Origin of the sequence: Vibrio sp. Isolate22, from assembly GCF_022398115.1 — a bacterium.
Lineage (GTDB): Bacteria > Pseudomonadota > Gammaproteobacteria > Enterobacterales > Vibrionaceae > Vibrio.
Window position 1 is genome coordinate 1 of the sequence record NZ_JAKEUW010000031.1, and the last position, 57455, is coordinate 57455.

The 57455-nt window shown below is 44.9% G+C and carries 56 protein-coding genes, 1 pseudogene and 1 riboswitch (1 of these 58 running past the window's edge); of the genes and pseudogenes, 39 read left to right on the top strand and 18 right to left on the bottom strand.

Annotated features, from left to right (window positions below):
- The coding region (locus L1D55_RS16845) for an IS3 family transposase (protein ID WP_239918192.1) at positions 1-247 on the top strand (247 nt) is incomplete at its 5' end.
- 63 nt (positions 248-310) lie between these two features.
- Here the strand turns inward: L1D55_RS16845 and L1D55_RS16850 are convergent.
- Genes L1D55_RS16850 through hemC form a run of 4 tightly spaced genes read right to left on the bottom strand, consistent with a single transcriptional unit; the run spans position 311 to position 4398 of the window.
- Positions 311-1492, bottom strand: a complete 1182-nt coding sequence (locus L1D55_RS16850; RefSeq protein ID WP_239918193.1) for a heme biosynthesis HemY N-terminal domain-containing protein — start codon at positions 1490-1492, stop codon at positions 311-313.
- Positions 1492-2709 carry a uroporphyrinogen-III C-methyltransferase gene (locus L1D55_RS16855; protein ID WP_239918194.1) on the bottom strand — a complete coding sequence of 406 codons (1218 nt, stop codon included), beginning with the start codon at positions 2707-2709 and terminating at the stop codon, positions 1492-1494. Before L1D55_RS16855 ends, L1D55_RS16850 begins: the two co-directional genes overlap by 1 nt.
- 19 nt (positions 2710-2728) lie before the next feature.
- A complete protein-coding gene (locus L1D55_RS16860) occupies positions 2729-3457 on the bottom strand; it encodes a uroporphyrinogen-III synthase (protein ID WP_239918195.1) in 729 nt (242 codons plus the stop codon).
- A gap of 2 nt (positions 3458-3459) precedes the next feature.
- A complete protein-coding gene (hemC, locus tag L1D55_RS16865) occupies positions 3460-4398 on the bottom strand; it encodes a hydroxymethylbilane synthase (RefSeq protein WP_239918196.1) in 939 nt (312 codons plus the stop codon).
- A 344-nt stretch (positions 4399-4742) separates the two neighbouring features.
- On the opposite strand from hemC, the gene L1D55_RS16870 reads away from it, so the two are divergent.
- Positions 4743-7271, top strand: coding sequence for a class I adenylate cyclase (locus L1D55_RS16870; RefSeq protein ID WP_239918197.1), 2529 nt, complete (start codon positions 4743-4745; stop codon positions 7269-7271).
- 71 nt (positions 7272-7342) lie between these two features.
- Here L1D55_RS16870 and cyaY read toward each other — a convergent pair whose 3' ends face one another.
- The gene (gene cyaY / locus L1D55_RS16875; protein WP_017633314.1) at positions 7343-7657 is read right to left on the bottom strand and encodes an iron donor protein CyaY; all 315 of its coding nucleotides are present in this window, start codon (positions 7655-7657) and stop codon (positions 7343-7345) included.
- Here cyaY and L1D55_RS16880 point away from each other — a divergent pair.
- From L1D55_RS16880 to L1D55_RS16915, 8 genes are all read left to right on the top strand, one after another.
- Positions 7637-7849: a lipoprotein gene (locus L1D55_RS16880; RefSeq protein ID WP_017104751.1), complete on the top strand. Its 213-nt coding sequence runs from the start codon at positions 7637-7639 to the stop codon at positions 7847-7849. The two genes, cyaY and L1D55_RS16880, sit on opposite strands and share 21 nt — an antisense overlap.
- Before the next feature lie 41 nt (positions 7850-7890).
- Positions 7891-9144, top strand: a complete 1254-nt coding sequence (lysA, locus tag L1D55_RS16885; protein ID WP_239918198.1) for a diaminopimelate decarboxylase — start codon at positions 7891-7893, stop codon at positions 9142-9144.
- Positions 9145-9155: 11 nt separating this feature from the next.
- Positions 9156-9986 carry a diaminopimelate epimerase gene (gene dapF, locus L1D55_RS16890; protein ID WP_239918199.1) on the top strand — a complete coding sequence of 277 codons (831 nt, stop codon included), beginning with the start codon at positions 9156-9158 and terminating at the stop codon, positions 9984-9986.
- 46 nt (positions 9987-10032) lie between these two features.
- On the top strand, positions 10033-10731 hold the full coding sequence (locus L1D55_RS16895; protein ID WP_061034254.1) for a DUF484 family protein: 699 nt from the start codon (positions 10033-10035) through the stop codon (positions 10729-10731).
- Entirely contained in the window at positions 10700-11632 is a 933-nt protein-coding gene (gene xerC, locus L1D55_RS16900; protein WP_061034253.1) for a tyrosine recombinase XerC, read from the top strand. Before L1D55_RS16895 ends, xerC begins: the two co-directional genes overlap by 32 nt.
- 10 nt (positions 11633-11642) lie before the next feature.
- Positions 11643-12359, top strand: a complete 717-nt coding sequence (yigB, locus tag L1D55_RS16905) for a 5-amino-6-(5-phospho-D-ribitylamino)uracil phosphatase YigB (protein ID WP_239918200.1) — start codon at positions 11643-11645, stop codon at positions 12357-12359.
- Between the two features lie 170 nt (positions 12360-12529).
- Positions 12530-15028: an EAL domain-containing protein gene (locus L1D55_RS16910; protein WP_239918201.1), complete on the top strand. Its 2499-nt coding sequence runs from the start codon at positions 12530-12532 to the stop codon at positions 15026-15028.
- Positions 15029-15220: 192 nt separating this feature from the next.
- A complete protein-coding gene (locus L1D55_RS16915; protein WP_239918202.1) occupies positions 15221-17701 on the top strand; it encodes an EAL domain-containing protein in 2481 nt (826 codons plus the stop codon).
- A gap of 377 nt (positions 17702-18078) precedes the next feature.
- Here L1D55_RS16915 and L1D55_RS16920 read toward each other — a convergent pair whose 3' ends face one another.
- Positions 18079-18675 carry a DTW domain-containing protein gene (locus L1D55_RS16920; RefSeq protein WP_239918203.1) on the bottom strand — a complete coding sequence of 199 codons (597 nt, stop codon included), beginning with the start codon at positions 18673-18675 and terminating at the stop codon, positions 18079-18081.
- Positions 18676-18677: 2 nt separating this feature from the next.
- Entirely contained in the window at positions 18678-20213 is a 1536-nt protein-coding gene (locus L1D55_RS16925) for a hypothetical protein (RefSeq protein ID WP_239918204.1), read from the bottom strand.
- Positions 20214-20252: 39 nt separating this feature from the next.
- On the opposite strand from L1D55_RS16925, the gene L1D55_RS16930 reads away from it, so the two are divergent.
- Positions 20253-20720, top strand: a complete 468-nt coding sequence (locus tag L1D55_RS16930) for an EVE domain-containing protein (protein WP_004740480.1) — start codon at positions 20253-20255, stop codon at positions 20718-20720.
- A gap of 66 nt (positions 20721-20786) precedes the next feature.
- Here L1D55_RS16930 and L1D55_RS16935 read toward each other — a convergent pair whose 3' ends face one another.
- Together L1D55_RS16935 and L1D55_RS16940 are read right to left on the bottom strand one after the other, a co-directional pair.
- Positions 20787-21614, bottom strand: coding sequence for a Cof-type HAD-IIB family hydrolase (locus tag L1D55_RS16935; RefSeq protein ID WP_239918205.1), 828 nt, complete (start codon positions 21612-21614; stop codon positions 20787-20789).
- 190 nt (positions 21615-21804) lie between these two features.
- Positions 21805-22785, bottom strand: a complete 981-nt coding sequence (locus L1D55_RS16940; protein ID WP_239918206.1) for an alpha/beta fold hydrolase — start codon at positions 22783-22785, stop codon at positions 21805-21807.
- Between the two features lie 81 nt (positions 22786-22866).
- Between L1D55_RS16940 and rhtB the strand changes: the two genes are divergently transcribed.
- The 7 genes from rhtB (at position 22867) to L1D55_RS16975 (ending at position 29235) form a co-directional block, all read left to right on the top strand.
- Positions 22867-23484 carry a homoserine/homoserine lactone efflux protein gene (gene rhtB / locus L1D55_RS16945; RefSeq protein WP_239918207.1) on the top strand — a complete coding sequence of 206 codons (618 nt, stop codon included), beginning with the start codon at positions 22867-22869 and terminating at the stop codon, positions 23482-23484.
- A gap of 45 nt (positions 23485-23529) precedes the next feature.
- Positions 23530-24750 carry an EAL and HDOD domain-containing protein gene (locus L1D55_RS16950; protein WP_239918208.1) on the top strand — a complete coding sequence of 407 codons (1221 nt, stop codon included), beginning with the start codon at positions 23530-23532 and terminating at the stop codon, positions 24748-24750.
- A 99-nt stretch (positions 24751-24849) separates the two neighbouring features.
- On the top strand, positions 24850-25191 hold the full coding sequence (locus tag L1D55_RS16955; RefSeq protein ID WP_004740493.1) for a metalloregulator ArsR/SmtB family transcription factor: 342 nt from the start codon (positions 24850-24852) through the stop codon (positions 25189-25191).
- A 41-nt stretch (positions 25192-25232) separates the two neighbouring features.
- Positions 25233-26234 (top strand): ArsJ-associated glyceraldehyde-3-phosphate dehydrogenase, encoded by a 1002-nt coding sequence (locus L1D55_RS16960; protein ID WP_239918209.1) that lies wholly within the window; start codon positions 25233-25235, stop codon positions 26232-26234.
- A gap of 25 nt (positions 26235-26259) precedes the next feature.
- Positions 26260-26751, top strand: a complete 492-nt coding sequence (locus L1D55_RS16965; protein ID WP_239918210.1) for a cyclin-dependent kinase inhibitor 3 family protein — start codon at positions 26260-26262, stop codon at positions 26749-26751.
- A gap of 96 nt (positions 26752-26847) precedes the next feature.
- Positions 26848-28068 (top strand): organoarsenical effux MFS transporter ArsJ, encoded by a 1221-nt coding sequence (arsJ, locus tag L1D55_RS16970; RefSeq protein WP_239918211.1) that lies wholly within the window; start codon positions 26848-26850, stop codon positions 28066-28068.
- Positions 28069-28221: 153 nt separating this feature from the next.
- Entirely contained in the window at positions 28222-29235 is a 1014-nt protein-coding gene (locus tag L1D55_RS16975; RefSeq protein WP_239918212.1) for an acyltransferase, read from the top strand.
- 69 nt (positions 29236-29304) lie between these two features.
- On the opposite strand, the gene L1D55_RS16980 is transcribed toward L1D55_RS16975, so the two are convergent.
- Positions 29305-29634, bottom strand: coding sequence for a DUF2500 domain-containing protein (locus L1D55_RS16980; RefSeq protein WP_239918213.1), 330 nt, complete (start codon positions 29632-29634; stop codon positions 29305-29307).
- A 244-nt stretch (positions 29635-29878) separates the two neighbouring features.
- Here L1D55_RS16980 and L1D55_RS16985 point away from each other — a divergent pair, with 244 nt between their 5' ends.
- The 4 genes from L1D55_RS16985 (at position 29879) to L1D55_RS17000 (ending at position 32884) form a co-directional block, all read left to right on the top strand.
- Positions 29879-30253 carry a hypothetical protein gene (locus L1D55_RS16985; RefSeq protein ID WP_004740517.1) on the top strand — a complete coding sequence of 125 codons (375 nt, stop codon included), beginning with the start codon at positions 29879-29881 and terminating at the stop codon, positions 30251-30253.
- 927 nt (positions 30254-31180) lie between these two features.
- The gene (locus L1D55_RS16990; RefSeq protein ID WP_239918214.1) at positions 31181-31801 is read left to right on the top strand and encodes a lysoplasmalogenase; all 621 of its coding nucleotides are present in this window, start codon (positions 31181-31183) and stop codon (positions 31799-31801) included.
- Between the two features lie 90 nt (positions 31802-31891).
- Positions 31892-32128, top strand: coding sequence for a YecH family metal-binding protein (locus L1D55_RS16995; protein ID WP_008221868.1), 237 nt, complete (start codon positions 31892-31894; stop codon positions 32126-32128).
- 171 nt (positions 32129-32299) lie between these two features.
- A complete protein-coding gene (locus L1D55_RS17000; protein WP_105025907.1) occupies positions 32300-32884 on the top strand; it encodes a YhgN family NAAT transporter in 585 nt (194 codons plus the stop codon).
- Between the two features lie 78 nt (positions 32885-32962).
- On the opposite strand, the gene L1D55_RS17005 is transcribed toward L1D55_RS17000, so the two are convergent.
- A complete protein-coding gene (locus L1D55_RS17005) occupies positions 32963-33229 on the bottom strand; it encodes a DUF1145 domain-containing protein (RefSeq protein WP_004740523.1) in 267 nt (88 codons plus the stop codon).
- Between the two features lie 10 nt (positions 33230-33239).
- Positions 33240-33842 (bottom strand): 16S rRNA (guanine(966)-N(2))-methyltransferase RsmD, encoded by a 603-nt coding sequence (gene rsmD / locus L1D55_RS17010; RefSeq protein WP_004740525.1) that lies wholly within the window; start codon positions 33840-33842, stop codon positions 33240-33242.
- 230 nt (positions 33843-34072) lie between these two features.
- Here rsmD and ftsY point away from each other — a divergent pair, with 230 nt between their 5' ends.
- From ftsY to rpoH, 4 genes are all read left to right on the top strand, one after another.
- Positions 34073-35302: a signal recognition particle-docking protein FtsY gene (ftsY, locus tag L1D55_RS17015; protein ID WP_239918215.1), complete on the top strand. Its 1230-nt coding sequence runs from the start codon at positions 34073-34075 to the stop codon at positions 35300-35302.
- Positions 35303-35379: 77 nt separating this feature from the next.
- Entirely contained in the window at positions 35380-36054 is a 675-nt protein-coding gene (gene ftsE, locus L1D55_RS17020; RefSeq protein WP_004740528.1) for a cell division ATP-binding protein FtsE, read from the top strand.
- Complete coding sequence (gene ftsX, locus L1D55_RS17025; RefSeq protein ID WP_239918216.1) at positions 36044-37012, top strand: permease-like cell division protein FtsX; 969 nt, start codon at positions 36044-36046, stop codon at positions 37010-37012. The genes ftsE and ftsX overlap by 11 nt, the downstream gene beginning before the upstream one ends.
- Positions 37013-37189: 177 nt before the next feature.
- Positions 37190-38047: an RNA polymerase sigma factor RpoH gene (rpoH, locus tag L1D55_RS17030; protein WP_004740532.1), complete on the top strand. Its 858-nt coding sequence runs from the start codon at positions 37190-37192 to the stop codon at positions 38045-38047.
- A 71-nt stretch (positions 38048-38118) separates the two neighbouring features.
- Here the strand turns inward: rpoH and L1D55_RS17035 are convergent.
- Positions 38119-39355: pseudogene (locus L1D55_RS17035) on the bottom strand (IS3 family transposase).
- A 430-nt stretch (positions 39356-39785) separates the two neighbouring features.
- Here L1D55_RS17035 and glpE point away from each other — a divergent pair.
- On the top strand, positions 39786-40106 hold the full coding sequence (glpE, locus tag L1D55_RS17040) for a thiosulfate sulfurtransferase GlpE (protein ID WP_239918217.1): 321 nt from the start codon (positions 39786-39788) through the stop codon (positions 40104-40106).
- A gap of 48 nt (positions 40107-40154) precedes the next feature.
- Positions 40155-40997 carry a rhomboid family intramembrane serine protease GlpG gene (gene glpG / locus L1D55_RS17045; protein ID WP_239918218.1) on the top strand — a complete coding sequence of 281 codons (843 nt, stop codon included), beginning with the start codon at positions 40155-40157 and terminating at the stop codon, positions 40995-40997.
- Positions 40998-41068: 71 nt separating this feature from the next.
- Here the strand turns inward: glpG and L1D55_RS17050 are convergent, their stop codons facing one another.
- Positions 41069-41476: a flagellar basal body-associated protein FliL gene (locus L1D55_RS17050; protein WP_004740536.1), complete on the bottom strand. Its 408-nt coding sequence runs from the start codon at positions 41474-41476 to the stop codon at positions 41069-41071.
- A gap of 162 nt (positions 41477-41638) precedes the next feature.
- Here L1D55_RS17050 and L1D55_RS17055 point away from each other — a divergent pair, with 162 nt between their 5' ends.
- Entirely contained in the window at positions 41639-42178 is a 540-nt protein-coding gene (locus L1D55_RS17055) for a chorismate lyase (protein ID WP_164913326.1), read from the top strand.
- The gene (ubiA, locus tag L1D55_RS17060) at positions 42179-43033 is read left to right on the top strand and encodes a 4-hydroxybenzoate octaprenyltransferase (protein ID WP_239918219.1); all 855 of its coding nucleotides are present in this window, start codon (positions 42179-42181) and stop codon (positions 43031-43033) included.
- Positions 43034-43132: 99 nt separating this feature from the next.
- Here ubiA and plsB read toward each other — a convergent pair whose 3' ends face one another.
- Entirely contained in the window at positions 43133-45556 is a 2424-nt protein-coding gene (gene plsB, locus L1D55_RS17065; protein WP_239918220.1) for a glycerol-3-phosphate 1-O-acyltransferase PlsB, read from the bottom strand.
- 221 nt (positions 45557-45777) lie between these two features.
- Between plsB and L1D55_RS17070 the strand changes: the two genes are divergently transcribed.
- From L1D55_RS17070 to dinF, 4 genes are all read left to right on the top strand, one after another.
- Positions 45778-46140 carry a diacylglycerol kinase gene (locus L1D55_RS17070; RefSeq protein ID WP_102424013.1) on the top strand — a complete coding sequence of 121 codons (363 nt, stop codon included), beginning with the start codon at positions 45778-45780 and terminating at the stop codon, positions 46138-46140.
- A gap of 94 nt (positions 46141-46234) precedes the next feature.
- On the top strand, positions 46235-46855 hold the full coding sequence (gene lexA / locus L1D55_RS17075; protein WP_004740541.1) for a transcriptional repressor LexA: 621 nt from the start codon (positions 46235-46237) through the stop codon (positions 46853-46855).
- A gap of 97 nt (positions 46856-46952) precedes the next feature.
- Positions 46953-47831 carry a class I SAM-dependent methyltransferase gene (locus tag L1D55_RS17080; RefSeq protein ID WP_239918221.1) on the top strand — a complete coding sequence of 293 codons (879 nt, stop codon included), beginning with the start codon at positions 46953-46955 and terminating at the stop codon, positions 47829-47831.
- Between the two features lie 119 nt (positions 47832-47950).
- Positions 47951-49306: an MATE family efflux transporter DinF gene (dinF, locus tag L1D55_RS17085; RefSeq protein WP_239918222.1), complete on the top strand. Its 1356-nt coding sequence runs from the start codon at positions 47951-47953 to the stop codon at positions 49304-49306.
- Positions 49307-49477: 171 nt separating this feature from the next.
- Here dinF and sthA read toward each other — a convergent pair whose 3' ends face one another.
- Positions 49478-50878 carry a Si-specific NAD(P)(+) transhydrogenase gene (gene sthA / locus L1D55_RS17090; RefSeq protein WP_102424011.1) on the bottom strand — a complete coding sequence of 467 codons (1401 nt, stop codon included), beginning with the start codon at positions 50876-50878 and terminating at the stop codon, positions 49478-49480.
- Between the two features lie 327 nt (positions 50879-51205).
- On the opposite strand from sthA, the gene fabR reads away from it, so the two are divergent.
- A complete protein-coding gene (gene fabR / locus L1D55_RS17095; protein WP_004740554.1) occupies positions 51206-51847 on the top strand; it encodes an HTH-type transcriptional repressor FabR in 642 nt (213 codons plus the stop codon).
- A complete protein-coding gene (locus L1D55_RS17100; RefSeq protein ID WP_004740556.1) occupies positions 51847-52218 on the top strand; it encodes a YijD family membrane protein in 372 nt (123 codons plus the stop codon). The genes fabR and L1D55_RS17100 overlap by 1 nt, the downstream gene beginning before the upstream one ends.
- 85 nt (positions 52219-52303) lie before the next feature.
- Here the strand turns inward: L1D55_RS17100 and trmA are convergent, their stop codons facing one another.
- On the bottom strand, positions 52304-53413 hold the full coding sequence (gene trmA / locus L1D55_RS17105) for a tRNA (uridine(54)-C5)-methyltransferase TrmA (protein ID WP_239918223.1): 1110 nt from the start codon (positions 53411-53413) through the stop codon (positions 52304-52306).
- A 154-nt stretch (positions 53414-53567) separates the two neighbouring features.
- A riboswitch (cobalamin riboswitch) is annotated at positions 53568-53772 on the top strand.
- Between the two features lie 39 nt (positions 53773-53811).
- On the opposite strand from trmA, the gene btuB reads away from it, so the two are divergent.
- Genes btuB through murI form a run of 3 tightly spaced genes read left to right on the top strand, consistent with a single transcriptional unit; the run spans position 53812 to position 57228 of the window.
- Positions 53812-55647: a TonB-dependent vitamin B12 receptor gene (gene btuB, locus L1D55_RS17110; RefSeq protein WP_239918224.1), complete on the top strand. Its 1836-nt coding sequence runs from the start codon at positions 53812-53814 to the stop codon at positions 55645-55647.
- A 48-nt stretch (positions 55648-55695) separates the two neighbouring features.
- Positions 55696-56361: an adenine nucleotide alpha hydrolase gene (locus L1D55_RS17115; protein ID WP_239918225.1), complete on the top strand. Its 666-nt coding sequence runs from the start codon at positions 55696-55698 to the stop codon at positions 56359-56361.
- A 60-nt stretch (positions 56362-56421) separates the two neighbouring features.
- Positions 56422-57228, top strand: coding sequence for a glutamate racemase (murI, locus tag L1D55_RS17120; RefSeq protein WP_239918226.1), 807 nt, complete (start codon positions 56422-56424; stop codon positions 57226-57228).
- On the opposite strand, the gene L1D55_RS17125 is transcribed toward murI, so the two are convergent.
- Positions 57191-57455 carry the 3' portion of an RNA-binding protein gene (locus L1D55_RS17125; RefSeq protein WP_004740566.1) on the bottom strand. Its footprint extends 188 nt past the window's final position, so only the last 265 of its 453 coding nucleotides appear in the window; its start codon lies off the right edge, out of view; the stop codon is at positions 57191-57193. The two genes, murI and L1D55_RS17125, sit on opposite strands and share 38 nt — an antisense overlap.

The following is a 57455-nucleotide window of genomic DNA, read 5'->3' on the forward strand; positions in this document are numbered from 1 at the left end:
TCGAGAAAAGGTAACTGCTTGGATAATGCGGTCGAGAAAAGGTAACTGCTTGGATAATGCGGTTGCTGAAAACTTTTTTGCTTTACTCAAAACAGAGATGTATCACAACCAAAGCTTTGAAGATGCAGATGCTCTGATAGAGCAAATTAAAGAATACATCGAGTACTACAATACCAAACGTATAAAAGTGAAACTAAAAGGCCTGACTCCGATAGAATATCGAACTCAGGCCTTGAAAGCCGCTTAACAGAAATGTCCAACTTTACGGGGTCACATCATGGGCATCGGCTTTTTGTTTATACAGAGATATTTAAGCTGGTTGAACTAAAGCGAGTGCCTTACGAGAGACCTCATGGGCTGCTTTGGTTAGGTTCTGCTTCTCTAATGCATCTGATAGGTATCCGTAATCTGAGACATTTGAGCGAAGTGCTAGAGCTTTCTCGAAGTGGTTTTGTGCTTCTGCCCACTTCTGTTCTCTTAAGTAGAACTGAGCTAATGCACTGTGTGCTTCTGCATTATTGCTATCTTTGCTGATAGCTCGCTCTAGCATAACAACCACTGGGTGGTGATCAGCAAGATTCAGCTCTGGAAGTAGCATGTAGAGCTCGTTTGAACCTGTTTTAGCAATGTTCTCTTTGATAACTGTGAAAGCTTCTGCATCGGCTTTACGGGCGATCAGTTGTTTTACGAAACAAGAGACAAGGTGTAAGCTTTGCTTTTGCTTTCTTGAAAGCTTGTTCCAGTGACTGATTAAGCCTTCGCTGCCTTGCTGTTGTGCCACATCGTGAAGTAAACCACATTGTGCTTTCTGCTCTAATTCACTCTGTTCTTCTGCCGTTAGAAGCTTGTTCTTAGCGAGCTTAGGCGTTAGTTCCAGCAATGGTTGCCACAACTTAAGCTGCATGTAGGTCGCTTTTAGTAAGCCTAGGACCGCAGTGTTGTTTGGGTGGGAACCTTTTAAGCTAGAAAGCGTATCGAAAGCAGCTTCATAGTTTGATTCACTGATTTGCTGTTTCGCTTTTGTTAGCTCTACTGCCAGCAGCGAATCATCTTGTTGGCTAGCCAGTTCGATGTATTTATCGCGTTCAGCAGTGTTACCTTGCTCATGCGCTGCTTGAGAAGCCACTAGGTAACAAAGCAGAGGCATGTCGTGGTGGTTAGCCCAACGTGTCACTTTCTTCTCTGCACCTTTCCAATCACCTTCAAGAAGCTTGATGATTCCCTCATTGGTGTAGCGGCGAGAGCGCTTTAGTTTACGAACACTGAACCAATTCCAAGTTGTTGAACTTGCGTAAATCAACTTTTTAAATAGGTATTCTAGGCCGAATAGTGCCGCTAAAAGTGCAATCACAAAGATCGCCAATGTGGTTACACTCATCTCAATGGTCTTATTGGCAATAGAGATCAGCACATAACCTTGTTGACCTGAAAATTGAGTGCCGACAAATAGACCTGCACCCAGAATGAGGAAAAGAAAGATTAAACGAATCATTATTTCTCCTCCGAGGTCATTACCGTCACCTCACGGCGTAGACGTTCACGAATCACATCAGACAACTGGTTCTGAGACTCAAGTTTTACTGGGTATTTAACAGTGATGTTTTGTTCGCTTAGCTGTTTGATAGCCTTCTCAAACTCGACAACTGAATTGTCATCTTGGTTTAGGTACGACTTAGACCACTCGTTAGCTGTCTTTAGAGCAGCGCTATAAACTTCACCTTGCTCTTTGTAGACCGCACGAATTGCGGTTTCTAGCTTACCTTTGATGTTTTCACGTAGGTAAAAGTGCTGTTCTGGTGATAGTAGAGGGATAACCTCGCCATCTCGGCTACGGAAAGTGATGAAGTTTTCAGAGAAGTCTTTCATCGACGTCATCAGGTTACTTTGCCAATCATTGATGTCTTGAGATACGGCTTTTTTCTCTACGACTTCAGCCTCTGGAAGAATCGCATTCGCCAAAGGTAGCTTATCGACTTGTTGTTGAAGGCTCGTGATACGTAGGACTAAACCATCGCGGTCGATCAGAGGGATAGTACGAAGCTTAGTGATGTCATTGGTCATTGACTGACGTAGTGATACTAGGCTTGGATCGTTAAGTGCAGCGATACGCTGATCGGCACTTTCCATTAGTTTGGTTGCGCTAACAGCATCATGCTCAAGGAACAGTTTACGACCAGCTAGTTTTACTAGGTAATCAGCTTCCGCAAGCAGCCAGTCATTTGGACGACGACCTTTCACATCAGCTACCGCTAACTGTAGGCTTTGAATGCTCTTTTGTTGTTGAGATTGTACAACCTGAGTTTTCTCTACCGCATGTGATGCTTCTTGGATAGTCTCTTGCTTGATGGCTTGCAGGTCTTTATTTACTGCAGATTGGGTATTTTGTAGCTGGGCTTGAAGTGCTGCGATTTGATCTGAATATTCAGCACTTTTTTGCTGCATTTGGAAGGCAATACCGCCGCTGAAAATAATAGAAATTGCGATAGCGATAGCGCCAAATTTCACACCGCGCTTGCCTTGTTTCTCTGCTTTTTCAATTTGTTCTTTATGATCGGCTTGAAGTTGTTCATTGTGGGTCTTATTCGATGCAGGAGCCTCAAGTTTTGGTTCTGTTTCTTTTGATTCAGCGGTTTCGTCTTTGGTCGCTACTGGCTGAGTATCTTGGTTCTGTTCAGGTTCAATATGCTCATTATTTTTTTTGCTTGTCATGCTTATTTCCTGTTTCTAGCTAGGGCTGGAGAGCAGCCAGTAATATTTGGTTCGCAGCACTTTGAGTATTCGTAACGTTAGAGAAACCGAGCTGTTGTGCTCGTTGTGCTATGCGCTTGCTTGGAACAAACAAATGTCTCGTTGAAAGCCAAGCAGAATACTCATCAGGGGTGATGGAGCACAGATACTCCAATTGTTCCTGACTTGTGACGACTACTTTGGACGTTCTTTTGTTTATCCATGTTTGATAGGTATTGTGATCGTTTATAGGAATATATTCTCTACGGTAGGTCTCACAATAAGAGACTTGTGCACCTAGGTTGAGCAAAGAATCCCGAATGAGCTCTCGCCCACCATTCCCACGTAGTATCAAAATGGATTTATTTTTTACGTCACTAAGTTCAGCAAGTTGAAGAAGATGTTCACTATCACTAACTTGAGGATAGTTTACTTTTTGTTTACAGACTTTGCTTAAAACGTGCGCAGTTTTTTGACCAACGCCAAGATAAAGCGGCGAAGTAGGCCAAACGCACGAAGTTTTAGAAAGGATATTTTGAGCCGCGGTAACGGCATGATGACTGACAGCGATGATGATATCGCTGTTGTTAAGTTGGACGCTTAAGTTCGCCGAATCTGGATTATCAATGATACGGATAAGCGGATGATGGATTGCTTGAATCCCTTCATCCGCTAGTTGTTGGCAAAGCGATTGTCCCTCTACACCGGGACGAGTTACCAACACTGTCATGATTATTCTTGGTCTGCGTATAGCTTGGTTAGGATTTCTCTTGCGCCATCGTCTAGCAGTTGATTTGCCAGAGTCACACCCAGCGCTTCTGCTTCTTCACGAGGACCAGAGATCTCACCACGAATCATTTTAGAACCGTCTGGCTCACCAACCAATGCACGTAGCCAGATGTTATCGCCGTCTAGTAGAGAGTAACTACCGATAGGCACCTGACAACCGCCTTCTAGTGTTAGGTTCATTGCACGTTCGCACAGAACACGGTCAGCAGTATCTTTATCGTTTAGAGGCTCAAGAAGCTTAATCAGGCGTTCATTGTCAAGGCGACACTCGATACCTACAGCGCCTTGGCCTACTGCTGGTAGAGATTGCTCTGGTTCGATAAAGCTACGGATACGCTCTTCTAGTTTTAGACGCTTAAGACCAGCTGCCGCTAGGACGATTGCATCATATTGACCGTCATCGAGTTTTCCTAGACGAGTGCCCACGTTGCCGCGCAGTTCTTTGATGATCAAATCAGGGCGGTATTCCAGTAACTGACATTGACGACGCAGGCTACATGTACCTACGACAGCACCTTGTGGCAGTTCATCAATGTTGTTGTATGTGTTTGATACGAATGCGTCACGAGGATCTTCACGCTCACAAATCGTCACTAGACCTAGACCTTCAGGGAAGTCGACAGGCACATCTTTCATTGAGTGAACCGCCAGGTCAGCACGACCTTCTAGCATTGCCACTTCAAGTTCTTTTACGAACAGACCTTTACCACCCACTTTAGCCAGTGGGGTATCTAGGATGATGTCACCTTTGGTCACCATAGTTACCAACTCAACCTCTAAACCAGGGTGAGCAGCTTGCAGTGCATCCCTTACAAAGTATGCCTGCCAAAGGGCAAGAGGGCTTTTTCTGGTTGCGATACGGATTGGTGCTGAATTTGTCATGGTGTTTCCGATATAGGTTCTGTAATAGCCTAATCCTACCATTGTGAGGCGAAAATTCTTACTGTTTGATCATTCCATGCTTTGATAGCTTAGAGATTTTCATGAGTTCACCAAAATAGTGTGATTGGTATCTCATTTGAAACATGGGCTATTATTAGAAATAGTCAATAAAGAGGACACTACGGCGCCGTGAGTTTAACTTTCTGTCATTAAGGAATTGGCCAGTATGACGGGTTCCTTTGCTTTACCATTAGGGGTAAAAATGTTAAATTGATCACGTTTTGTTGCTGCTTTCGTTCAGTAACTAAACAGAAGTGCATTTAATCTCAAACCAAGGACTTACCTTGCAGGCTTACACTCAGACTTTGATTCAACGATTAGACAATCTAAATCAGCAGCGCATTGATCGTGCGTTGGCGTTGATGAATGTCCAAGGTCAGCGAGTTTTTAACCTAATCCCCGCACTTCTTCATTTCAATCACCCAATGATGCCTGGTTATTATGACCAACAAGTTCCTTTTGGAATTCGTAGCTTCACGCTTAATGAATTCCAAAAGCAATTTGTGTCTGATACCGAATTAACGCTTGGCGGAAAACTTACCGAGGCTGCTGAACCTGCAATCCTTGGTCTGTACACCATGGGTAGTACCTCTTCTATCGGTCAAAGCACCTCAAGTGATCTGGATATCTGGGTATGTGTTTCTCCTGATATGGATGGTCCAGCACGCGATAGCTTGACGAACAAGTGCCTGCTGATTACCGACTGGGCTGAAACCTTAGGTGTTGAAGCTAACTTTTTCTTGATGGATGAACAGCGTTTCCGCTCGAACCATTCTGAAGAGATGACCGGTGATAACTGTGGTTCTTCACAGCACTTGTTGTTGCTTGATGAGTTCTATCGTTCGGCTGTTCGTTTAGCTGGCCAACGTTTGTTGTGGCAAATCATTCCGCCAGAAATGGAAGAGTGTTATGACCAATACGTTCAAGGCTTATGTCAGGATGGTTATCTTGATTGCTCGGAGTGGATCGATTTCGGCAAGCTGAATCGCATTCCCGCGGAAGAGTACTTCGGTTCTAACCTGTGGCAGCTCTACAAGAGTATCGACTCACCGTATAAATCGGTGTTAAAGGCGATCTTGCTAGAAGCTTATTCATGGGAATACCCAAATACCCAACTATTGAGTATCGATACCAAGCGCCGCTTCTTTGCGGATGAACCCGATCTGTATGGCATGGATAGCTACTATCTGATGCTAGAGAAGGTAACGCGCTACCTAGAACGCATTAACGACCACACACGTTTGGACTTGGTGAGACGCTGTTTCTACCTTAAGACCCACGAGAAGTTGTCGCGTGAAGCAGGTATCGGTTCTGTTGCATGGCGTCGTGAAGCCCTAACCGAGATGACTAAGTCTTGGAATTGGGGACAGGAAACCATTGCTGAGCTCGATAACCGACGTAACTGGAAGGTTGAGCAGGTTAAAGTGGTGCACCATGCGCTGCTTGATGCCTTGATGCTGAGCTATCGTAACTTGATTCAATTTGCACGTCGTAACGACATTACTTCGGCAATCAGCCCACAAGATATCAGTATCTTGGCTCGCAAGCTTTATGCTGCGTTTGAGGTTCTTCCGGGTAAAGTAACGCTACTGAACCCGCAAATTTCTCCGGATCTGCATGAACCTGATTTGAGCTTTATTGAGGTTCGCCAAGGGCAATCCAATAAAGCGGGTTGGTACTTGTACAAACAACCATTGATTGCGCACCGTATTCTTGGTCAACCTTCACTTGAGCACCATGAGTACTTGAGTAAGCTGGTTGCATGGTCATTCTTTAATGGTTTGATTACTGAATCGACACGTTTGCACTCTGTGGTTCGTGATGCTCACATTGATATCGATAAGTTCTATCAAATGGTGAGCGATCTACGTAATACTTTCTCTCTGCGTAAGCGCCGCCCAAGTATGCAGGCACTGGCGAGCCCGTGTGAGATCAGCCAACTGGCGATGTTCATTAACTTCGAAAACGACCCGACTTCTGAATTGAGTGGTCGTGCCTTGAAGGTTGATCTGAAGAATGCAGATATCTTCAGTTTTGGTGAAGAAGGTAAGAGCTTAGTCGGCAGTGTCGATCTGGTTTATCGTAACTCTTGGCATGAAGTACGTACGCTGCATTTCCAAGGTGATACGGCAATGCTGGATGCGCTTAAGACGGTACTTGGCAAAATGCACCAAGACGCGTTGCCGCCAGAGTCGGTTGATGTGTTCTGTTACAGCAAAAACCTGCGCGGTGTAATGCGTAACATGGTGTACCAGCTGCTTGCTGAGTGTATCGACTTACGTTTAAAACCGATTGAACCAGAGAAACGTCGTCGCTTTAAGGCTATTCGTTTAGCTAATAAGATGTTTGGTCTGTTCTTTGAGCGTCGTGGTGTGTCCGTTCAGATGCTGGAAAACTCGGTCGATTTCTACCGCAGCATCTCAACCAACAAGTTGAAGGGTTCGCCTTTATTAATGCTCGACAAAGAGCAAGAGTATCAACTGCCAGAAGTGGTGGATGGTTTTGCGAGTGAGGGCTTAATTCAGTTCTTCTTTGAAGATACCGACAAAGGTTTCAATATTTATGTATTGGACGAGTCGAATCAGGTTGAGGTGTATCATCAGTACAGCGGCGAAAAAGATGAGATGATCGCGAGTGTGAACTCTTTCTACACATCGGTAAAAGATGAGTCGAAGATGTCGTCTAAGTTGATTAACTTTAACTTACCTCAGTACTACCAGATCGTTCATCCTGAAGAGGGCAACTCTTATGTTGTGCCTTACCGTAACGATGCGACGTTAGCTTCTCGGAGTTCAAAGATAGTGAACATCTAGGCTTATTAAGACTGATTGATATTAAAAAAGGAGTGATTGATTCACTCCTTTTTAGTTTTGCTTACAAATGATTAGACCCAATCGATCTCTTCACCTGCGTGCTTCACGCACTCTTCTTTCACCATCTCAAACAGCTCCATGCCCGTCTTAGAACATGTCCACTTGTCATCGATTAATTTAAAGTGGAAGCCACCAGATTTAGACGCCAACCAGATTTCTTTCATTGGTTCTTGGCGGTTGATGATGATTTGGCTGCGGTTCTCAAACTCCAGCGTCATCACGTTACCAGTCACTTCGTAATCAATATCTGCCTCTGATTCATCGATAGCTTCTTCGATGTTTTGCATCTGTATATCGACCAGCTGATGAAATTCAGTCTCGTTCATCCTTTCTATCCTATTGCTTTTCCTGAGTGTGGTGCGATTATAGGGGGCATTGAGTTAATAATCACGATATGCAAAATGAAAAAATTAATTACCGCTCTGTTTATGGTGTCCGTTATTGGACTTTCTGGTTGTGGTCAAACGGGTCCGTTATACGATCCTGATGAAGTTCAGCAGACTGAACAATCACAATAAGTGAAACACGCAGAAATCGTTATTTATAAGGGATAAGAACTTTGGATTACTTCAACTATCAGGAAGATGGCCAGCTTTGGGCTGAGGACGTCGCACTTTCACAACTAGCAGAGCAATATGGTACACCGCTGTATGTATATTCTCGTGCAACATTAGAACGCCACTGGAATGCGTTTGACTCATCGGTTGGTGAGCATCCGCACTTGGTGTGTTATGCCGTTAAAGCTAACTCGAACCTTGGTGTATTGAACACTTTGGCTCGTTTGGGCTCAGGCTTTGACATTGTTTCTGGCGGTGAGCTAGAGCGCGTGGTTGCTGCAGGTGGCGATCCGGCGAAAGTTGTGTTCTCTGGTGTCGGCAAAACAGCCGCTGAAATGAAGCGTGCGCTTGAGTTGAACATTAAGTGTTTCAACGTAGAATCTGAACCAGAACTAGAGCGACTGAATAAAGTGGCTGGTGAGCTTGGTGTTAAAGCGCCGATTTCACTGCGTATCAACCCAGATGTTGATGCAAACACTCACCCTTACATTTCTACAGGTCTGCGTGATAACAAGTTTGGTATTGCCTTCGACCGTGCTCCTGCTGTTTATGCGTTTGCACAAACACTCGATAACTTGTCTATCCATGGTATTGATTGCCACATCGGTTCTCAGCTAACGGATATCGAACCTTTCATCGATGCAACTGATCGTCTGCTTGCTCTTATCGACCAACTGCGTGCTAACGGTATCAACATCAAACACCTTGATGTTGGTGGTGGCTTAGGTGTGGTTTATCGTGATGAATTACCACCACAGCCTTCAGATTACGCGAAAGCGCTATTGGCTCGCCTAGATAATCATTCTGATCTAGAGTTGATTTTTGAGCCTGGAAGAGCGATTGCTGCTAACGCTGGTGTATTATTGACGAAAGTTGAGTTCCTTAAGCCAACAGAGCACAAGAACTTTGCCATTATCGATGCGGCAATGAACGACCTGATGCGTCCAGCGCTTTACCAAGCGTGGCAAGATATTGTCCCAGTGAACCCTCGCCAAGGCGAAGCGGTAACGTACGATTTGGTTGGCCCTATCTGTGAAACAGGTGACTTCCTAGGTAAAGACCGCGATTTGGTGCTTGAAGAAGGCGATTTGCTTGCGGTTCGTTCTGCCGGTGCTTATGGCTTCGTAATGTCCTCTAACTACAACACTCGTTCGCGTGCGGCTGAAGTGATGGTCGATGGCAACAAAACTCATCTAGTTCGTCAGCGCGAAGAGCTTACGAGCTTGTGGGAACTTGAAAACATTCTTCCGGAGTAATTTAAAGCGTTATGCACTTCCACTTTTCTAAAATGCATGGTTTGGGCAATGATTTCATGGTCGTGGACTGCATTACTCAAAATATTTTCTTTTCTCCAGATTTGATCCGTCGTTTGGCGGATCGTCACACTGGCGTGGGCTTTGATCAGCTACTTGTGGTTGAGGCTCCCTATGATCCAGAAACTGATTTCCATTACCGCATATTTAATGCGGATGGCAGTGAAGTGGAGCAGTGTGGTAATGGTGCTCGTTGTTTTGCACGATTCGTTCGCATGAAAGGCCTAACGAATAAGTACAGCATCAACGTCAGTACCAAGAAAGGCAAAATGGTTCTCAAGATTGAAGAGAATGACCTGATCACCGTGAACATGGGCATTCCTGAGTTCGAACCAAGCAAGATCCCATTTAAAGCGAAGCAACCTGAAAAGACCTACATCCTAAGAACCGATGCACACACTTTATTCTGTGGCGCGGTCAGTATGGGTAACCCACATGTGGTGACCGTGGTTGATGATGTCGATACGGCAGATGTAGATACCTTAGGTCCACTGCTTGAATCACATGAGCGTTTCCCTGAGCGTGTTAATGCTGGCTTTATGCAAGTGGTTAACCGTGAAGAAGTGCGTTTACGTGTTTATGAACGTGGTGCAGGTGAAACTCAGGCTTGTGGTAGCGGTGCCTGTGGTGCTGTTGCGGTTGGTATTACTCAAGGCTTACTGGCTGAGAATGTGAAGGTTAGCCTACCCGGCGGTGACTTACACATTAGCTGGCAAGGTCCGGGGAAAACTCTGTATATGACGGGCCCAGCGACGCATGTGTTTGATGGACAGCTTTCTTGCTGATAACCATACATAACAGATAGATACATAAAAAAATAAAGGATAGGTTTTGTCTAACGTTGAAGCCGACGCACTCACAGCAGAAGTGGTCGCGGAATATTTACGTGATAACCCCGATTTTTTCCAAGACCGAAAAGATTTAGTGGATCGCCTTGCTATTAATAACGTTGAGCAGGGTGCCGTCTCTCTGGTCGAGATTCAGCTTAAACGTCAACGCCAGAGAATCGAAGAGCTAGAAGAAGAGATCACTGGATTGATGTCTCTGGCGGCGAATAATGATAAAACCTTCTATGAGTTTATGGATCTGCAAGCGCAAGTGCTGAAATGCAGTGACTTCATGCAGGTAATTAAAGCGGTTGAGCAAAAGGCACTCGACCTTGGGTTGAAGGCTCATTTGAGAATCCTTTCGCAAACGGGTTTCTATCAGCTCAGCGAAGAGGGCTACTCGAAGTTTTCGCTTAATCACTTTAACGGCAAAGATGCCTACCTCGGGCGTTTGAGAAAAGCCGACAGACAAGATTTGTTTGGTGATTTTCCGGTTCCAGAGCTAGGCTCTTATGTAGTACTACCGCTTGCTAAGCAGTCTCCATTGGGCTTGCTCGCCTTTTCTAGTGAAGATGGTGGACATTTCCAACCTCATATGGACACGCTCTTTTTACGCCACTTAGCACTTGTCGTGTCTCATTTGGCGGACACCTTACCTTGGCAGATAAATAATGAGCCTAGAGCCCAAAACACCTCTTCCTAATAGCCTTCAAAAGCCTCTTTCTCGCTTCTATGAATATCTCAGAAGCGAGAAGGGACTCAGCCTACACACCCAACGAAACTACAAACAACAACTTGAAACCATGGCCGAACACTTAGTCACACTTGGGCTAAAGGATTGGCGTCAAGTTGATGCTGCTTGGGTAAGACAACTGGCCAGTAAAGGCATGCGTGACGGGATGAAGGCAAGCAGCATTGCGACTCGCTTATCGTCACTGCGTAGCTTCTTTGATTTTCTTGTCTTGCGTGGTGAAATAACCGCAAACCCTGCAAAAGGGGTCTCTGCACCTCGTAAACAGCGCCCGTTGCCAAAAAACCTTGATGTTGATGAAGTCGGTCAGCTGCTTGACGTGAATGAAGATGATCCGCTGTCGATTCGCGACCGAGCGATGATGGAGGTGATGTACGGTGCTGGCTTGCGTCTTGCTGAGCTAGTCGGTATCAATCTTAAAGACGTGCTGAGCCGCCAAGGAGAAATCCGAGTCATCGGTAAAGGTGACAAAGAACGTAAGGCGCCATTTTCTGGTTTAGCCAAAGAGTGGGTTGATAAGTGGCTGAGAGTCCGTGGTGAATTGGCTTCTCCGGGAGAGGATGCCTTGTTCGTCTCTAAGTTGGGCACGCGTATCTCTCACCGAAGTGTTCAAAAGCGCATGGAAGAGTGGGGTAAGAAGCAATCTGTGGCGAGCCATATTAGCCCGCATAAGTTGCGCCACTCCTTTGCAACGCATGTGCTCGAGTCGAGCCAAAACCTTCGTGCGGTCCAAGAATTATTGGGTCATGAAAACATCTCGACCACCCAAGTGTACACTCACTTGGATTTCCAGCATCTAGCACAAGCATACGATCAGGCTCACCCAAGAGCCCGTAAGAAAAATAAAGACTAAAGGTTTTACTATGCGAATTTACCGAGGGTTACAGCCTGTCAAAGCCATGACCTTTGATTTGGATGACACTCTATATGACAACTGGCCTGTGATCATGAAGGTTGAGAAAGAGATGGCGCAGTGGCTTTTTCAAGAGCACCCTGTGTCTGCTTCTTTGTCGCTGGAAGAGTGGCAAGCTGTAAAACAACGAGTCGCATTGGATAACCCAGAGTTAAAGCATGACGTCACCTTGTGGCGTGAAACTCAAATTAAGACTGGTTTACTGCAGTTGGGCTACTCTCAGCAGCAAGCGGAGCAGGCTGCTCGTGATGGTATTGAGCATGCCTTATGGCTACGCAACCAAGTCGACGTTCCTCAAGAAACCCATCGTGTGATGGCGGAACTTGCCGAGCGTATTCCTTTGGTTGCGATAACCAATGGCAATGTTGATCCCCACAAGATTGGCCTTGGGCAATATTTCCAACTCATTCTTAAAGCGGGACCAGACGGGAGGGCCAAACCCTACCCAGACATGTTTGAGAAAGCACAACAGCACTTAGGTTTTGATGCTAGTAATATCCTTCATGTGGGGGATCATTTAAGGACGGATGTCTACGGAGCCAAGAAAAATGGCTTCCAAGCATGCTGGTTTAATGACACTGGTTCCAATTTATACCTATCTTCGAAGGCGAGTGTGCTTCCTGATGTTGAAATAGAACAGCTCAGCGATCTTATGCGACTAATTTAATGGGCTACTGCAGGCTTATTGTGTCGCATTTATGATAGTGAATTGTTACATTAGTCGAGTTTAAAGGCCTGTTTAGGCTAGGATAATTAGCGATTACTTATTACGATTCATTTCAATCATAGCGGTGGTTGCGGGTTCTCTATTCCATTAGATTTCGAACAAGGGTTGGCATGCAAACATATACATTTCTCGCAAACACAGAGGAGCAATTAGAATCTCAACTTGCTCAGCGCGAATGGTGTGATAGCAAACAATACCTAGTTCAACTTTTCTCTACGCAATCACCTGATGTGGCTCGCCAACTTGCTAATGTGGCGCTCAATCGTTTGAGCCATGCGACGTTGATTGGTCAAAGTGCTCGTCATGTTATTTGTGATAACTGCCTTGAGAGTACTTGCACCTTAGTCATTGTTAGTGAATTCAATGAAACCCGATTAACCTCCGCAGTGCAGCCTTTTACTGGCAACCCTAACCAGGATAGCCAAGATCTCGTATCTCAACTTGAGCTATCGGAAGACACCAAAACCGTCATCAGCCTGTGTGATCAGGTTGAAGGACGTGATTACCCAATTTATGGTGCTTTCGAAAATCATTCCTACGCATTACCAGTGGCTGGTGGCTTGTGTCATGAAAATGAGTTTGGCCGCTGGGTTATGCACAACGAGCAAACTTACCAACATGCCTGCGTTGCGGTTGCATTAACGAACCCTAATTTAAAGGTGTGGTCAGACGCTTACTCTGAGTGGAACCCTATCGGGATGAAACTACGAGTGACTCACGCGATAGGGAACCGTCTCTATGCATTAAATGACAAGCCGGCGATTGAGGTATTCAAACATTACCTTGCCGATGGTAAAGATCTTCCTTTCAGCCAACTGATGAGTTTCCCGCTTTATCGCGAACTTGGCAGGAAGAAAGGGGTTTCAACACCACTTCGTATTAATGATGATGGCAGTATCGAGTTTGATAGCCCTTGGCAGATCGGTGAAGAGGCTCAGTTCTGTTATAACCACCCATCACTGACTGCCGAAAAGGTGCGTCATGGTGCAGAGATGCTTGCCATGCATCAGCCTGAGTCTGTGATCATCTATAACTGCGTATCTCGATTGGAGTTCATTGACAGTAAGTTAGAGCTCAAGCCATTTGAAGGGATAGTAAATGCATGTGGTGCTTACTGCATGGGAGAGCTTTACCGCACTGAAGAGCGCCAAGATATCCTTCACCACAGCCTGACTTATATCGCGATGAGAGAGTCTGATGAGGTGAATGAGTTTCGCTGTGAAGATTTTAAATGTGACTCAACGGTTTCACCGCTGCTTAACTTAGTTCGAAACGCGGTGGCTGATCTTGACAGCATGAATACACAGATGGAGAAGAAGCTTCATCAACAGGCACGCCGCTTAACTGAGAGCTACCGTATCGACTCGCGAACGGGGTTACCAAACCGTATTGTATTGAAAGAGCGCCTCAACACGATTCTATTTAGTGAGCACTTGCTAACCCTAAAGCTTACTAATTTTCATCAAGTGAACGAAAAGTACGGTTATCAGGTGGGTGATCAGCTGCTGCTTGATCTCTCCAATCACTTTATCGATCGCTTGCAGCTTCGTGTTGTGAAAGAGCCGAGCGTGAAGGTTGAGCTGTTCAGCATTGGTGTTGGGGAATGGGCGATCATCTTCAATGCGAGTGTTGAGAGCACTAAGATAAAAGAGCGCTTTGTCGAGTTTGCGGATGACATCGAACACATTAACTTCGAGCCTTATGGCTTAACCGATATTGATTACCTGTCTGTGTCTTTGTGTGGTGGTTTTGCCAGCCGCTGTGACTTCTTGAATGATAGTGGCGATGAAATCTTGCTAAAAGCGATTGAAGCTCGACGTTATGGTGTGCGTAACAACACCCATATTACCAATGCGAAAGACATTCAGGTCAGTGAAGAAGATCGTAAAGAGCAGCTAGGTTGGCTGAGCTGTGTAAGCCGAGCGATCTTAGATCAGAATATCATTACCTACTCGCAACCTATTGTGGAGGCGGGGACGCATGAAATGATCGGCCAAGAGTGCTTGGTGAGAATCATGGAAGCTGACGGGACGATTGTGCCACCAGGTAAGTTCTTACCTATGATTGCCGACACACACCTTTATACACGTCTTAGTCGACATATGATTAAGAACACTATTGGTTATATGGCCGATAAACAGAGCCCGTTCTCTATCAACCTTTCTCCGCAAGACCTTTTAAGTGATAAGACTCTTGAGGTGCTTGAGACAGCCATTAGTGGCATGAACGATCCTACTCGATTAGGGCTCGAGGTGCTTGAATCAGAGCAGATTCGAGATTATGGCCGCATGATTGAGGTGTGTGACCACTTCCGTTCGTTAGGTGCAAGAATCATCGTTGATGACTTTGGTTCTGGTTACTCCAACATCGATGAGATTATTAAGCTTGAACCGCAGATAATTAAGCTCGATGGCAGCTTGATTCGTAATATCGATAAAGACCAGAAGCAGAGAAACATTGCTTCTCAGCTGGTGCGCTTGTGCCAAGTGTTTAATGCCAAAACGGTCGCTGAGTTTGTTCATAATCAACAGGTTTGTGAGATAGCCGAACAGATGGGCGTCGATTACCTGCAAGGTTATTACTTCGGAGAGCCTAAGCGCCTGTTTTAGTTATTAAAGCGAGTAAGCAGCTACACCAGCTGCTTGCGAAATCGTTTTACCACCATTAGTGACTGCTTTGTGGTGGGATGAATGATGTCTAACTGAGGTCACATTATTCATAAGATGATCGTAAGTATTCCGTGCAAGCCTTATCGATAGAAAGCACAATAACTGATCATTAACGCAACGATTAATGTGAATATGCAGTCGACCTCTCTTCTGATACAAGACATAGAACAAACCCATCGTGAATTGGAAAAGCTAGATTTTCATCGTCATGAACCTCTCCTGATTCAGGTGTTTTCGTCTTTCAATAAAGATACGGTTTTGGCTGCCTGCCAAGTCATCCAATCAAACTTCCCTAAGGCTCAATTGATAGGTTGCAGTGCCAATCACTACATCCGTCAAGGTGTCATTCTCCATCAAGGCCTCTACCTGATCATTACCCACTTTGAGAAGACTTCGTACTCTTGTGGTGCAGTTCAATACAGCGAACAACCAGTGCTTGATAGCCAAGCTATGTATCAGCAACTGGATTGCCATGAGAAAACACAAAGTATTATCTGCTTTGCCGATCGCTTGCAGATAAACAATCGAGCGTTGTTTGCTGCTTTTGAGCAATCGGAATATTCATTTCCTATCTGCGGTGGTGCCTCAACATCAATAGACAGCGGTCGATGGGTCATGCTCGATGGCGTGTGCTATGAGAATGCCTACGTGATGGTAGCGCTGCATAGCGATGATTTGGCAATCACTAAAGGCTATTACACCGAGTGGAATCCGATTGGTCGTACTTTTCGAGTGACGGCGGCTCACGATAACTGCTTAGCAGAATTAGACGGTATGCCGATTCGTGAACTCTATAATCGTTACTTAGCCGATGGGCTCGAGGTTCCGTTTGAGCAATTGCATAACTTTCCGATGATGGTTGGTGATCCAAAAGCGCAAAATATTCACATGCCACTCAAGATTAAAGAGAGTGGTGAAATCGAGTTTAGCGGTTCATTTGAGGTTGGCGATGAGGTTAGGTTTTGTTACGACCATCCATCATTAACCTTGGATCAAGTTCGTTTAGGTGTGCAGCAGGTCGCAGCTCATCGCCCTGAGCAATTCTTTATTTATAACTGTATCTCACGACTCGATTTTATTGATGGTAACCAAGAGGTTGAGGTTTTCCAAAAACTCGCCGACACCTATGGTGTGTACTGTATGGGGGAGTTATTTCAAGACCATGGGCAACAAAGAATTTTGCACCACAGTTTAACCTATCTTGCGCTAAGGGAAGGCGAGGGTAAGGCTGCTCCTCTGCTAGAGAATCAACCTCTCAGCAATATATCTCCACTATTTTCACTTATTCGTAATGCATTGCTTGATGTCGATGACATGAATAACAGCATGGCGAGCAAGATTGAGCAACAAGCGACAGCATTAACCGCAAGCTATCGAATCGATCGTCGTACTGGTTTACCAAACCGAAGCGTCTTGCGTGAGAAGCTATCGAAGATGACGATAGACAGTCATTTATTGGCACTCAAGGTGACGACATTTGGTCAAATCAATGAGAAGTATGGGTATCGAGTCGGTGACAAACTTCTCCATGACTTAAGCGACTACTTTCAGAAAGCATTGTGGCAGTTCTTTGATAAGGGTTGTCAGCTTTATAGCATCGGTATTGGTGAATGGGCGGTGGTATTTGATAGCTGGGCTAGCCAAGAACATATCCATCAGCGTTTCTCGGAGTTTTCCGACCAAACCGAGCACGTCAACTTTGAACCAACGGGCTTGCCAGATATTGATTATCTTTCTGTGTCTATCTGTGCGGGCATTGCGAGTCGTCGGGATTTTCCAACCACTTCGATTGACGACTTATTACTGAAGGCAATTGATGCGAGACGCAGTGCCGTCAGTCAGAACAAACATTTAGTGAGTGCTAAGACACTTATTCAGCTAGAGAAGCACCGCCAAGAGCAGCTGGGGTGGTTGTCTTGTGTGAGCCGTGCGGTACTCAACCAAAATATCGTGGCCTGTGCACAGCCTATTGTGTCGGCACATGACCATCAGGTTGAAAGCTATGAGTGTTTGGTTCGAATTGAAGAAGAGGGCCAGTTGATTGCGCCTGGGAAATTCTTGCCGATTATCGAGGGGACGCATCTCTATACTCGATTAAGTCGTCAGATGATTACGCGTACCTTTGATTTTATGAGTCAGCGAACCGATTCGTTCTCGATTAACTTGGCACCGCAGGATTTTAATAACGAGAAAACCATTCTTCACCTTGAGCAGGCGATCAAGAAAATTAGCCACCCTCAGCGTATTGGTTTAGAGGTGCTAGAAACCGAACAAATTCAGGACTACGGTCGTTTGATCGAGGTGTGTAATCACTTTCGCGATCTGGGTGTGAACATCATTGTTGATGACTTTGGCTCAGGTTATTCGAACATCGACGAGATACTCAAACTTGAACCTCAGGTTATTAAGCTCGATGGCAGTCTGATTCGAAATATCGATCAAGACAAAAAGCAGCGTAAGATAGCTCAGCAGTTGGTTAGCTTATGTCAGATCTTGAATGCGAAGACGGTCGCTGAATTTGTTCATAATGAGCAAATCTGTCGAATTGCAGAAGACATGGGTGTCGACTACCTACAAGGTTATTACTTCGGAGAACCTAAACGGCTGTTCTGATTCTAAGGGCGTGTTGACCTTTCGTGGTTGAATTTTGTTCGAGATAAAAGCGTTTTAATCGCGGCGAGGGAGAAGTAGCCTAGTCACTCTAAGTAAATCTCCCTCAACACCAGCTCGAACCCTTCGGGCAGCGTCTGCTGGTCATTTCTACTACGTTATCGGCTTCTCATGTAGGCTAGCTACACATCGACGCCTCTGCCTTGTATAAATACCCAGCAACTCGCTGCAAAAATCAGCTCAAAATATCAACACGCCCTAGCAAATATCTGATGTTTCACGTGAAACACTGTTTTGTCCAATGTATCAAAGCGAGATGTGAAAAGGGTGAGCTAGTGGCTCACCCTTTTTATTTTAGTGCTCAAGCACTCCGCATTACTCTATCTGAGAGCGTGTCCGCTTTTGTCAGCTTGGAATACTTTGAGATAGTGCTGATAGTAATCCTCTATCTGCTTTGCTGGTTGAGCTTCATCTAATGCCTTAAGTAGCTCAATACCAACCTCACAGGTACACAGGTGTCCACTGTCTTGATTGCGGCGCAACGTATATGAAGATTCACTGGTTACATCGAGGTGCACTTGAGGAATCGTCTGTAACCAAGGACTTTTGTTGAGCATCTTTTTCGCTTCTTGCCACGTACCATCCAAGATGATGAATAACGGCGTTCGTTCACTCACTGTATCCGATACCGCTTGCTGGCATTCAACGCTTTCATTGCTTGGAAACAACAGCAAAGGCTGATGAGTTTCATCTTCAAGCAAAGCCAGTAGTTCGGCTGGAGGTGTCTTGCGCTGCCAAACAAAAGACTGACACTGCTTGAGTGACTGTTGCAGTAGCTTTCCGGTATTAGTGTCTCGTGTTAGTTCATTCTCGTGAGTGAGTAGCACTAACTGGGTTTGGCTTTCAGTATTCGGTATTCGATGACAAATACATTGATGAGTGAAACCACACCCACTGCAAGCTTGCTGATCGCTCATGGTTATAGCTTAACTCCGCTTTGTACTGGTGAGATGTCGTTAGCAAACAAAACCACATCGCTGATATCAGCATCATCGGCTACCGGTGCAACACTCGGGTTGAGTGGGTAGCTGACACCCGTATATGAGAGTGCGTGTTTGGCCGCTATTGCGCCACCGCCGCTGACATTGAAGATCAGATCGTGCCAACCGTGATTTTTAGACTTACCCACACGTATATCGCCTTTTACTAGTGTGACTCGGCTATTGAAGCGCCACTTGTCTTGATGGTTCTCGAAAATCAGCAGTGTACAACCACCTGAGCCACACCAATCGAGTTGAGCGAACAACTCTTCTTTACCGTCACCGTTGAGGTCGTAGGTCAGCCAGCGGTATTTCGTATCATCAGGAGAGCTGTTGTTGATCTTAAAATATTCGCGGATCGCTTGGTCTACTTTTGGATCAAATTGATCACTGGAGTTCACTTGCGTCGCCTTTAGATCAACCTTGTTGGTTTGTGCTTGTACATTCTTTGCTTCGAATAGTACGAGACCGCCGTTGGCAATCGGGTAGACGATATTGCCGACCTTTTCTTTCTCTGCGATTAGCTTACCGTTATCGAGTGTGAAGATACGCTCGGATATCAGGTATTGCTGCTGGTGGCGAGTCATGACGACCTGAACTTGGTTTTGGTTGAGTTGCTGCCAGAAGCCTTGCTCAACAATAGAAGGATCACCGTTGCTGTAAGAGTAGGTTGTTACCGCGCTATGGTCATCGTGGAGCTCTAGGTTAATAGAGAACCCTGAGTTCTGCGTTGAGCTAGCGAAATAGGTACCACTCCAGTCCAATGTAGGATCTTGGTTTGAAACCGTAGCACAGCCCGTGTAGTTGCTTTCATTGAGGTTGAGTTTTGCTTCCCAGCCGTAGATAGAGTCACTCATGCCGTCGCTGCAGCTCTCTTTCTTCAGATTGAGCTCGCCTTGTGTTGCTTTACCTTCTAGTTGGTAATCACGACTGCTTGGCGTGGTGCGGCTTGATTCGATGTTGAGAGCCTGAGGTGCTTCGCCCATTTTGGTATAAGTCAGCTGGTCTTTATCAAAGGTGGCTGACCAGAATGGTTCATTCCCGAAGACTCGTGTTGAGCGTAGCGGTTGGTCGCAGCGTTCAGGGTTTTCTGCCGTTAAGATATTGACTTGATCAACCACGAAGCGTGCTGTGAAATCAGCGTTGTAGCCGGTTTGGCTAGGTACGGTAAGGTGGCCAATCAGTTCGCCATACAGAGCTTGATAAGGTCTGGCTGCTAACCCTTGTGCTTCTAGCGCTAGCTCAGGGGACATATCTAGCCAGTATTGTTGTTGGCTACCACAAGGGGTAAACGTGCGGCTTTCATGGCCTACCACAACTTGACCGCGCATGATGAAGGTTTGTGGTTGAACGCTCAGAGGTTCATCCAAGGTTGCTGGTGGAACTTCAGGTTGTTGCGGTGTTTCTGGAGCGGTTACACAGCCTTGTAGCGCGAATGCGGCTAGCCATGTCACTGGGTTTTTCATTACCTTCATGTTATATCTTCCTCGGAGCAACCGTTAATTGGATTTATTATGGCATATTGGTTATTTAAAACAGAACCCGACACCTTTTCTATTCAGACGCTGAGAGTACAAAAAACCTCTTGTTGGGAGGGAGTTCGTAACTATCAAGCTCGAAACATGATGCGTGATGAGGTCAAGCTTGGCGACCTAGTGATGATATACCACTCATCATGTAAAAAAGTGGGCGTAGCGGGGATCGCAAAAGTAACCAGGGAAGCCTACCCAGACCATTTTCAATTCGATCCCGAGAGTGATTACTACGACCCTAAATCTTCACCCGATAACCCGCGTTGGATAATGGTTGATGTCGAGTTTGTTCGAGTGACTGAACGCTTGATCCCGTTAGCGACTCTTAAAGCCATGCCTGAGCTATCTGAAATGCCTTTGGTGAAGCGCGGCAATCGTTTATCGATCATGCCTGTGACGGAACAAGAGTGGCAGGCGATCTTAAGCAAAGAAGTGCTAGGCTCTCGTTAGAGGAAGCTTTTAGCGTAAGGTTCAAAAAAGGCAGCCATTGGCTGCCTTTTTGTATGATGGGGTTGTTTAGAGTAGGTGTTTATCTAAGTAGTGCGCAACGGCATCATCAGCGTTACTACCAATCACTTCATTGTTTGGTAGTGCTTGCATCACTTTCTCGTGTGATGTGCCCATGATTAAGCCTTTACCTGCCATTGCCAGCATCTCAGCGTCATTCATACCATCACCAAAGGCAACACAGTTATCCAGCGTTAGGTTCAGAGACTTCGCGACAGCGTCTAAAGCATGACCTTTAGATACTTCCGCGGCCATCACTTCCAGACACCAAGGTGTTGAGAAGGCCACGTTTAACTTGTCTCCAAATGTTTCTTTTAGCTTTTGCTCGAACGTCACTAGGTGTTCGTGGTCTTGTTCTGGGTGAGTGAAGAAGACTTTGGCAATGCCGTCGCTCGGTGCATTGTCTGCTTCAAAGCGTTTGTAGCTGAAGCCTGACTCACTGTGGAACTTAGCTAGCATTTCATCTTCACGATCGAGCAACCAATCTTCATTTTGGTACATATGAATGAAGATGTTTGGATCTTGGCGAACAATATCAATAACTTGTTGAACGAGTTCTTGAGGTACGTTTTGGCTATACATTAGCTGATCATTCTGGTCGTGCACGCGAGCACCGTTTGACGTGATCATGTACGCCGGAATCCCTGCGATTTGACGAATCCCAGCTACATCGACGTGATGGCGACCCGTTGCGAAGATAAAGGTATAACCTTGCTCATGTAACTTCTTAAGCGTTAGCTTGGTAAAATCGCTCAACTGATGGTTGGGAGCCAGCAGTGTACCATCTAAATCAGAGGCAACGATTTTCACGGAATCTTTAAGTGCAGGAATAGTCATTTAACCCTCATTGCAAAGTGCTTAACCAATATCAACACTAGCCAACGCTAGTATCGTTTGAACTACAATATCTCGACCCAGAAATTGTATGCCAAAATCATGCAAGAAAAGAGGGCAAAGCTCACTTACTTCTCTTCCTCTTTATTCGCTATCTTATGGCTCGCTTCTTCTTATGCAGTTGATGTGAGTACTAAACAAAGAACTGATTAATGGCATCCAGTGTTTGATTGCGGTATTTGTCTTGCTCAAACAACACTTCATGCCTTGAGCCTTCAATAACTTTAAATTGGCAATCCGGGTTGGTTTTCTTCAGCTTATTGATGAATTTCACCTGAGCATCGTTACTCACAATCTTCTCTTCACCAGCTTGAATCAGCAATAGAGGGATCTTGATTTGACGAGTCTGTTGGATTGACTGCTTGGCTGCCATTAACCCTTGCCATACCCAGCGAGTGCTAGCACCACCGACTTGCAGTGACGGGTTCTCTTCGTAAAGTCGGCGGAACCACTGATAACGAACCTTACTTTGGCTTAGGAGGTTATTCTCGAAAGGTTTCGAGTAATAGGCCTGCTGACCTGGCGCGTAAACCGGTTTGGCGTGATACGCGGTAAGCACTTGCCCAACAATCATCGCGATAAGCTTTAAGTACCACTCGGTGTTGATACCAAACATTGGGGCGCACAAGGTGACCTTATCAAATGGGTGATCTGGATGGGTTTGTAGATAGCGTGTCGCGATAGTGCTCCCCATTGAGTGGGCTAACAGATATCGCTTGGCATACTTGCTTAGGTCAAAGCTAGCAATCATGTCAGACATATCTGATGCATAATCATCGAACTCATGAATGTGACCAATGTCAGAGTCTGCTACCATACGTTCCGACTGGCCTTGACCTTGATGGTCAAATGAATAAACGTCATAGCCTTGTTGATAAAAATCATAAAAGATTTCTTGGTATTTTTGGCAGCATTCGATACGGCCATTGGAAATCACAATGGCTTTGCTGTGCTTCTCTGAGGTGAGGCTGCACCAGTACAGTTTCTTTTTACCAGACGATGTTAAATACCCCTCTTTTCTTTGTTGCCAAAGAGCGTTGATCGGGTGTTTAATCGCATGATCGAACTGAGGTTCTTGAGTGTAAGGGAAGGCGGCTTCGCTGTGGTTTTCCATGGGAAATTACCTGAACTGATGCGTGTGAGAGCTTTATTGCTACTAATGTTGTTAGATTAAAGAACTAGTAAGGAAATGCAAATGGATACTCATGTTTGGCTTGCTTATGTTGTCACAGCGATTTTGTTTAGCTTGGCTCCGGGCTCGGGTACCGTAAATTCAATCAGCAATGGGTTAAGCTATGGCACTCGAAAGTCATTGGCATCAATCGTCGGTTTACAGCTTGGTCTTGCGTTTCACATTATGCTGGTGGGTGCGGGTATTGGCGCGCTCGTTGCTAAGTCTGCGTTGGCGTTCACCATCATTAAATGGGTTGGTGTGGTTTACTTGGTTTGGTTAGGTATTCAAAAGTGGCGTGATAGCTCGAGCTTGGTGGCATCTGAAGAGAGCTCGACTCTGTCGAGTGGCAAACTGCTGAGAAACGCTGTGCTTATCAACCTAACTAACCCGAAATCCATCGTGTTTTTGGTGGCTCTGTTTCCTCAATTTATTGACCCTACACAACCTCAAGCACCGCAGTTATTCGTGCTAGGTGTGACGACAGTATTCATTGATAGCGTGGTTATGTTGGGTTACACCTCATTAGCGTCACAAATGGGACGTTTTATTCGCTCTGATCGCATAATGGGTAAGATAAATAAAATATTTGGTGGTATGTTCATGGGCTGCGGTGCTTTGCTAGCTGCCGCGAAAGCTTAGATTAAGCGACTGAGTTATAGTTAAACCAATCAGAGTTATCAAGAAATGACCGCTACATACGTTGCTCGACAACCTATCTTAAATCGCAAGAGGAATACACTCGGCTATGAGTTGTTATTTCGCGATGGAGAAAAGAATGCGTACCCAGCGCATATTGAGTCTAATCGAGCAACGTATCGTCTGATTGTTGAGAACTTCTTGTCTGTGGGTCTTAACCCTTCCATTCCATCCTCACGCTGTTTTATCAACTTCCCTTATCAAAGTTTGATTCGTCGACTGCCCTTAAGTTTGCCGAAAGATAAGGTGGTGGTAGAGATTCTGGAAACCTGTAAACCGACAGATGAATTGTTGGAAGCGGTTAAAGACCTTTACCAAGCGGGTTATATGATCGCCTTAGATGATTTTACTTCGACCCCAGAATGGGAACGTTTCCTTAAATACACGCATATCGTAAAGCTCGATATCATGCAGATGGGTTTGGATGAAGCGTGTGATTTAGTTAGGGCGCATCAAGGGAAGAAGTTTAGCTTTTTGGCGGAGCGTGTTGAGACCGAGCAAGAATTCCAGCAAGCCAAAGAGGCTGGTTTTAAGTTTTTTCAAGGCTATTTCTTCAATAAGCCGGAAATCATCAAGAGTAAATACATTAGCCCTGAGCAAGTGATTGCTATGGAGCTGTTCCAAGAAGTGTGTAAGCCCGATGTGGATTTTCAACGGGTCGAAAGCATTGTTGCGAAAGATGTGGCGCTCTCATACAAGCTGTTGCGGTTTGTGAATACTATGTCGCCGCGCCTTGAAGTGACCATCTCTTCTTTTCGTCAGGCTTTGGTGTATCTAGGGCAAGAGAAACTGAAAATGTTTGTCTCGTTAGCCGTAGCCTCTTATGTCTCTGATAAAAAGCCGAAAGAGCTGTATGGACTGTCCCTACAGCGTGCCCAGTTTTGTCAGCGTATGTCTCGCTATCAGGCATTTGAAGGGTATAGAGAGCAGGCCTTTATGATTGGCTTATTCTCTTTGTTAGATGCGCTGTTGGACTTGTCGTTAGAGAACTTAGTCGAGCAGTTGCCTCTGTGTAAAAGTATCAAGGTTGCTCTATTACGTAGGGAAGGCCCTTACGGTACTTTGCTTGCTCTTGAGGAGAGCTTTGAGCATGCGGATTGGCAGCAGATTGATGAGCACTGCGCTGATTTAGGGCTTAGCGTGGATCAGGTGAAAACTGAACTCATAGAAGCGCGTCGCTGGAGTCACACCGTGACCAACAAGCTGTAGTGTTGCTTTATTAAACTTTTATGACATTTAAAACGCACGCCTTGACGTGCGTTTTTTTATAGCTAATATATGCGCATATCCATATATGAGTATGTAGTTATGCTTCCTCACCAATTTTTTAAATTACTGTCTGACGAAACGCGAGTGCGTTGCTTAATGTTGATTGTGCGCCAAGAGTGCCTTTCAGTTGGTGAGTTGACTCAGGCATTACAAGAAAGTCAGCCAAAGGTATCACGCCACCTTGCGCAGTTGCGTTCAAACGGCATTTTGACTGACGTTCGCCAAGGGCAATGGGTGTTCTATCGCCTTGCCAATGATTTACCAGGTTGGATGCTAAAGTTAATTGATGACCTTATCGCATCGAACTGTTTGAAAACTGAATACCAACAAGATATTGAGCGCCTAGAAGCGATGACTTCACGCCCTCAATGTTGCGTTTAATAGAATATTTTTAGATTCACCACTAACTGAGAAACATTAAAATGACAGTCAAAGTAGGTATTAATGGTTTTGGCCGTATCGGCCGTCTAGCACTTCGCGCAGCTTTCGATTGGGAAGAGCTAGAGTTTGTACAGATTAACGATGTAGCTGGCGATACAGCAACGCTTGCACACCTTCTAGAGTTCGATTCAGTTCAAGGTCGTTGGAACCATGAAGTAATAACTGAAGGCGACGAGATGATCATCAATGGTCAACGTATCAAAACCACTAAAGAGCGTGACATCGACGCGATCGATTGGTCTGGTTGTGATGTGGTTATCGAAGCGACAGGTGTTCACCGTAAGACATCTTTCCTAAACAAATACCTAGAGCAGGGCGTGAAGCGTGTTGTGGTTTCTGCGCCTGTTAAAGAAGAAGGCATCGCAAACATCGTTGTTGGTGTTAACGACAACATCTTCGACCCAGCAGTACATAAGATCGTGACTGCAGCGTCTTGTACCACTAACTGCATCGCTCCAGTGGTTAAGGTAATCAACGAGAAGCTAGGTATCGAGAACGCGTCATTCACAACGATTCACGATCTAACCAACACGCAGACTATCCTAGATGCGCCACACAAAGACTTACGTCGTGCACGTGCATGTGGCATGAGCTTAATCCCTACCACGACAGGTTCTGCTAAGGCGATTGTTGAGATCTTCCCTGAGCTAGAAAACCGCATCAACGGCCACGCGGTTCGTGTACCACTTGCGAACGCGTCTCTGACTGACATCATCTTCGAAGTGAAGCAAGACACGACGGCAGAAGAAGTGAACGCGATGCTGAAAGAAGCATCTGCGAACGAGCTAAAAGGCATCCTTGGCTTTGAAGAACGCCCACTTGTGTCTATCGACTACAAAGGCGACCAACGCTCTACAATCGTAGATGCACTCTCTACCATGCTGGTTGGTAAGCGTATGGTTAAGATCTACGCTTGGTACGACAATGAAATGGGTTACGCGACACGTACCGCAGAGTTAGTACGTACTGTCGGCTTAGCATAAACCTGAGCACTTAGGAGACAACACTATGACACATCCAACATGGCAACTAGACCTTGAGCAAGGCGCTCTGATTCTGACTCCATGCCCAGGTACTAAAGAGGCTGATCTTGATGCATCTCTGGCACAACTGAAAGAGCAGGGCGTTAAAGCTATCGTGACTGCGCTAGATGATGCAGAGCTTGCAAGCAAAGACGTGGCAGCACTTGGCGAGAAAACACGTGCGCTAGGCATGCAGTGGTTTCAAATCGAAATCGAAGACGATTGTGCTCCAGGTGCTGACTTTGCGGCGAAATGGTCTGCAGTAAGCCCAGAGCTACACAAAATCGTTGATAGTGGCGCTAAGGTAGCAATGCACTGCATGGGCGGCTCAGGTCGTACCGGTTTATTTGCGGCTCATCTGCTTTTAGAAAAAGGCTGGGACCTCGACAAGATCGTTCAAGAAGTTCAAGCACTGCGTCCAGGTGCTTTCACTAAACCTATCCAGGTTGAGTACATCAATGGCGTAGCGAATAGCTAATAGTCATCGGTGTTAGACAAGGAGCTTTTGGTATCTGGAGTGTTAAGCTTATCGTGATCCAAAAGCTCTTTTTGTTTTGATTGCAGAGATAGCATTATGTTTTCAAATCTAAGTAAGAGCGTTCGCCAATACATGTTGGTGACTTTCAACTACTGGAACTTCACCATTACTGATGGTGCACTTCGTATGCTGGTGGTCCTGTATTTCTACGACCTTGGTTACAGCTCGTTAGAGATCGCCTCACTGTTCCTCTTCTATGAATTCTTTGGCGTGGTGACGAACCTAATCGGTGGTTGGTTGGGGGCGCGTCTTGGCCTCAATAAGACCATGAACATTGGCCTCGGGATGCAAGTCTTCGCCTTGGGGATGCTCGCCTTGCCATCGGCCATGTTGACGATTCCTTGGGTAATGGCGGCGCAGGCGCTGTCAGGTATTGCTAAAGATCTTAATAAGATGAGTGCCAAGAGTTCAATCAAGACATTGGTGCCGGATGAGCAGCAAGGTGCTTTGTATAAGTGGATTGCGATTCTGACTGGGTCTAAGAATGCGCTCAAGGGGGCAGGCTTCTTTATTGGTGGTTTGCTGCTTTCAACAATTGGCTTCCAATACGCAGTGCTTGCGATGGCTGCTGTGTTGACCTTGGTCTTCATTGGCAGCGTGCTGAGCTTAGAAGCGGACATGGGTAAGGCGAAGACCAAGCCTAAGTTCAAACAGATCTTCTCTAAATCTGAATCCATCAACATCTTGTCTGCGGCGCGTATGTTCCTGTTTGGTGCTCGTGACGTGTGGTTTGTGATTGCTCTGCCAATCTATCTGGGCAGCGTATTTGGTTGGGACCACTCATGGGTGGGTGGCTTCCTAGCGGCTTGGACCATCGCTTACGGCTTCGTACAGGGCATTGCACCTAAGATTACGGGTAAGGCGCAAGGCAAGGTTCCAGATGGTCACGCAGCGTTATTATGGGCGGGTGCTCTGGCTGTCGTTACTGGCGGTATCGCTTATGCAGTACAGATAGGTTGGCAACCAGAGTTAGTGATCATTGGTGGTTTGATGGTGTTTGGTGCCATCTTCGCGGTGAACTCATCGCTTCACTCATACCTGATTGTGAGTTATGCGAAAGGCGATGGGGTATCGCTTGATGTTGGCTTCTACTACATGGCGAATGCAATGGGTCGCTTGATTGGCACAATCTTGTCAGGCTTAGTATTCCAAATGGGCGGCTTGTCTGCGTGTTTGTGGGTATCGTTCGCATTCTTAGCAATCACGACGGTGATCTCTCTGCGTTTACCTAAGGTGCCGCAAACATCTGCCGCATAGGCCTCATTCGTAAGGGCGAAAGTTGCAACAGCTCATTCGTATAAGATTAATTCGCGATATGCTTCTCCTTTAACAATAAGCTGACTTGGTATTTATTCCGGTCAGCTTTTTTATTGCTATAGTAGAATGATTGAATATTAATCAGGCATTTACATGAAGCAGCGAATTCTCTTTTTTGATTTAGCACGATGTGTCGCGGCCGTAGCGGTTATCGCGATTCATGTTTTGGCGCCTTATCGCAACGAACTAGGAACGATTCCTTTCGGCGAATGGTTAACAGCAATCACCGTCAATGGCTTCAGCCGCTGGGCGGTGCCTGTCTTTATATTGATAACCGGCGCCTTGATGCTAAGCGATCAGCGCCCATTTGATGCTAAGTACTACCTCAAGCGACGCCTAGGTAAGGTATTGATACCTTTCATCGTCTGGTCGCTTTTCTATACCTACCTATCTGGTTGGTCTGCGATGGGTTTTGATGCCGATGTCAGTTGGGATGTGCTGCTTAATAGCTATCACCACTACACCTACTATCACTTAGGTTTCTTCTACTACTTCATTCCACTCTATTTTGTGATTCCGTTCTTACAGATCATGGTGAGAAAGTATGGTGATAAGGCAGTTTATAGCTTCACTGCGGTGTGGTTGTTTACCTCGTTATTGTTCTTACTCAGAATCGATGGTCCTTGGAGCCATGAGCTGTGGCTTTACACTGGCTACTTGCCACTGGGTTATCTGCTGTACAAGAAAGTCCCACTCAACAAGTTTACCGTTAGCGTGAGTACTGGGCTCGGCGTGTTGGCACTGTTGACCACCGTTTATATGGTGGTTGATGCGAGCTTAGGCGCAGAAGAATACACGGTTGGTCGTTGGTTTTCTTACAAAACGCTGAATACTGTATTAGCTGCGAGCATGGTGTTCATGTTGTGTCGCTACTTTGGAGAAGGATTGTCAGATAAAGGCAATCAAGTGGTTGGCTTCATCAGTAAACACAGTTTGGGTATCTACTTACTGCATCCAATCTTTTTATGGCCAATGAAAGAGTTTGGTTGGTACCAAGGTCACCCAGCTTGGGTTATTCCATTATGGATAGTGATCAGCGGAGCAGGTGCACTGTGGATGAGCTGGATAGTTTCTAAGTCAGAAAAGACACGTTGGCTATTGCCTTAGCGATACGCCAAGGCATTGCGATATTGGTTTATTGTGGAATGTCGATGAGGAAGGGTTGAAGCGCTAGGGTTAGCGCTTCAATGCAAAGTGTAAGAACTTATCACCTTGGTAAGTTAAGGTCCCTTTGTCACCCGGGTTAAGAGCGTGGAAGTAGTGAATGCCGACTTGGAACTCACGTTTCGGACCAACCACACCGCGTTGAACGTAAATCCAATACTCTTGGTCTTCTTGGCCTGGCTCTGCATCAGGAAGGTCGATAGATTGTTTATCTAATACCGTGACGTTCACTTTCTTTTCTGGTGCGTTCTCGCCTTGCATATGCTTTCGATAAAAAACAAGAAATCCCCAGGCCGCGAGACCTGCGAGTGCAAAGATGGCAAAAAAGAGTGAGTTAGGCATATAACCTCCATGTAGTCGTAATGGTTATTCTAGTCTTTCGGGCAATAGGGATATGTGTTTAAAGCCGCTATTCGTGAACTGCTGTAAGCAAAGCTGATTATTTTTCGGCAGATATCACATTTAATGGCCAGTTTGGGATAAAGCACTGTTATTTATTGTCTCTTTCTCTCGTAAATAGCAGTGATTTCGTATAAGAATAAGGAAATGCTCGACTAGAATTATAGTGTGGAGTGGGAGGGCCAAGATGACCGATATTGAAAAAGTGGTGACAAGAACTCGCAATATAGAGAAATTATTGAGACTTCAATATCACGCTGAAGGCGAAGGATTGCATGAGCTCGTAACAAGCTGTGAAGAAAGGCTACCGCACGATATGGTAAGCAAGCTGCGTTATATCGCGACGTGTCGTAATAAAGTAGTGAACGAACATGATGCCAAGTTGGAAGATCAACATAAGTTCATCATGATGTGTAACGACTGCGAGAAGGAACTGACTCCACGTAGTGGTCGTTTTATCTGGCGAGTTGCGATTTTGCTGATGATGGCAATGACTTTGGCTGCCGCGGGTTTCTACTATGCGAACTGGGATGTGTTAACGCTACATCTGTTTTCGAAGTGAAAAAATTGAACAAAAAAAGGGACGCTCATGGCGTCCCTTTTTTTATCTGTAACTTGCTTAGTACATCATCGGTAGTGTCATTAGACCAACAACTACCGCGATCATTACAAGTCCTTGTCTTTGCGAAGATGAAATCATAACACTACTCCTAAATTTGGTTGTCTCTCGCTATGTTTTAAAGAATAGCACTACTTATAGCTTTAGATCAAGAATTACTTTCGAAAGCCCCAAAAGTAGTAGAAAAGTATTGGTATATGGCTTTTTTTGGAGTGTTTAAGTGTGGTTTTCGGTGTGTTCTTATTTTGTTCGTTGTGATTTATGTTTGTTCTAGGTTGGTTTAAGGTATTGTTTTGTAATGGGTGTTTTGTGTAATTTATATTGTTAATGGTTGTTAAATTGTATTAATGGGGCTTGGTGCTTTGTGGGTGGGAGTTTGGTGGTTTTTAAGGTTTTTGCTTTGGTTTTTGTTGTGGTTTTTACATGGGGCTTTAAAAAAACTGACAAAACTCGCCATTTGGAAAGTAACTTCCCCACTTTACAAGTCTAGGTTGGAATGACGTTTTTATTTTCCAGTTAATCTATATTTTTTATACCTAAGTGTCTGTTAATAAATGATTTGTCTGTGAATTATTTTACTTTTTAAAGTCGATAATGGGCGTTTTTTAGGGGCGAAGAAGGAAATCTTAAGAGAATAACTAGGTGAAAATGGGATCTGGCTTCTCTAAGCGAAGTTTAAGAGGGTTTTATAATGATTTGCTGCAGTTTTAAACGAATCACCATTCTCGAATCGTTAATTGCGACGACTTCAATCTAAAGGTGTTCTTTTTAGTGGAAGCGTAATCAAGATCCAATTTTGAGGGGCTGAGGCTTTACATCAATATTCGTGTGCCTAGACTGGCGACGATTTAAAGCAATAGGGCAAGTGGTATGTGGAGTTGGTTAGCGGTTTCCTTATCTGGTATCGGAGCAGTAGCAGGAACGAAACAAGGACATATCGGTCAGGCCTTATCGTATAAGGTATTTACCTTTGTATTATTAGCAATCATTGCTTTAACTCAGTCTGTTGTTGCTGACTATACGTATTGGGTCGTTGCTGGCCTGGCGATCTCGGCGATCGCAGATGTATTTCACACCCTCACTCAAAAACGTCCCCTATATTTTGTTTGCTTTCTGCTAGCTCAACTCTGTTATAGCAAAGCCTTTTGGTTGCAGTTGTCTGGAGAAATGGTCTGGTGGTTGTTCGCCTTACTCTTAGCTGCTTGTGTGGTGGCTTTCTTCTTGCTGCTACCACGTTTAGATAAACTTGTTTTTCCTGTTGTGATTATGGGGATTGTGCTTATTCAGTTAACTTGGGCTTCTGGTGAGGTTTGGTTGCTTGACCCTAAGTTATCGCACGCCATTGGATTTGCAGGTTGTAGCGTATTGCTGCTCTCGGCACTGGCGTATGCACTTAACTGTTACCGCAGCCCGATCAAAAGTGCTTACTTTTGGGTAACGGGCAGCTACTTTCTCGCCCATGCGCTTATCGTCGCCTCTCTGACCATTTAGGGTAGAGCGTCTCCAAGCCTGAGCTATATCAAGGCAGCTTTACTCAAACTCGGTACTCTACGTGTAATTCATTAAACATGAGATTGAGTTATGACTACCGAAATTCACGCACACAACGTATTAAACCTGCTTAGTGAAAAGCCTCTGACTCGAGAAGAGCTGACACAAGAACTGGCTCAGATGTATGGCACTGAAGCTCGTTTCCATACTTGTAAGCTAAATGGTCTCGACCTGGATGGCTTGCTGAAATTTTTCCTGAAGATGGAAAAGGTTGTGCTTGTTGATGACAAGCTGTGCACGAATCGCGAGCGTGTGTGTAATCACTAATCTTGAGTGATTTGAGAGTGGATGCATTTGTGGTATCCGCTCTTTCTATTCTTGCCTGTTTGTTCTCGTTAACGTGCTGCAATGACATAAGTTAGTCTGCTGATGACTGCGTTCGAAAATCAATGTTGAGGCTGCTATACTCCGCGCACCTTCGCTTTTCGAGACAAACTTATGGAAATCTTATCTGCAGCAACCATGCTGTTTCTTATCATGGACCCGCTTGGCAACCTGCCAATCGTGCTCTCTATCCTTAAGCATATCGATCCGAAGCGTCGCCGTATTGTTCTGATTCGTGAGCTGATGTTCGCACTGGTTATCTTGCTGTTGTTCTTGTTTGCGGGTCAAAGCATTATGAACTTCCTGCACGTACAGCCTGAAACCCTGAGCATCTCTGGCGGTATCATTCTATTTATCATCGCGATTAAGATGATTTTCCCGAGCGCTGGCAGCATTACAGGGCTAGCGGCAGGTGAGGAGCCGTTTATCGTGCCGATGGCGATCCCTATGATTGCTGGTCCATCTGTCATTGCTGCATTGATTCTTCTTGCGACACAACATCCAGACAACATGCTTGAGCTTTCAGCTGCTGTAATGCTGGCGTGGGGCGCTACCTTCTTTATCCTGATGTTTAATGGCTTCTTCTTGCGTGTATTGGGTGAGAGAGGGCTGAAAGCGATTGAACGCCTGATGGGCTTATTGCTTGTTATGCTATCGACACAGATGTTCTTAGACGGTGTGAAAGGCTACATGGCTTAGTGTTGCTACCATCATTCAATAAAAAACGCCGCTCAACTGAGCGGCGTTTTGGTATCTGTTCTTGGTAAAAGCTTTCGATTACATCATGTACTTACGACGGATATCGAGTAGGGCGAAGATTCCAAAAATCAGAATGGACCATTTTTCCCAACGCGTCATTTCGATTTTATCGCCGAACGCACCGATAAAGATAAGCATCTGTAAGCCGTGCATAAAGAACAAGAACGCTGTCATGATGTAAAGCGCAATTGCGGCATTACCAGGGAACGGATGGAAAATGTTGACGATCAACACAAACCATACAAAGGCGATAGCGGCTTTGGCTAATGGAAGCAAGATATTCATTCAATCATTCCTATTCTTCAGTGATTCGGTTGAACAGTCGGTAGCTCGACTGGCCAGTTGTCTTATCGCGGTGCAGCTCCCAGTTTTCTGGCATCGCTTCTAGCTTGAGTTCTTTCTCTGTTTCGACGTAAATAATCGCGTCGTCTGCAAGCCAGCCATTACTCTCAAGTAGCTGTACCGTTTCTGCTAACAAGCCTTTACGAAATGGTGGATCAAGGAATACCACATCGTAAGGCGTTCCTGGCTTCTTGAGGAAAGAGATAGCATCAGTATTTACCACATTGATGTTGTCTGCTTTGAGCTCTTTAGCATTATCTGAAAGCTGCTTAGCGGCCTTTTGATTCATTTCGAGCAGTGTCACCATTTTTGCTTGGCGAGAAGCTGCTTCAAAACCTAAACCACCAGAACCTGCAAATACGTCTAAGCAGGTCGAATTTGGGATATCTTGTGCGACCCAGTTAAAGAGCGTCTCTTTTACTCGGTCAATGGTTGGGCGTAAGCCTTCTAAATCATGAACGGGCAGCTTTCTACCTCTCCATGAACCACTAATAATTCGAACAAAGCCACCGGAAGGCTTTTTTTGTGATGTGTTTTGCTGGCGACGTCTTACCATAGATTTTTTGACCGCTAATAAAGTGATACTATACCGAGCCCAATTTAAGTTGGTTCGAGTATTAAATAAATTTGCAATGACAAAGTGTATCAAGCTAAAAGCAAACTTATCACTGCTTTGTCATTTTTCTTTACTATTCGTTTGTACAAGCTTTTATTGTATAACAATAGCAAAGAGTCGACGTGCATTAAGCCAATACAGCTAATTAGTAGATCTAGGAAACTCCTCTGATGACGGAAAAAAAGAAGCGCGGATTATTATCGTGGCTTGGTTTTGGTGAAGAAGAACAAAGCCCAAAAACTCAGAATGAAGCGAACGTAGAAAACGTTGAAGATCAAACTGAAGTTGAATCACAAGTCGAGGCTGAACCAGTCGCGCCTGAAGCGGAAGCCGCTCAGTCAGTAGAATCTCAGCCTGATGAGTCAGAGCAAACTCTGGAAGAGGCTCAAGATGAGCAGCAACCTGTCGCAGCAGAAGCAGAACAGGAACAAGAAGTTACTCCTCAAGCTCAGGTTGAAGAAGTACAAGAGAAGCCAACAGAAAGTTTCTTTGCTCGCCTTAAGCGTAGCCTAAGCCGTACTAAAGCAAATATTGGTGCAGGCTTCTTTGGTTTGTTCAAAGGCAAGAAAATCGATGATGATCTGTTCGAAGAGCTAGAAGAGCAGCTGCTGATCGCGGATGTGGGTATGAACACCACAGTGAAGATCATTGAAAACCTGACAGAAAAAGCATCTCGCAATGACTTAAATGACGGTGAAGCGCTTTATGGTCTGCTGAAAGAAGAGATGGCAGAGATCTTAAGCCAAGTGGAACAGCCATTAGTGGTTGATACCACGAAAACGCCTTACGTTATCTTAATGGTTGGTGTGAATGGTGTTGGTAAGACAACGACTATCGGTAAGCTAGCGAAACAATTCCAAAATGAAGGCAAGAAAGTGATGCTAGCGGCGGGTGATACCTTCCGCGCAGCAGCTGTTGAGCAACTTCAGGTTTGGGGCCAGCGTAACGATGTGTCAGTTATCGCTCAACACACGGGCGCAGACAGCGCATCTGTTATCTACGATGCGATTGAAGCAGCGAAAGCTCGTGGTGTGGATGTTGTGATTGCCGATACCGCGGGCCGTTTGCAGAATAAGAGCAACCTGATGGAAGAGCTACGCAAGATTGTTCGTGTAATGAAGAAGATTGATGATTCTGCACCGCACGAAATCATGCTAACACTTGATGCTGGTACAGGTCAGAATGCTATCAGCCAGGCGAAACTGTTCAGCGAAGTTGCACCAGTAACCGGTATTACGCTAACTAAGTTAGACGGTACCGCGAAAGGTGGTGTGATTTTCTCAATTGCAGACCAGTTCCAGATTCCAATTCGTTACATTGGTGTTGGTGAAGGTATTGATGATCTGCGTCCATTTGAGTCAAAAGACTTCATTGAAGCTCTATTTAGCCGCGAAGAGTAACGCGAGTAGCAAAGTGGTTTATCCTTAACCTGCTATCGTTTTAAATTTGATATTAGTGATCGTAAGAGGAATTTTCGGTGATCAAATTTCAGCAAGTGAGCAAAGCCTACCGAGGTGGACGCCAAGCACTCCAAAAAGTGGACTTCCATCTCAAGCGTGGAGAGATGGCATTTTTAGGCGGGCATTCCGGTGCAGGTAAAAGTACCTTGCTGAAGTTGATTTGCGCGATTGAGCGTCCGACTGACGGGCGTGTTTGGTTCAACGATCACGATATCACTCGTATTCCTGCTAAAGACATCCCATTCTTACGTCGTAATATTGGGATTGTCTTTCAAGACCATCGTCTGCTGATGGATCGCTCTATCTTCGATAACGTTGCTCTGCCTATGCGTATCGAATCTATTTCTGAAAATGAAATAAAACGTCGAGTCAGTGCTGCGTTGGATAAAACTGGCTTACTAGACAAAGCGCGTTGTTTGCCAAGCCAGCTTTCTGGCGGTGAACAGCAACGTGTGGGCATTGCCCGTGCTGTGGTCAACCGTCCAACTCTGCTGCTTGCGGATGAGCCGACGGGGAACCTAGACCCAGAGTTATCTAACCGCGTGTTGCGACTGTTTGAAGAGTTTAACCGTGCTGGTGTGACGATCATCCTAGCAACGCACGATATCGGGTTAGTGAATACTCGCCCTCAATACCGTCATCTTGAATTAAACCAAGGCTTTTTGAGTGAGGTTGAAGACTATGGCCGCTAATAAGCGCATCAAAAAACCTCAATCTAATCGTGCTGCAAACCGCACTTCAAGTGACGGCTTCTTCGTGGTGCATTGGAAGCAAGCTAAGTCATCGTTCTCACAAATGTGGCAACGTCCACTGGGCAACTTACTGACGCTTGCGGTTATCTCTATGGCTTTAGCAATGCCTGCGTGTTTGTACTTACTAGGTAAAAACGTAGGTGAAGTGGCAAAAGATGTCACCAGCCCGTCACAAATTAGTGCTTATGTAGAGGATGGTATTCCCGAGCCTCGAGTCATGGTGCTTAAAGATGAAATCGAGAGTTGGGATCAAGTTGAGCTGGTGGAGTATATTTCACCTCAACAAGGGCTTGCTGACCTTAGCCAGTATTCTGGCTTTGATGATGCCCTAACTATTCTCGACGACTATTCACTGCCAGGCGTGCTGGTGATAACACCAAGCGTACAAAGCGATGCTCAAATCAAAGCGTTGGCAGGCCAAGTTAAAAAACAAGAATTAGTGACTGATGTTCGTTTAGACGAAGATTGGTTAGCAAGATTAGACGCGATTAAAGCGCTAGCCGCTGTCATTGTGATTACCTTAACGGTATTGATGTTAGGCGCTGTGTTTTTGATTATCGGCAACACACTGCGATTTAATGTGTTGGCGCATAAAGAAGAGATTCAAACCATGAAGCTGATTGGTGCCACCGACAGCTACATTCTTCGACCATATCTATATTCTGGTATGTGGTTCGGTGTATTAGGTTCGGTTAGCGCGTGGGTAATGACGGCATTAATTACCGTATTACTGAACAGCGCTGTGGATGACTTGGCTCAGCTTTACGACAGCCACTTCCGTTTAATTGGCCTAAGCTGGGATGAATCTTTACTGCTTTTGATCGTTGGAACCCTGCTGGGTAGTGTGGCTGCGAAGCTTTCTGCACAGCGTCACCTAAAAGAAATTGAACCAGTTTAGGTGAATAGAGTCATATTTAGACGAAAAATAGGCACTTCTTAACCAGTTTTTGCCTTGTATAGACGAATTGATTATGCATAATTACTTCCCCCTTCTTGAAACCTGTTCATTTTAGGTTCAAGATTGTCGGGTTTTAATAGATGTACTACTCCAGATCAGAGATTGATGAGGAACCGAATGGCAAACCAAGCGTATCAAATGGCTTTAGTCACACAAGATAGTTTAGACAGCTATATCCGCTCAGCGAACAGCTACCCAATGCTGACGCCTGAAGAGGAACGTGGACTTGCAGAGCGATTACATTACAAAGGTGAGATCGACGCAGCGAAAGGCTTGATCCTTTCACACCTACGATTCGTGGTGCACGTTGCAAGAGGTTACTCTGGCTACGGGCTACCTATGGCTGATCTCGTTCAAGAAGGTAACATCGGTCTAATGAAAGCCGTTAAGCGCTTCAACCCAGAGGTTGGCGTTCGATTGGTTTCTTTTGCGGTTCACTGGATTAAAGCTGAGATTCATGAGTACGTTCTGCGTAACTGGCGTATCGTTAAGATTGCGACAACTAAGGCACAGCGCAAACTGTTCTTTAACCTTCGTAAATCTAAAAAGCGTTTAGGTTGGTTTAACAACGGTGAAGTTGAGACAGTAGCTCGTGAACTGGGTGTTGAGCCTTCTGAAGTTCGTGAGATGGAATCTCGCTTAGCGGCACAAGACGCAACGTTTGAAGCACCAATGGATGACGATGACGGCGGCTCTGCTTACACAGCTCCGGTTTACTACCTAGAAGATAAAGCGTCAGACGTTGCTGAAACGGTTGAAGCATCTAACTGGGAGTCTCACACCAATAATCGTTTAGGCCTAGCACTAGCAAGCCTAGATGAGCGTAGCCAACACATTGTTCGCTCTCGTTGGTTAGACGACAATAAAGCAACACTGCAAGACTTAGCGGATACCTACAGTATCTCTGCAGAACGTGTTCGCCAGTTAGAAAAGAATGCGATGAAGAAATTGAAACAAGCCGTTGGCGATTTCTAACAGCACTTAGTTTCTAAATAGTAGCTAGCAAAAAACTGTGTCTCGTCCTAAAATACGTTGACAGTTTTTTACTAAGCCAACAGCGCCAGCTGTTGGCTTTTTTCATGCACCTCATTTGGAGTTTTCATCATGAGACTGAGGTGCGGCCTCATATTGTTATAGATATTGATAGACTCTTTTACTAGTCGTTTGAGCTCCTCAAGATTCTTGCACCTATCAAGTCAGAACTCTTGTTTCAGGATCCCATTTATTCTTTCTGCTAAGGCATTTTGGTAGCAGTCATAACCATCTGTCATCGAAGGTATTATGCCGCTAGTTTTCAATTTATCTTGATATACACCTGAGCAATACTGCAGACCACGATCCGAATGATGGATACAAGAACGATGATATTGACGCCCTTTGATCGCCATATTTAGCGCTTTCACGACATCCGTCGCTTTCATTTCATTACTCAGCTCATAGCCCATTATTTTCCGGCTAAACGCATCCGTAACCAATGATAGGTAGTGAACTCCTTCATCAGATTGAACATAGGTTATGTCGCTCACCAACACACTCTCTGGATTACATGGCTTGTAGTCCTTTAATAAGTTCGGGTGTTTCTTCATCCAATGCCGACTATTGGTCGTTTTTGTAAAACTACGCTTAGGTCTTACCAACAATCGCTCAGCGCGTAAGTAGTTGAAAAGCGCATCTCGGCCTAACTTGATACCTTGCTCTTGTAGTCTGGGCTTAATTAAAAAATAGAGCTTCCTCGTACCAACCCGAGGCATATAACGCCTAATATCCAACACCATTTTTTAATCGGTTTAAGCTCTAACCGACGGTGATGAGCTCGCTTTTCTCGTTGATAAACACTCTGCCTTGTTATGCCGCAAAGCCTACATACTCGAACTAAACTTATTCCTTCCTGTTTTTGAAGGCTTCTTGCTCCTTGGCTAGATACTTTTTTCTCAGACTGGTTCCGTGCTCAGCATCAAGAATATCAACCACTCTATTTAAGAAGAGGTTCTTGATTTTTTCGTCTTCCAGCTCTTTCTCAAGACGTTTTATTTTCTGTGCAGGTGATTCTTTGGGCTTAGGTGATTGGCTCATGACATTCATCCTTGGATTTTGCGCCCAATTCATCTTACCGTGCTTTCGAAGCCAGGTTAAAACGGTTGAACGGCCTTGGATACCATAAATGGTTTGGGCTTGTTTATAGGTCATATCGCCTCTTTCTACAGCGGCGACGACCTGTAATTTAAAGCCTAGTGTGTAATCACGCTGAGTGCGCTTAACGTAGGTATTATTTGAAGTAGTCATAATTCGTCCTCAATGTGTAAACACATTTCAGGACGAGACACTGAATTTTGAAAAGGCCGAGATCGAGAGATCTCGGCCTTTTTGTTTTGGATCGAATTCTCAACTTTTGCGATCGTAATTTGCAAAATGATTTTGTGGATAACTCTGTGACAAGTTTATTCGTCAGCTGTCTAAAAGCAGGGTGTAGTAAGGCTTTGAGCGTGTTTTTTGAGTGGGGATATGTTTTAGTTAACCCACAGTTAGATCAGGATCATCACTACATGTTGTGGATCTATTTTTCCAAAGGCACTTTATTCACGCAATTCACAGATTTATCCACAAATGGTGTAAAAGTGATCGCTGGTGGATAACCTTATTAAGTGGATGTGATTGTTAGCCTTGGGATAGGTTACAATGGCAGCAAAGTAAATCAGTATAAAAAGAGAAAGTCATGGACCAGTTTAAACATATCGACGTGCAAGGTGCTCAGGCCCTTATTGAACAAGGCCAAGCTCGACTTGTTGATATCCGCGACCCGCAATCTTTCGCGGTTGCTCACTCAAAAACCGCTTATCACCTAACAAACGACACTATGGTCTCGTTTATGGATGAGGTGGAGTTTGAACGACCTATCTTGGTAATGTGTTACCACGGGATTAGTAGCCAAGGTGCGGCACAATATTTAGTGAACCAAGGCTTTGAAGAGGTATATAGTGTTGATGGTGGCTTCGAAGCATGGCACCGTGCTGAACTTCCTGTGATTGCTGGCTAATGACCTTTATCGCTTAAACATCTCTCATAGCATGAATAGGAAATAACAATGATTAGACTGATGGTGTTAGACAATCCACGTCTTGCTCAAGCATTTATTGATTACATGGCCTCTCGCCAGATCCCTATTCAGATGTCACCTGAGGGAGAAGGGCGCTTTGCTCTTTGGCTACTTGATGGCCAGTTTCAAGTTGAAACTGAAGCGGAGCTCAACCGCTTCTTGTCGGAACCCAATCATAAACGCTACCAAGCGGCCTCTTGGGATATGGCAGAGACCAGAAAGAGTCATTTCCATTATCACACGCCTAGTTTCATGGGGATGATAAAAGCCAAGGCTGGCCCTGTGACACTCAGCATCATGTTGGTGTGTGTGGTGATTTTTGCACTGCAGCAGATCGGTTTTGGCCAAGCGATTTTTAATGCGTTGCACTTCCCTGCGGTGGACGGACAGCAGTGGCAATTGTGGCGTTGGTTGAGCCATGCCGTGCTTCATTTCTCGGTTATACACATCGCTTTCAATATCTTGTGGTGGTGGCAACTGGGTGGCGATATTGAGAAAAAGTTAGGCGGTCTTAAGTTGCTTCAGATCTTTGCTGTCTCTTCTGCGTTGTCAGGAGCAGGGCAATACTGGGTTGAAGGAGCCAACTTCGGTGGCTTATCTGGCGTTGTGTATGCTTTGGTTGGTTACCTATGGGTGGTTGGTACTAAAGCGCCACAGCTTGGTTTGGGTATCCCAAGACAAATCGTCGGCTTTATGCTGGTGTGGTTGGTACTCGGGTACATGCAGCCGTTTATGGCGATTGCCAATACTGCTCACTTAGCAGGCCTAGTTGCGGGTGTGATTATCGGCTTCGTTGATTCAATGAAAGCGCCGAAATCGGCAAGAAGTTAGTTCCTAGCATCGATAGAAACAAAAAAGCGGCCAAATGAGCCGCTTTTTTTAGATTCGTTTTATGCCCGCTGTTACTGATAGAGGTATTTGGTAAACAGTAAATCCGCAATCAGGGTTTTGCCCGTCTCTGGAAGTAAAATCTTGTTGAGGTGCTCAACTAGCGTCTTTCTTAAATCTTCACGACCGGACAGTGACTTAATCGTCTCTTCGTTTTGTTTGCCCAATAGCTCGATGACTGCATCACGAATCAATGGTTGGTGATGCTCGATGGTTGCTAAATCTTTGCTATTTGCCACCATGATATCGAGACGAACCTGAATGTAGCCCAACTTTTTACCTTTAGTGTAAAAGTTGGTGGTTAGGTCTGGTTCTAGCGTGAAGTAGGCTAGCTTAGGTTCCGATTCCTCTTCTGCGAAACTTGATGCTGAAAAGAGTAGAGTAATCGCAAGAAATATTTGGGCTACATAACGTTTGTGCATATTTGTGACTTTTCTTTAGTTTATTCGCGATATTCGAAACGCATTAGTCTTGTTACAATGAGCGGTCTAAATCTAAATACGTTTACAATTCGAAGAACGCTTTAATTTTGTTCGAAAGTTGAAGCTTTATTGTACGTGTAAAGTCACCTATTGAATACTAGTATGAATCAGCCAATATCGCTGTATCTTAATTCGTTAATGAATGTAGATTGGCAAAGTACAGAAACATTTGATTTTCCTAATGAAACCACCAAAGAGTGGCTTATGGAGCAAGGTTCTCTTTCCCGCAAGTTGGGCAAGAGCTGTCAGCACCTGTCTGTTGAGTTGCTTCATAATCAAGTTGTAGAACGCTCAAGGCTACAACAAGACGAGGAACATCTTTTATCATCGTTTGATTGCTTACTGCGTAAAGTGATTTTAAAGGGTGATGGCGAACCGTGGGTGTTAGGTCGAACCTTGATTCCCCGAGTTACGCTAGAAGATCAGCACTCAGACCTTTCTCAACAAGGTAATGTCCCGTTAGGGTTGACCGTTTTTAGTGCGGAGAACGTCGAGCGAGACGCACTGCAAGTCGGTTGGGTTATCGCTGGCGACGAACGATTACTCGCACGCCGCTCTCGACTATGGATGAACCATAAACCGATGCTTGTAGCAGAACTGTTTTTACCAACATCACCCATTTACTCTAAGGAGAGTGTGTAAATGCTTGCCACCAAAGCGAAAGCGTACTGGCAATTAACGCGAATGAATCGCCCGATTGGTACTTTGTTACTCCTGTGGCCTACGTTATGGTCGTTGATTATCGCCGCACAAGGTATGCCAGACTTGGATGTCTTGGTCGTCTTTGTATTAGGTGTAGTACTGATGCGTTCAGCAGGCTGCGTGATTAATGATTTTGCTGACCGTAAGGTGGATGGTCATGTAAAGCGTACTAAGCAGCGCCCACTGCCGTCTGGTTTGGTGTCGAGTAAAGAAGCCGTTATCCTTTTTTTAGTTCTAGCCGTGATTTCATTCTTGCTAGTACTGACTATGAATCCGTTGACCATTAAGCTCTCTTTTATTGGGGTTGGTCTAGCGTTGATTTATCCTTTCATGAAGCGTTTTACGCATCTTCCACAGTTGTTCCTTGGCTTGGCGTTTAGCTGGGCTAGTCCAATGGCATGGGCTGCACAAACCAATGAGCTACCAAGTATCGTTTGGTTTATCTTCGTGATTAATGCGCTGTGGACAATCGCTTACGACACCCAATATGCGATGGTTGACCGAGACGATGATCTTAAGATTGGCATCAAGTCGACAGCGATTTTGTTTGGCCGTTTCGACAAGCTGATTGTTGGCTCACTGCAGTTAGTGACTTTAGCGATGTTGATTGCATTAGGCATGCACTACCATCTAGGTGACACTTTTTACTGGGCACTGTTGGTGGCTGGTGGTTTGTTTGTTTATCAACAACACTTGATGCGTCATCGCGATAGAGATTTATGTTTTCAAGCCTTCCTCAATAACAACTACGTAGGAATGGCCGTCACCATAGGTTTGTTCATTACCTTCTGGTAAGCGATGGCTTGATAGCAAGAGCACAAATAAAAAGGCATCCACAATGGATGCCTTTTTTGATTGCTCTAGTTTAGCGCTTAAAGCTAGCGAACCAACAAACTACTCTGCTTGGTGGATGCTCTCTTGAATCGTCAAGCGAACTTCTGGGTAAAGCATTGAGTACAGAAGCTTAGCGAATTGCTGAGTTTTCTCTAAATCACAATTACCGTCGTTATCCAGGTATTGCTGCTGTTTGAGCGTAGCAAACATCGAAGCAAACACACCTTTATCGAAGAACTCAGGTGCGTTGATACCTTGCAGGCGACCAAGACGTTGCGCGATGTCTTGACTCTTCTGCTCAAGGTCAGATTTATCCAGTTCTGGGTTCTCTGCCAATAGGTTTAGAGCAATTGAGTAACGCTGAAGTGTCTCTGAAATCGTACGACCTAGTAGCATTAGCGCTTGGCTGTTCGATTGGTTGATGGTGACTTGATTATCAGACACAACCAGCATGCCTTGGCTAACCAATTCATCAATGATGTTCGACACCACACCTTCAAGCTGCTCTTCGTCGTAGCTCAGGAACAGCTCTTTCTTCAAGAACGGATAGATTGCCGCGACATTCTTTTGAATTGCATCGATCGTTAAGCCGTGCTGACGAATAGTCATCTGAGCAATTAACGATGGCAGCGCAAACAAGTGAATGATGTTGTTGCGGTAGTAAGTCATTAGAATCGATTGATGACGGTCTAGTGAAATAATGTCACCCATTGAGTCTGACTCAATCAAGAACTTGTTCAGAGACTCTGCATGTTTCACCAACTCTTCCGCACTGTCTTTCGGTACCGTAAATGTGTCTGAGTAAGGCACATTGTTAAGTAGAGACAGGTAGCAGTTGATTTGAGAAACCAAAGAGTCACGAGACAATGCACGCTGACGTGATGCAAGCAGAGCGGTTGCACATAATGTCAGTGCGTTGGTCGCTGCCGCATCGTTGATGTGTGTCATCATCTTGGTTGCTAGGTCATTAACCACAGGCGTCATCCATTGTGGCTTGCTGGTACCCATTGGATCGATGTCTTTTGTCCACTCTGGAGAGTGTTCATTCAGGTATTGATTGAGCTGAATCGGCTCACCGAAGTTCACATAGCCCTTACCAAAGTTACGTAGCTTACGGATAGTACGAATCACTAGGCTCGCGTTTTCTTTCTCTTTACGTTTACCACGTAGTTCTTTTGCGTAAGTCGCTACTTCCATTACGTGCTCGTAGCCGATGTAAACCGGCACTAACGTTACTGGGCGGTTCATGCCACGCAGCATTGCCTGAATCGTCATCGCTAGCATGCCGGTTTTCGCTTGTAGCAGACGACCCGTACGAGAACGGCCACCTTCACTAAAGTATTCTACCGAGTAACCTTTAGCGAACAGCTCAGCTAGGTACTCACGGAAGATCGTTGAGTACAGCTTGTTACCTTTAAAGCTACGACGAATGAAGAACGCACCACCGTGACGGAAAATCGGACCTGCAGGGAAGAAATTCAAGTTGATACCCGCAGCGATATGTGGAGGCACCATGCCTTCATGGTAAAGCACGTAAGACAACAGTAAGTAGTCCATATGGCTGCGGTGACAAGGGACATAAACAATCTCGTGACCATCTTGTGCCAGCTTACGAACGGTTGAAGCGTTGTTGATATGTAGGCCTTGGTACAGCTTGTTCCACAACCAGCCTAGAATCTTCTCGCCACGTTTGATCAGTGAGTAAGAGAAGTTCGCTGCGATCTCATCCATGATGTCCTGAGCTTCTTTGCTCGCTTTCTCAATGGAGATGTTCTTTGACTTCGCTTCGTCTTCAATCGCCTTCTTGATCGCTTCTGATTTTAGTAGGCGATCGAACAGTGCTTGACGGCTTGGCAGGTTAGGACCAGAGGCTGCCAGTTTTTGGCGTGAGAAGTGAATGCGAGCTACACGCGCCAACTTGTGTGCGATAGTGCTGTCGGTGCCGTGAGAGTTTGCCATGTAACGAAGAGATACCACAGGGCTGAATCGTACTAGACAGTCGCGGCCAGCAATTAAAACAGCGATTGATTTCTCTAAGCCGTTCATTGCTTGTAGGTAAGGCTTCTGGTTATTCTCTTTACCAGGCTTACGGCCCCACAATACAGTTGCAGGGATAACTTGCACATCCAGCTCTGAGTCGTCAGCATGCAGTGCAAGCAGCTCAGAGAAGACTTCAATAGAAGAGGCTGGGACGTAATCATCATCTTGTAGCAGCGTTTTGCGTGAAGAGATAAAAACGTAGCGTGGCAGTGATTTACCACTGATTTCAAGCTTGCTTAACGGATCTGGTAAACCCAGTTCGAGCGCGTGCTTTTGTAGTGTCAGTAGGTCGACGCTTGAGCGAAACGGTAAGGCGTATACAATTGGTTTGCCTAAATCAATGTTCAAATCTTCAACTGGATTCGAAGGGATTGATGTGCCTTTTACCAATACGGATAAAGGTAGCTTCATTAATGAACGTGAAAAAGATTGTCCAGAAGACATATAGGTTCACAGCCTCAATAGTTATTTCAATGTGCTTAAGCGTATCTCTATTTCTATGATGAGAGAGGGTAACCCTTTCAAGCAAAATAGGGATAAGCCTAGGCGTAAATTTAATCGATGCAAGAATACCAGAAACTGGTCTAACCTTTTAATGGAAATAGTCATATTGCCGTTAAGTTTGTGGAATATCATTCATCGACTGATTGAGTATAGGGTTAAAAATGACCAAAAAATCAAACACCGGATTTAAACGTATCGTGAAAGCTGCGGGCTTTTCATGGCAAGGCATCACAAGTTCGTTTAAAAACGAGGCGGCCTTTCGACAAGAAGTATTCATGGCTGCGGTGCTGATTCCGTTGGCGTTTTACCTCGATGTGAGCCATGTAGAACGAATCTTAATGGTGTCCTCTATCGTGCTGGTGATGGTTGTTGAGCTCATTAATACTGCAATTGAAGCGGTTGTAGATCGTATTGGGAGTGAACATCATGAGCTTTCAGGAATGGCGAAAGATGTCGGTTCGGCAGCTGTTTTTATCTGTTTAGCGCTTGCGGCTTATGTATGGTTCGAGATCTTGGTTTTGTAATTAGCGAAAAATGAACTAAAAACAACCAATTGCTTTGCTTTTGTCCAGTTACTGGATATACTCACAGTCAACTGTATAAAAAGACAGGTGAATCATGAAGCCGTTAACGCCCCGCCAACAACAAGTCTTTGACCTTATCAAAGGTAAGATCGAAGATTCCGGTATGCCACCGACACGTGCAGAAATTGCCCGTGAATTAGGCTTCCGTTCTGCAAATGCTGCAGAAGAACATTTGAAAGCTCTTGCTCGTAAAGAAGCGATTGAGATTATCCCGGGTGCGTCTCGTGGTATTCGTATTTTGCTTGAAGATGCAGCAAACGAAGAGCAAGGTCTGCCTCTGATCGGTCAGGTTGCCGCTGGTGAGCCTATCTTGGCTCAAGAGCATGTAGAAATGCATTACCAAGTCGATCCAGGCATGTTTAAACCTCAAGCTGACTTCTTACTTCGCGTAAATGGCGAAAGTATGAAAGACATCGGTATTATGGATGGTGACCTGCTTGCTGTTCACAAAACCCAAGATGTCCGTGATGGTCAGGTTGTGGTTGCTCGTGTCGATGATGATGTAACGGTAAAACGTCTAGAACGTAAAGGTTCTACAGTGCTGTTACACGCTGAAAACGAAGAGTTTTCTCCAATTCGTGTCGATCTAGAATCTCAACACTTGTCTATTGAAGGCCTTGCTGTTGGTATTATTCGCAACACGGACTGGATGTAATCAGTACCAACATCTTATTGATATTTATTCTCAATAACTTGTTATTGTAATTGATATTCATTATCATCTTCTTTGTCGAGATACAAGGAAGATGATGATGCCAATCCAAACCAAGCCTCAAATAAAGCCGCTTATAGCTAAGCCGCGCTCCTCTGATCAAAAGGTTTCTGCTGATCAAGCGTCTGCACATCAAGAACTTCAAGTTCCGACAAACCTCGTTCAACACCTTTGGTTTCGCAGCCGAGAAAGCCTTGCCGATGATGGTCTAGTCTATGATCCTATTGCCGCTCAGGCCTGTAAGCGTTGTCAATTAGCGCCAGAATGCCTTACTGGTGAACTCGACCAACAACAACTTCTCTACGCGACACTGACTCAACTTTGCGATTCTCAAGTTCAGCAGTTCCTATCTCACAACCCAGATGCTTGGATTATTAACGTGGGAGCTGGTCTCGACACCCGTTTTTACCGATTAGACAATGGCCGCTGTCACTGGGTAGAGTTGGATGTAACCGAGAACCTACTTTGGCGACAACGTTTGTTCCACAAAAATGAACGCTACCGCTTGGAGTGTGGTTCTGTAGATGATCTGACTTGGTTAGATGAACTCAATATTCCAGAGCAAGCTTCGGTAATGGTGGTGTGTGAACATGCACTGCTGGATTGCAATGAGCAGCAAACTGCGCACTTTATTCAATCGCTGAGCCGTTACTTTACTCATGCACATGCGTGTGTTGTATTGGCGGGCGATAAGAGCTCAAGTACTTTAGGTAAGAAGCTGGGCTCTGGTGACTATGCACATGGCTTATCTTCTCCAGCCGACAGTATTCTTAATTGGCTACCTTGGGCGCAGTGGGTTAAGGCATTTTCGCCATTGGAACAACAATGTAATCGTTGGAAGTTATGGCAGCGACTATTGTGCAAAATTTCCCAGGTTAAAAAGCGTTTAACACCGCAGCTGGTACTAGTGAAGTGGTAGCGCTAGAGCAGCACTATTTACACATACTCGAAGCCACATCTGTTATAAGCCAAAATCTCACAACATAGTGAAAGCACACTCACTAGGTTAAACTATCACCTCTAATCAAAGAGGTGATCGTGAAGCTATTTAATCCCCAAACTATTTTCCAAACGCTATCCAATCAAGCTATGCACAAACAAGTGCTGTTGCTCGCGATCCCGATGGTGCTTTCTAATATTACTGTTCCACTGCTGGGTTTAGTGGATGCTGCTGTTATCGGTCACTTAGAACATTCTTGGTACCTAGGAGGCGTGGCGTTAGGTGGCACTATGATCAGTGTGACCTTTTGGTTGCTTGGTTTCTTACGTATGTCGACAACCGGCCTTGCCGCACAATCGTACGGTGCAAATGATGGCAAGCAGCTTGGTTTGGTCTTCGTGCAGGGCGTGACCATGGCTCTTGGGTTTGCTGCTATTTTCTTACTCTTACATGGCTTAGTGGCTGATCTGGTTTTTTCATTCAGTAGCGCCAGTGACCAAGTGAAACATTACGGCCAACAGTATTTCTCGATTCGAGCATGGAGTGCACCGGCAGCATTGACGAATTTCGTTATCTTGGGTTGGCTACTTGGAACTCAGAATGCAAAAGCGCCGATGTGGATGGTGATTATCACTAACATCACCAATATCGTGTTAGACGTTGTTTTTGTGATTGGTCTCGGCTGGCAGGTGGAAGGTGCTGCACTGGCATCGGTATTGGCTGACTATGCAGGTCTAACGTTTGGACTGATCTGCGTTTATCGGATCTGGCTAAAGAGACAGTTGCCATCTCCGTGGGCTTTGATTAAGAAAACCAGCCAAGGATTAAGTCGCTTCGTAAAACTGAATCGCGATATTTTCCTGCGTTCCCTGTGTCTGCAAGCCACGTTTACTTTCATGACTTTCCAAGGAGCAAGCTTTGGTGATGATGTCGTGGCTGCCAATGCGGTATTGATGAGTTTCCTGATGATCATCTCTTACGGAATGGATGGCTTTGCGTATGCGATGGAAGCTATGGTGGGCAAGGCGATAGGAGCGAAAGACAAAGATGAATTAAATCAGTCGTTGATCGGTACCTTCTTCTGGAGTTTCAATATTTGTTTGGTTCTGACCATAGTGTTCGCGATAGCTGGGTCTAACTTAATCAATATGATCACCACCATCCCAGATGTAAAAAGCCAAGCTGAGGTGTATCTGCCTTGGTTAATCGCAATGCCGCTGGTTTCAATGTGGTGCTTCTTACTCGATGGTATTTTTGTTGGAGCAACCAAAGGCAAGGACATGCGTAATAGTATGTTTGTCGCGACCTGCAGTTTCTTTGCGATTTTCTTCCTAGCGTCCAGTTTAGAAAATCATGCTCTGTGGCTTGCGATGCTGAGCTTTATGGCAATGCGCGGTATTGGCCTTGGTGTGTTATTTGTTTCTCAGTGGAAGAAGGGCGAATTTCTCGCCTAGTTATAATGGGTAAAAATAAAAGGTGTACAGGTCAAAGGGCATTTAGAACATCATGATCTAATTACTCTTGGTGCTATATTTTTCAATACCTTAAATAAAAACAGCAAGCTCATGGCTTGCTGTTTATGTATTTGGCCTATGGGTGGTCAAATACTCCTACTAGTTCTTTATTTAGAATAAACGGTTAAGGCCGTTAAGAGCGGCAACACGATACGCCTCAGCCATTGTAGGGTAGTTAAAGGTGGTATTAACGAAGTACTCGATAGTATTCGCTTCGCCTTTTTGCTCCATGATTGCTTGGCCGATGTGAATAATTTCTGCGGCACGCTCACCAAATACGTGGATACCTAGAATCTCTTTGGTTTCACGATGGAACAGAATCTTCAAGCTACCGATGTCTTTGCCCGCGATTTGAGCGCGAGCTAAGTGTTTGAATGAAGAACGTCCAACTTCATAAGGTACTTTCGCTGCTGTCAGCTCTTGCTCGGTTTTACCAACAGAGCTAATTTCAGGGATGGTGTAGATTCCCGTTGGGATATCTTCAATCAAGTGACCTTCAGCCTCACCTTTAACAATCGCTTGTGCAACAAATCGACCTTGGTCATAAGCAGCACTTGCTAGGCTAGGGTAGCCAATTACATCACCGACCGCGTATACATGGTCAACGTTAGTTTGGTAATTGGTGTTCACTGATACCTGACCACGAGAGTCTGCCTCTAGACCAACCGCACCTAAGTTCAGCTTGTCAGTGTTACCGGTTCGACCATTGGCATACAGTAAGCAGTCTGCACGCATCTTTTTGCCTGACTCTAGGTGAATGATAACGCCATCATCAGTTCCTTCGATTTTCTCAAAGGTTTCATCGTTACGAATCACAACGCCACTGTTCCAGAAGTGGTAAGAAAGTGCATCAGAGGTTTCATTATCTAGGAATGACAGAAGACGGTCTCGTGTATTTATGAGATCGGTTTTTACACCCAAACCACGGAAGATAGATGCGTACTCACAACCGATAACACCAGCACCATAGATGATGATGTGTTGAGGGTCGTGTTTAAGAGAAAGAATGGAGTCGCTGTCGTAGATACGTTCATGCAGAAAGTCGACATTCTCTGGTTGATAAGGGCGAGATCCCGTCGCAATGACAAACTTGTCAGCACTGTAGTGCTCTTCCGTACCATCACTTTGCATTACAGAAATAGAGTGAGAATCAATAAAGCGCGCTGTACCAAATACTAGTGTACATTGGTTACGATCGTAGAAGCCTTGGCGCAGTCGAGTCTGTTTATCGATAACGGATTTCGCATGCCCCAGAATATTGGAAAACGTCGAGTGAATGCTTTTGTTGTTCTGACAGAACAGAGGGTTGTTATTGAATTCGATAATACGACTTACAGCATGACGCAGAGCTTTTGAAGGAATGGTTCCCCAGTGGGTACAACCACCACCAACGCTGCTCTCTTTTTCAATGATTGCAACGTTCAACCCGGCTTTGGTTAATCCCATCGCTGCCCCTTCGCCTCCGGGGCCACTACCAATTACGATTACATCAAAGTGGTTGGAGTGTGGCATAGATATCTTCCTTGTTATATTTGATTAACATTGCTGTTGCGGGATTTTAACTGATTCTGTTCTTGCGTACATGAAAAGGACATCAGAGAGTCGGCGGGATCACGCAGTGCTAGCGAAAAAATAATATTTGGTATGTCGTATGTCTCCAAATGGCGGTGTGGATATTGAAATTTTTTCTGCGAACGTATTTACTGCGGTACGTGAACAAAGAGGCGTGTTTGGTGTCTTATATAACCGGAGTATCTTATATAAATAAGTGATTCGCGTTATATTGAACAGAGTATTAGACATGCCTGTTTAGGCTGTAAAAGAAGAAATTGATAAAGTATGAAACCAATGGGCATTCGCGCACAGCAAAAAGAAAAAACTCGTCGCAGCTTAATCGATGCAGCATTTAGCCAACTCAGTGCAGATCGTAGTTTTTCCAACCTAAGCTTGAGAGAAGTCGCTCGTGAGGCTGGAATAGCACCGACTTCCTTTTATCGTCACTTCAAAGACATGGATGAGCTTGGCTTAACCATGGTAGATGAGGGTGGCTTACTACTGCGCCAGCTAATGCGTCAAGCTAGGCAGCGTATAGTAAAAGAAGGCAGTGTTATTCGCACATCGGTTGAAACCTTTATGGAGTTCATTGAAAGCAGCCCTAACGTATTCAGACTGTTATTGCGAGAGCGCTCAGGAACTTCATTTGAGTTTCGTACAGCGGTGGCTCGTGAGATACAGCACTTTTCTGCGGAGTTAACCGAATACCTAATCACGACTGGCATGACACGAGATGAAGCTTTTACGCAAGCCGAAGCTTCGGTCATATTGGTCTTTAACTCAGGGGCAGAAGCATTAGATTTAGATCGACGTCAGCGAGACGAACTGGCTGAGCGCTTGATCATGCAATTGCGAATGATGGCCAAAGGGGCTTTTTGGTATCGTAAAGAACGTGAACGTAACCGATTAAAAGGCGGGATAGAATAATGTCGAATGAAAATAATACTGTAAACCGTGGCTCAGAAAGAAAAACACTGGTACTGGCTCTGATTGCTGGTGTGTGTGGCGATGCACTTTTATCTTGGGTAACAATGAGCGAAGTGGGCTTCTCAATCTTCCCACTGATTGCTTTAGTTTTAGCTGTACAAGCACTTTACCAAGAGTACTTAACTAACCCAGTATCGGAAGATATCCCGCTAGTAGGTTTGGCGTGTTTCTTCGTGGGTGCATTTGGTCACTCTGCGTTTGTGAAAGCACAACACCCAGATGCGGGTTCAAACTTCTTCGCGATTATCGTCGCAATGTTACTGCTCGCATGGGTAGGTAAGAAGTTAGGCTTTATCGGTAAGACAGCTTAAGCCAACCATAAATAAAAAAACGAGCCGATTGGCTCGTTTTTTTGTGTCTGCAGTTTGGCTTTTACCTAGTTTAGAAAAGCGAGTGTTACGCTCTACGCTCTAGGAATACGCCAGCTTCCATGTGGTGTGTGTAAGGGAACTGGTCGAAAAGAGCAAAACGAGTAATATCGTGTGTTTCGCTTAGGATTTCTAAGTTCTCTTTCAACGTTTCAGGGTTACAAGAGATGTACATGATACGCTCGTAGCCTTGAACCATCTTACAAGTATCTACATCCATACCTGAACGTGGTGGATCAACAAAGATAGTGTTGCAGTTGTAGCTCTTCAGATCTATGTTTGCTTGCTGCAGACGGCGGAACTCACGTTTGCCTTCCATCGCCACAGTAAAGTCTTCTGCAGACATACGGATGATCTGAACGTTATCAATCTTGTTGGCTGCAATGTTGTATTGCGCTGATTCAACTGATGGTTTTGCTAGCTCAGTTGCCAATACACGTTCGAAGTTTTGTGCCAGTGCTAATGAGAAGTTACCGTTACCACAGTAAAGCTCTAGCAGGTCGCCTTTGCTGTCTTGAGTGCAGTCAACGGCCCACTCCAACATTTTCTCAGCCACTTTACCGTTTGGTTGAGTGAAGCTGTTCTCTACTTGTTGGTAGATGTAGCTATCGCCATTTACGTCTAGTTTCTCAATAACGTAATCACGGTCTAAAACAATCTTCATCTTACGAGCGCGACCAATCAGGTTTAGGTTGAAACCTTCATCATTCAATTGCTGCTTTAGCGCTTTGGCATCTTGAATCCATTGCTCACCTAGTTGACGGTGGTAAAGCAGAGACACCAAAATCTCACCGCTAAGTGTAGATAGGAAGTCTACTTGGAATAGCTTATGGCGCAGAGAGTGGTTGTCTTTCATTGCATCGACTAGCAAAGGCATCAAGTCATTGATAAGACGGCTAGCAGCAGGGAACTGGTCTACGCGGTATTTTTCTTTAGTTTCTTGATTGAACATGACGTAATACATATCGTCACCTTCATGCCACACGCGGAACTCAGCACGCATGCGGTAGTGTTGTTCTGGAGATTCATACACTTCCAGCTCAGGCACATTATATTCTGAGAACATTTCAGTAAGACGCTCAGTCTTTTCTGCCAGTTGTTCTTGGTAGCGTTGCGGGTTTACATCTAAATTCGCCATGGTTATGCCTTTTGCTGTCGTGCTTTTAAATCAAGAGCGCAGATTTTATTCAATCACAGGCGCTTGTCCAGTGTTGAGCGCCATTCAATGTAAATCGACCATGAAAACTATAGCTTATAACAATCTGAGACTAGACAAATGATTCATAGGTCAATACTATCTCCGGCAAGCTGGTGCCATTTAGATGTATAGATGGCTGAAGAGGGAATCTGGTGTGAATCCAGAACTGACGCGCAGCGGTAAAAGAGAACGAGTATTCATCAGACACTGCAAATAGCTTTTTGTGGGAAGTCGAATATCAGGTAACCATAAGGTTGTGCTCTTGAGTCCGAATACCTGCCAGCGGCTAAACCATGACATGTGGTTTGGTAGGAATTTACGCGATTTAGGATCACAACATGAACAAATCCCTTTTAGCGGTTGCTGTAGCATCGCTGCTTTCACCTATCTCCAATTTACACGCCCAACAAGCATCTGCCGATGAAACCATGGTGGTTACTGCGAACCGTTTTGAGCAAAGTACGGAAAGTGTTGTCGCTCAAGTTGAAGTAGTAACACGTCAAGACATCGATCGAATCCAAGCTAAGTCTCTAACCGATGTATTTAGACGATTAACGGGTATCCAGGTTTCACAAAATGGAGGCCGAGGCCAGCAGGCTTCGATCTTTGTTCGTGGTGCTAACTCTGACCAAGTTCTTGTTCTAATTGATGGTATTCGTTTTGCTCGAGCTGCAAAAGGTGGTGTTGATTTTAGCCAGTTACCAATTACGTTCGTTGATCGTGTGGAATACGTTCGAGGAGCTCGTGCCGCTATGTACGGCTCAGAAGCGATCGGCGGTGTTATCAATATTATTACCGTTGCAAACTCTGATAATGAAGAAACGGCGGTAAGTGCAGGCTTGGGAAGCTTAGATTACGAAGAACTGAGCTTTGTTAGTGGTACTAAGGTTGGTGAAAATGGTCACTTAAACGTATCGGTTGGCTACGACTCCGATGAGGGATACAACGTTCATCCTATGCCGGGAATAAATGATGGTGACCGACATGGCTTTGAGTCGCGCAATGCACTTATTGGTTATGTTCATAACTTTGATCAGCAATGGAGTGGTTTTGCTAACTTCCGTATGTTCGAAACTATTTCTCAATATGATGGTTCGTATGTTGATTATGTAACGGGAGCACCTGTCCACTCTTACAAAGAGGCAGAAGTTCAGAACTCTACCTTTGCTGCTGGAGTTAAATATAGTGGCAGCGAGCTTAAGTCTGATTTCCTAGTTAACTATCAGAATCAAGATAACTGGAACTACGAACAGTCTCTAGGCAAGAACTCATCGTCAGCAACATCTGATGAGCTTGAACAGCTAAATGTTCAATGGGTGAATTCATACAAACTGACTTCGGCACTGACTCTTAGTGGTGGTGTAGATTGGCGTGATGAGGCCTATATTGTTAAGCCTTCGAATACTGAATACGACAGAACGAATGTTGCGTACTTCGCTGCATTAAACGCAGATGCGGATAAAGTGTTCGGAGAGCTGAGTCTTCGTGTTGATGACAATGAGCAGTTCGGTACAGAAACTACTTACAACACAGGGTTAGGCTATCGTTATGCTGAGTGGCTTGTTGTAAAAGCAGCTTATGGTACATCCTTCAAAGCACCTAACTTGTATCAACTATATAGCTACTACGGTAATGCACAGTTAGAAGCTGAAAAGGCAGATTCATTTGAGTTGACCTTTGGTGGCTTAATCAAGGATGTTGATTGGTCGATTACTGGCTATGACACGAATGTCGAAGACCTCATCGATTACAACTATGCGACAAGCAAGTACTACAATACCGATGGCGAAAGCCAACTACGTGGTGTGGAAATGGTTGTTGGGTTTGATACCAGCTTTATCAATCACCAAGTGAGCGCTAACTTCCAAGATCCAGAAAATCAATCCGGTGAGCAGCTGACACGCCGAGCTAAGAAGATTTACAAATATAATGCAGTGGCTAATTTCGATGAAGTTGATGTTTCGTTAGGTTACCAATATGTAGGTGAACGACCTGACTTCTCTGAAGAGCTTGCGGCATATAGCTTGTTCGATGTTTCAGTTAACTACTATGCGAATGAAAACCTAACCTTAAATGGTCGAGTAGATAACTTAACAGACGAAGAGTATGAAACTGCTGGTGGATACCCATCGCCAGAGCGTACATATTACGTGAATGCTACTTACCAATTCTAATTAACACTTAAACCGCCTTTGGGCGGTTTTTTCTTATTGGGTATATCAATGAAAAAGAAAGTCGTCATAAGCTGGTCATCAGGTAAAGACTCCACACTAACCCTCGAGCGCTTACTTGAAAGCAGCGAATATGAAGTTGTTGCACTCTACACAACTTATGTTGGAGATGAAGTCCCTTTCCAGGTCACTCCTATAGATGTAGTAACAATGCAAGCTAAGTTGATCGGCTTACCACTCATCACCATCGAGCTTCCGGAAGTGTTCCCAAGCAACGAGGTTTACCAAAGTACGATTGTCTCGGCGCTTAAAGATTCAGGTTTCGCAATTGATGCTGTCGCATTCGGCGATATGTTTTGCAATGGTATTGCCGACTACCGAAGAAGCTATATTGAACCCGCAGGCTGGGAGTGTGTGTTTCCTCTTATGGGGGAGAGCAGTCAGGCGCTAGCACAAGAGATAATAGATAGAGGCATCGAAACTTTTCTTGTCACTGTCGACAGTAACGTATTAGATATGAGCTACTGTGGGCTGAAATATACCGATGAGTTAATAGAGAGCTTACCGAGCTATGTTGATCCGTGTGGGGAAGGTGGCGAGTTCCATACCTTAGTCACTTCAGCGCCATGCTTTAAAGGAAAGCTTGATATAGAGCTCGAAGTGATAGAGCAAGGTGAACGTTTTGTACATCAACGCTATCGAGCTTGCATTGTATAGCGTGAGGATTGGCGAAAACTAAGTGAAGGGGTATTATTGCTGCGAAACTACATATAGGTAATCGTTGTGTCGGATAGTCTGCAAAAAAACATATTGGTCTTTGATTCTGGGGTAGGTGGGTTATCTGTCTATAAAGAGATAAGTCAGCTATTACATAATCATAACTATATCTATGTATTCGATAACGAAGCTTACCCGTATGGCGAGCTCGATCAGCGGGTTCTTATTAGTAGAGTTCAGAGTATTGTGGCTAGCTTCGTGGCGAGTCATGCCATTGATATCGTCGTTATTGCATGTAACACCGCAAGTACGATTGTTCTCCCTACACTCCGTGCTAATAATGTCATTCCAATCGTTGGGGTAGTCCCAGCTATCAAGCCTGCTTCCTTGTTAGCGAATAAAGCGGTCGGCCTTATTGCGACTCCGGCAACCATCACCCGTGAATACACACATGAACTGATCAAGAACTTCTCTATTAATAAGAGGGTTGAACTTTTGGGCTCGACTCGCCTGGTGGATATGGCCGAAGATAAGCTCAGAGGAGAGGCAGTCAATATAGAAGAGCTCAAGCAAATCCTTCAGCCGATGATTAATGTCATTGATGTTGCTGTTTTAGGCTGTACCCATTTCCCACTAATAAAGTCTGAGATTCAGCAAGTATTAGGCGAAAGCGTGGTATTGGTTGATTCGGGCAAAGCGATAGCTAAACGAGTTCAAGATTTGTTGGGTTTAGAAAGTGGTCATGAAGAAGGGGGAGTGCGAGAGGTTTTTTGTAGTGCACTTCCCAATAAAGAAAGTGCACTAAATAGTATGTTGAAGCAGTTAGGGTTTAGTTCTGTTCAGATTCGTCCGCTTCAGGATGCTTAGGATCATTTGCAACACGTACTTTTAAAGTTCGTTGCATGTAATCTTTGTCGTTAAGAGCAGAGATTGCATGATTCACATCATTACTTGCCATAACAACAAATCCAAAGCCTCTTCTTTTACCAGTACGCTTGTCTTTCATTAAGCGTACTGCAAACACTTCACCATGTTCTGAGAATAATTCACGAACATGCGATTCGTTCGCCTTGTATGGAAGGTTACCCACATAA

What these genes read in the sequence shown, in the direction of transcription:
- L1D55_RS16850 (WP_239918193.1), bottom strand. Translation starts at nt 1,492, where the DNA reads ATGATTCGTTTAATCTTTCTTTTCCTCATTCTGGGTGCAGGTCTATTT.
- L1D55_RS16855 (WP_239918194.1), bottom strand. Translation starts at nt 2,709, where the DNA reads ATGACAAGCAAAAAAAATAATGAGCATATTGAACCTGAACAGAACCAA.
- L1D55_RS16860 (WP_239918195.1), bottom strand. Translation starts at nt 3,457, where the DNA reads ATGACAGTGTTGGTAACTCGTCCCGGTGTAGAGGGACAATCGCTTTGC.
- hemC (WP_239918196.1), bottom strand. Translation starts at nt 4,398, where the DNA reads ATGACAAATTCAGCACCAATCCGTATCGCAACCAGAAAAAGCCCTCTT.
- L1D55_RS16880 (WP_017104751.1), top strand. Translation starts at nt 7,637, where the DNA reads ATGAAATTCAGTCTCGTTCATCCTTTCTATCCTATTGCTTTTCCTGAG.
- cyaY (WP_017633314.1), bottom strand. Translation starts at nt 7,657, where the DNA reads ATGAACGAGACTGAATTTCATCAGCTGGTCGATATACAGATGCAAAAC.
- dapF (WP_239918199.1), top strand. Translation starts at nt 9,156, where the DNA reads ATGCACTTCCACTTTTCTAAAATGCATGGTTTGGGCAATGATTTCATG.
- xerC (WP_061034253.1), top strand. Translation starts at nt 10,700, where the DNA reads ATGAGCCTAGAGCCCAAAACACCTCTTCCTAATAGCCTTCAAAAGCCT.
- yigB (WP_239918200.1), top strand. Translation starts at nt 11,643, where the DNA reads ATGCGAATTTACCGAGGGTTACAGCCTGTCAAAGCCATGACCTTTGAT.
- L1D55_RS16910 (WP_239918201.1), top strand. Translation starts at nt 12,530, where the DNA reads ATGCAAACATATACATTTCTCGCAAACACAGAGGAGCAATTAGAATCT.
- L1D55_RS16915 (WP_239918202.1), top strand. Translation starts at nt 15,221, where the DNA reads ATGCAGTCGACCTCTCTTCTGATACAAGACATAGAACAAACCCATCGT.
- L1D55_RS16920 (WP_239918203.1), bottom strand. Translation starts at nt 18,675, where the DNA reads ATGAGCGATCAGCAAGCTTGCAGTGGGTGTGGTTTCACTCATCAATGT.
- L1D55_RS16925 (WP_239918204.1), bottom strand. Translation starts at nt 20,213, where the DNA reads ATGAAGGTAATGAAAAACCCAGTGACATGGCTAGCCGCATTCGCGCTA.
- L1D55_RS16930 (WP_004740480.1), top strand. Translation starts at nt 20,253, where the DNA reads ATGGCATATTGGTTATTTAAAACAGAACCCGACACCTTTTCTATTCAG.
- L1D55_RS16935 (WP_239918205.1), bottom strand. Translation starts at nt 21,614, where the DNA reads ATGACTATTCCTGCACTTAAAGATTCCGTGAAAATCGTTGCCTCTGAT.
- L1D55_RS16940 (WP_239918206.1), bottom strand. Translation starts at nt 22,785, where the DNA reads ATGGAAAACCACAGCGAAGCCGCCTTCCCTTACACTCAAGAACCTCAG.
- rhtB (WP_239918207.1), top strand. Translation starts at nt 22,867, where the DNA reads ATGGATACTCATGTTTGGCTTGCTTATGTTGTCACAGCGATTTTGTTT.
- L1D55_RS16950 (WP_239918208.1), top strand. Translation starts at nt 23,530, where the DNA reads ATGACCGCTACATACGTTGCTCGACAACCTATCTTAAATCGCAAGAGG.
- L1D55_RS16955 (WP_004740493.1), top strand. Translation starts at nt 24,850, where the DNA reads ATGCTTCCTCACCAATTTTTTAAATTACTGTCTGACGAAACGCGAGTG.
- L1D55_RS16960 (WP_239918209.1), top strand. Translation starts at nt 25,233, where the DNA reads ATGACAGTCAAAGTAGGTATTAATGGTTTTGGCCGTATCGGCCGTCTA.
- L1D55_RS16965 (WP_239918210.1), top strand. Translation starts at nt 26,260, where the DNA reads ATGACACATCCAACATGGCAACTAGACCTTGAGCAAGGCGCTCTGATT.
- arsJ (WP_239918211.1), top strand. Translation starts at nt 26,848, where the DNA reads ATGTTTTCAAATCTAAGTAAGAGCGTTCGCCAATACATGTTGGTGACT.
- L1D55_RS16975 (WP_239918212.1), top strand. Translation starts at nt 28,222, where the DNA reads ATGAAGCAGCGAATTCTCTTTTTTGATTTAGCACGATGTGTCGCGGCC.
- L1D55_RS16980 (WP_239918213.1), bottom strand. Translation starts at nt 29,634, where the DNA reads ATGCCTAACTCACTCTTTTTTGCCATCTTTGCACTCGCAGGTCTCGCG.
- L1D55_RS16985 (WP_004740517.1), top strand. Translation starts at nt 29,879, where the DNA reads ATGACCGATATTGAAAAAGTGGTGACAAGAACTCGCAATATAGAGAAA.
- L1D55_RS16990 (WP_239918214.1), top strand. Translation starts at nt 31,181, where the DNA reads ATGTGGAGTTGGTTAGCGGTTTCCTTATCTGGTATCGGAGCAGTAGCA.
- L1D55_RS16995 (WP_008221868.1), top strand. Translation starts at nt 31,892, where the DNA reads ATGACTACCGAAATTCACGCACACAACGTATTAAACCTGCTTAGTGAA.
- L1D55_RS17000 (WP_105025907.1), top strand. Translation starts at nt 32,300, where the DNA reads ATGGAAATCTTATCTGCAGCAACCATGCTGTTTCTTATCATGGACCCG.
- L1D55_RS17005 (WP_004740523.1), bottom strand. Translation starts at nt 33,229, where the DNA reads ATGAATATCTTGCTTCCATTAGCCAAAGCCGCTATCGCCTTTGTATGG.
- rsmD (WP_004740525.1), bottom strand. Translation starts at nt 33,842, where the DNA reads ATGGTAAGACGTCGCCAGCAAAACACATCACAAAAAAAGCCTTCCGGT.
- ftsY (WP_239918215.1), top strand. Translation starts at nt 34,073, where the DNA reads ATGACGGAAAAAAAGAAGCGCGGATTATTATCGTGGCTTGGTTTTGGT.
- ftsX (WP_239918216.1), top strand. Translation starts at nt 36,044, where the DNA reads ATGGCCGCTAATAAGCGCATCAAAAAACCTCAATCTAATCGTGCTGCA.
- rpoH (WP_004740532.1), top strand. Translation starts at nt 37,190, where the DNA reads ATGGCAAACCAAGCGTATCAAATGGCTTTAGTCACACAAGATAGTTTA.
- glpE (WP_239918217.1), top strand. Translation starts at nt 39,786, where the DNA reads ATGGACCAGTTTAAACATATCGACGTGCAAGGTGCTCAGGCCCTTATT.
- glpG (WP_239918218.1), top strand. Translation starts at nt 40,155, where the DNA reads ATGATTAGACTGATGGTGTTAGACAATCCACGTCTTGCTCAAGCATTT.
- L1D55_RS17050 (WP_004740536.1), bottom strand. Translation starts at nt 41,476, where the DNA reads ATGCACAAACGTTATGTAGCCCAAATATTTCTTGCGATTACTCTACTC.
- L1D55_RS17055 (WP_164913326.1), top strand. Translation starts at nt 41,639, where the DNA reads ATGAATCAGCCAATATCGCTGTATCTTAATTCGTTAATGAATGTAGAT.
- ubiA (WP_239918219.1), top strand. Translation starts at nt 42,179, where the DNA reads ATGCTTGCCACCAAAGCGAAAGCGTACTGGCAATTAACGCGAATGAAT.
- plsB (WP_239918220.1), bottom strand. Translation starts at nt 45,556, where the DNA reads ATGTCTTCTGGACAATCTTTTTCACGTTCATTAATGAAGCTACCTTTA.
- L1D55_RS17070 (WP_102424013.1), top strand. Translation starts at nt 45,778, where the DNA reads ATGACCAAAAAATCAAACACCGGATTTAAACGTATCGTGAAAGCTGCG.
- lexA (WP_004740541.1), top strand. Translation starts at nt 46,235, where the DNA reads ATGAAGCCGTTAACGCCCCGCCAACAACAAGTCTTTGACCTTATCAAA.
- L1D55_RS17080 (WP_239918221.1), top strand. Translation starts at nt 46,953, where the DNA reads ATGCCAATCCAAACCAAGCCTCAAATAAAGCCGCTTATAGCTAAGCCG.
- sthA (WP_102424011.1), bottom strand. Translation starts at nt 50,878, where the DNA reads ATGCCACACTCCAACCACTTTGATGTAATCGTAATTGGTAGTGGCCCC.
- fabR (WP_004740554.1), top strand. Translation starts at nt 51,206, where the DNA reads ATGAAACCAATGGGCATTCGCGCACAGCAAAAAGAAAAAACTCGTCGC.
- L1D55_RS17100 (WP_004740556.1), top strand. Translation starts at nt 51,847, where the DNA reads ATGTCGAATGAAAATAATACTGTAAACCGTGGCTCAGAAAGAAAAACA.
- trmA (WP_239918223.1), bottom strand. Translation starts at nt 53,413, where the DNA reads ATGGCGAATTTAGATGTAAACCCGCAACGCTACCAAGAACAACTGGCA.
- btuB (WP_239918224.1), top strand. Translation starts at nt 53,812, where the DNA reads ATGAACAAATCCCTTTTAGCGGTTGCTGTAGCATCGCTGCTTTCACCT.
- L1D55_RS17115 (WP_239918225.1), top strand. Translation starts at nt 55,696, where the DNA reads ATGAAAAAGAAAGTCGTCATAAGCTGGTCATCAGGTAAAGACTCCACA.